The following is a 57671-nucleotide window of genomic DNA, read 5'->3' as shown; positions in this document are numbered from 1 at the left end:
TAGTTTGCTCTACCACCAAACAATGAGCACATTAGCTTCAATGGGAGAAATGACACCTGCCGAGCTGGCATCAAGAGTTCTTAGCCTGTCTGCATTTAGAAGGATAAGTCGAGATGATTTTAGGCTTTTGTTGCTCCATTTGCTTAAGACAGATCATATAAACAGGACTGAAAACGGTGGACTTATAGTGGGGATTTCGGGTGAAAGAATTGTAAATAACTATAAATTTTATGCTGTTTTTCAGGAGAATATAGAATATTCCGTGAGAACTGATTCACAGGAACTTGGAACTGTTGTGAGACCACCGGAAAGAGGAGGTAAAGTTGCAATTGCAGGTAGAGTGTGGATTGTGGAGGAAGTAGATCATAAAAGAAGAGCAATATATGTAAGCTTGGTAAAGGGAAATATTCCGGCTTATTTTGGAGATGTTCCGGGAGATATACATACTCATGTACTGGAGAAAATGAAAGATGTACTCAGTTCATCAGATACATATATGTATTTGATGAGTCATGGTAGATGCAGACTGGCACAAGCCAGAGATTGCTCTAAAAAGGCCGAGTTGTCAAATAAGCCGCTAATACATCTTGGAGGGAATATGTGGGCTTTATTTCCATGGCTTGGAAGTCATGCGTTTTTGGCACTTGAGAGATTTTTAAAGGTACATTGTGCAAAAGAACTTGGACTTAAAGGTTTAAATCCCTCAAGGCCGTATTTTATACAATTTACTATGAATGTAAGTGAAAAAGAATTCTATAAGATAGTCAGCGAAAAAGCGGCAGAGGAAATAGATTCTATGTCTTTGGTTTATGAAAAGGAAGTACCTGTATTTGAAAAATATGATGAATTTGTTCCTGAAGAACTTGTAAGAAAGGGTTTTGCCTATGGAGTACTGGATATAGAGGGGATGAGAGAGCGGGTAATAGGTTGGAAGGATAAAGTAATTTGATGAAATACTGCAAGTGATGGAATATAAATATAATTTATGGCTTTTAATATAAAAAAATGTTATCTTAATATAAAGTAATAAAAGGCGGATATAATAATGATAAAAGCGGTTTTATTTGATATGGACGGTCTGATGTTTGACACAGAAAGACTGTATGGAAAAGCATGGCAGAATGCGGCAGTATTACAGGGATGCAAAATAAGTGATGAGGCTATACTTAAGATAAAGGGCGCAAACAGAGCATTGGTATATGAGATTTTGAGAGCTGACGCAGGCGATGAATTTGATATAGAAAAGGGCAGGGATGCCAGAGAGGAATATATTGTTTCTCATATAAGAGAGCATGGATTGACAAAGAAAAAGGGACTTGATAATTTACTTAAATATTTGAAGGAAAACAATATTAAGGCCTGTCTTGCGACATCAACTAAGAGAGAGATAGCAATAAAATATCTTAAAATGGCAAATGTATATGACTATTTTGATGATTTTACCTGTGGTGATGAGATAGAAAACGGTAAGCCGGCACCGGATATATTTTTAAAAGCGGCAAACAAGGTGAAAACGGATATAGGTGAAAGCCTTGTACTGGAAGACTCTGTAAACGGGTTAAATGCCGGAATTGCAGCAGGTGCAAGAGTGATAATGGTGCCTGATACAATAGAACCGACAGATGAAATAAGATCAAAAGTTGATGATGTAAAGGTTGACCTTGATGAAGTAATAGACTGGATAAGTAAGGAAATAGAAGTATAAAATGAAAAATGAATTTTTATAGTACTTTGATAGAAGTCTACAATAGCTTTTATAAAATAGTTGCATAGCATATATAAAAAATATATAATTGTACTTAATAAAAAACATATGGAGGGATAATATGGTAACTACAGAGACAGTAACTATTAATGTGCCCATAGGTATGTCAAGGTATCTTGTCGCAATAGATCCTGAGTCTGAGCTTAGAAGAAATGCTTTGCTTTTATATCCATATATATATAACCAAACAATATCACATGGACGAGCAGCAGAAATCTTAGGTATCAGTAAGTCGGAATTGATTACGATTTATGATAAACTTGGATATTCATATTATGATTTTATACAAGATGATTTGGAAGAAGATATAAATACATTTAAGCAGTTAAAAAGTATAAGGTCACGACTATGATTGTGGTTTCTGATACAACGCCGTTGATTTCTCTTTTAAAGATAGACAAGATATGGTTATTGGAAAAGCTGTTTGGAAAAATATTTCTGCCGGAAGCAGTGTTCAATGAATTGGTAGTAGACAAACGTTTCCATGAAGAAGCACAAATAATTAGAAATGAAAATTGTATTGAAGTTAGAAAAGTATGTAGTCCGGAAGCGGTAGATATTCTTAGGAGAGCTACAGGACTTGATGTTGGTGAGAGTGAAGCGATAATTTTAACAGATGAGTTAAATGCAGATGTACTATTAATGGATGAAGCGAAAGGGAGAGATATATCAAAACAACTGGGACATAAAGTGATGGGTACCATAGGTATAATTATGGTGGCTTATGAGGAAAATGTGCTGACATCTGAAGATGTAAAGGAATGTATTGAACAACTGAAGAAATCCGGAAGACATATAGGGCAAAGGTTTTATAATATGCTTCTGAGCAGGTTGGACAGTTAGTGTTTATAATAGTATCAGTTGGATGGATTTGAGAGGAAGGGATTATTCCTTCCTCTTTTCGCAGTATGACGTTAGATAAAATAAAAGTAGTGTTGTTTTGATATAGAAAAAGGAAAGATGCCGGAGATGGAAATAGGAAGCGGAATCATAAAATGAAAGATAAAAAGATAAATATCCAATATATTTTATTACAAGGGCTATATTGGATGATGTTTTGCCCAAGTGCCGGGTTTATTGCGTTTTATTTACAGGGCAACGGATTTGGCAATAGTATGATAGGTGTTATTACAGCTGTATTTTGTTTGGTGGCAGTAATATTACAACCTATGGCGGGGAATTTATGTGACAGAATAAAAATTCTTACATGGAAAAGAATGATTATATTATTAGGATTACCATATGTACTTATATGTATTATGCTGTTTATTGTAAAAGAGAGGTGGCTGATTGCAGTTTTGTTCGGCTCGATGTATATAATAGCAAGTATATATTTGCCGATGATAAATACAGCACTGTTTGCATATGAGAGAGAAGGGATAAAACTCAATTTTGGAGTTGCAAGAGGAACAGGATCCGCTATGTATGCAATTATGGCGCTGCTTATCGGTAATATGGCACTTAGATTCGGGACAAAAATAATACCTGCCTCAGGCCTTATAATTATGGCCTTATTATTATGTGTAGTAAGCACAATGCCGCCCACAAAGAAATCTGCATTGGAGAGTGTGGAATATGAGCAAACAAATGTAATCGGTTTTATAAAAAAATATCCATATTTTTCTATAATGCTTTTGGCGGTGCTTTTTATTTTCTTCTCACATAATATTATAGGGACATACCTTTTGCAAATTGTACAGTCTCTTGGCGGTAACAGCAGTAATCTTGGAACGGCAATGTTTATTCAGGCAGTAGTGGAGATTCCGGTTTTGTTTACATTTTCTTTTATTATGAAGAAGATAAAAGTGGGAAATCTTATGATTATTGCATGTGCAGGGTATATATTAAGAGCGGTACTTTATTTTGTGTCAGTTAATATCGGAATGATATATATTACTCAATTTTCACAGATATGCAGCTTTGCAATAATGGCCGCGGCTTCAGTATATTTCACAGGAACGGCAGTAAGAGAAGAAGATCATGCAACCGGACAGTCGTTTATGTCAGGAATGATGTCGGCCGGTACGGTGCTCGGTTCATTATTTGGTGGAGCCATACTTGACTATATGGGAATGAGAGCACTTTTGAGTGTGAATATACTGCTTAGTGTTATAGGAACCGGGATAGCGATATATTCGGTGAGAATGATGAGAATTAAGAAAAATTTTAATCAAGTATAAGAATAATAAAATAAAGCCGGGTAGTAAAAGTGTGGGCTACTTGGGTATAATACTAGGCAAGTTTAAAATGAAGCTTAAATGATTATGAGAGGGAGTAAAATTGGAATTTTCAGTGTTAATGTCTGTTTATATAAAGGAAAAAACCGAATTCCTGGAAAGAGCGTTGGAAAGCATATATAATCAGACGTTAAAACCAAAGGAAGTAATATTGGTAAAAGACGGATTACTGACCGAAGAGCTTGAAACTATAATATCTAAAGAGATAAGAAAGTTTAATGAAAGCAATATAGATTTTACATGCATACAGTTGGAAAAAAACATGGGACTTGGAACAGCGTTACAAACAGGTCTGGAAAAATGTTATTGTGACTATATTGCCAGAATGGACAGCGATGATATAGCGGTCAGTGACAGATTTGAAAAACAGGTGAATTATATAAAAAAGAACCCTCAAATATCGGTTGTAGGCGGATATATAAATGAGTTTATTGAGGAAGGTAAAATAATAAGAACAAAGACAATGCCGCTAAAGTACAAAGAGCTTTATAAGTACGGAAAATATAGAAATCCTTTAAATCATATGACAGTTTTATTTAGGAAAAAGGACGTTATTGATTCCGGCGGATATCAGCCTATGAAGGGACTGGAAGATTATTATCTTTGGAGCAGAATGCTTGCAAAAGGATATAAAATATCTAATATAGATAAAGTATTGGTAAATGCAAGACTTGGAGATTTTTCAAACAGAAGAGGAGGAATTGGGTATTTCCTTACATATGTTAAGCTTAGAAAAACTCAAAATAAGTTGCATTATACCAATATACTTGAATTCATCATAGGCGTGATGTTTACGGCAGTAATTACTTTAGCACCGAACAGTATAAGAGGCGGATTGTATAAGGTACTTAGAAAGTCCGGTTAGTAAAGCATTTCGGTAAAAATGCTTTTATATAAAAGTAAACTATGCTATAATGTCAGACGATTATATACATTGATCAAAGAGATTGATATAAGGAGAGAAGTATGATTATTACAAAGACCCCATTTCGAGTAAGTTTTTGTGGTGGTGGAAGCGATATGGCTAACTTTTATGAAAAATATGGTGGATGTGTACTTAGTACATCTATCAATAAATATTGCTATATTTCAATTCATCCATATTTTAATGAGAATCAAACATTACTTAAGTATTCTGAAAATGAACTTGTGGATGAGATTTCTCAAATAAAACATAAAATTTTTAGACAGGTTCTTGGTGATATGAATGTTCATGGAGTGGAGATAACATCTACAGCAGATATTCCGGGAGGAACCGGGTTGGGGTCATCAAGTACCTTTACTGTAGGGCTTTTGAATACACTTAATTGCTATAATGGAAAGTTTGTTTCAAAGAACAAGCTCGCTGCTTTGGCTTGTGAAGTAGAGATTGAAAGACTTGGAAATCCGATAGGAAAGCAAGATCAATACGGTGCAGCACTTGGCGGTCTAAACTTTATAAAATTTAATCAGGACGGTTCTGTATCACATGAACCGATAATGATGGAGGGAAAGACATATAAAAAACTTCAAAAAAACCTGCTGATGTTCTACACAGGTACAACACGTTCTGCAAATACTATATTGGCGGAGCAGACAAAAAACATAACTTCAGAGGATAAGGCTAAAAATCTTCTCAAAATGTGTGGACTTGCAAAGGATATGAAATCAGCTTTGGAAAGCAATGATATTTCATCATTTGGAAAAATCCTTGATGAGGGATGGCAGCTAAAGAAAGAGTTGGCGTCAGGCATTGCAAATCCTGCAATCGATGAAGCTTATGAGATTGCTATGAAAAATGGTGCTCTAGGCGGAAAGCTTTTGGGTGCCGGTGGTGGAGGATTTCTTCTGTTCTACTGTGAAGAAGAAAAACAAGAACAGCTTAAGAAAGCCATTGGACTTAAAGAGCTGGATTTTTCATTTGAAAGAGACGGAACCAGTGTAATCTATATCGGAGATAAATATTGGAATTAAAGGAGAGATTATGAAAGTATTAGTTGCAGGTGGCGCAGGATTTATAGGTAGTCACTTGATAGACAGTTTGCTTGCAGAGGGTAATGAGGTAGTATGCATTGATAACTTCTTTATAGGAACAAAGAAGAATATTGAGCATTTGATGGACAATCCGAAGTTTAAATTCTATGAGCAAAATCTTTGTGACAGAGAAAAACTGGAAGCTGTATTCGAAAAAGAAGGCTTCGAGTATGTATTTCATTTGGCTGCAAACTCAGATATTCAAGCAAGTGCAAATGACCCCTCAATAGAGTATGAAAATACATACTCAACAACATTTGAACTTCTTCAAGCTATGAGAAAGTATGGTGTAAAGAGATTTTTCTTTGCTTCAACATCTGCAGTTTATGGAGAGAAAGAAGGAAAAAATGTATCTGAGGATGAGCCGAATCTTCGTCCTATATCATATTACGGAGCGGCAAAGCTTGGCTCGGAAGCGCTTATATCAGCCTACAGTTATATGAATGATATAAAGGCGCTGATATTCAGATTCCCAAATGTTATAGGACCAAGACTCACACATGGTGTTATATTTGACTTTGTAAAGAGGCTTAAGGATGACCCAAGTCATTTAAGAATACTCGGAGACGGAACACAGTGTAAACCTTATATTTATGTGCTTGACCTGGTAGAGGCAATAATGCAGTTTAAGGATGTGAAGGATACAGGAATCACACTTTATAATCTTGGAGTAAGCACACAAAGTAGTGTAAAGACAATTGCGGATATAGTTGTAGATAAGATGGGGCTTACAGGTATACCTTATGAATATACAGGAGGAAAAGGTGGATGGAAGGGGGATGTTCCTAAATTCCAGTATGACCTTTCTAAAATTCATGAGGCCGGATGGAAAGCAAAGCATGAGTCGGATGAGTCGGTAGCACTTACTGTAGAAAATGTATTAAAGATGAATTAGAGGTGAAAATGGATTATACAAACAGTATTAAAGACTATATTGCTCTTGAAATAGAGACATTAAAAAAATTAAATGTAGAAGATATTAATAAGGCTATGAATTTGATGGATGATACCAGAAAGGCGGGAGGAACCATCTTTGTATTCGGTAACGGTGGAAGTTCCGCTACCGCATCACATTATCAAAATGATTTCAATAAAGGTGTAAGTGAGTATCTCTATAAGAAGGGAGAACCGAAGTTTAAGCTCCTTTGCCTTAATGACAATGTTGCTACAATGATGGCGATTGCAAATGATATCGGATTTGAGGAAGTTTTCAGATTCCAGCTGGAGGGAGTTATAAAAGAAGGAGATATTGTTATGGCAATCTCCGGAAGCGGTAATTCTAAGAATGTCTTGAATGCAGTAGAGTATGCCAAGTCTTGTGGTAACAAGATAATAGGAATTACAGGCTATGACGGAGGTAAGCTGAAGGAAATGTCAGACGTTTCTTTATGCGCTGATGTAATGAGTATGCAAGTAACAGAAGATATACATATGATTTACGATCATCTTATCATGAGTATTTTTTATAAAACTTTAGCAGGTAAAGACCATTTAAGAGTGTAGGAAGAGAAGATGGGGAATCTTTTTTTAACATTATTATTGATTGTTGGAATTGTCGTATTGGCAATTCCTCAATCTGTTTTCGGGACAATAAAAAAAACTATGCCGGTACTGCTACTTTTAGTAGCAGTATTTGGTATAGGATTTTTTATAAATAATCAAACGAATAGTGAAATTAAAATAGTAGCAAGCAATGACCAAAATGAAAAGGCAGAAGGAAATGAAGTCTTTTTAAAAGAAGTGATTGTAAACGGAGAGAGTAAGAAGCCGGCAGATGTTTTTTCAAAAGGATGGATTGAAAAAGACGGAGGACTTCTTTGGAGAAGCTATGACAGAATAGACGGGATGACAGACAGTATACAGGCTAAATTCCAAAACGGTGAAGATGTAGTACTTGTACTGAAACAGAATAAATGGCAGGGGAAGGCTAGAATTATTTCTGTACAAGGGGATCAAGGATTTGACGGATATACAAATAGCGAGTCTGAGAACTGGATGAACTTTGAAGTAAAGTTAAATACAGGTAGTGGTACATTTTTGACCAGAAAAAATCTTGCATCTTTAGCTGTTATAGTTTGGATTTTTTTAGTTGCTATATCATTAATCTGTAAAAGGTTCTTTCCTGAGCAAAAAAGAGAGAATAAGGATAGACTTATCGGATTGGATCTTTTGAAGATAGTTTCAGCTTTTATGATAGCTGTCATTCATGCGTCCAGTGGGGTGTTTAATAATCATGAACTTGGCAGTCTTATTTGGAAAGAGGGACTGATATTAAATGCTGTTACAAGATTTGCAGTACCAGTTTTTTTAATGATATCAGGTGCACTTTTATTAGGGAAAAAGATAAGCTTAGAAAAAGCGTTGAAAAAAGCTGTCATAGCAGGTATTGCCCTTTTTGTTTGGAGTTTTGCATTTATATTTACCAGAAAAATACTCTGGAATGATGGTAATGTGGTTTACGATACTATAATGATTTTTTTCAATAAAAGAGTATCAGGACACTTGTGGTATGGATATTTGTTGATTTGGATTTATCTTTTTTCACCAATATTGAATGTAATATACGAATCGCTTTCAAATAAACTGAGAATTTATTTTATTATACTCGGATTATTAGTTCCAAGTACAGTCGATGGTATTATTAACTATTTTTCGCTGGATGTTCAGCTTTTGCAAAATTCATTCTTTATTTATATGAATCTTGGTTATATATCGGTGTTATTTATTGGCAGAATGATTTATGAAAACAAGGAAAAAATTTCTGTAATTTTAGGTGGTATAATTTCTGTTGTTGGCTTAGTACTGACAATCCTTTTAACAGAAGGGATTTCCGGGCGTTTGGGAGTGTCTACACATACATTCTTTAGTGAGTTGGAGATTGGGAATGTAATGTATGCGTTTGGTATAATGCTTATAGCATGTAAGCTAAGCTTTAAAGGTGATAATACATTTATAAAAAATATAATTATTAAAGTATCTGAACTGGCTATGGGAATTTATTTTTCTCATGCGTTAGTAATGTGGCTGATAGGAGATACTATATCAATTAGTGGAATTACATTTAAAATTGATAATTCGGTTCCGGAGTGTCTGCTTTTTGTAGTTATAATTTTTATTACTACAATTATTATGATAGCACCGCTTGCAAGTATTCCATATTTTAAAAAGCTTGTTAAGATATCATAGGTGGTAGAGGATGAATATATTTATAAATAAAATAAAACAATATCAGTTTATGTTTAGTGAACTGGTAAAGCGCGATTTCAATAAAAGATATAAAAGATCCGTCCTTGGTATACTTTGGAGTATGATTGCACCTTTGTTCCAACTTATCGTTATGAGCTTTGTGTTTGACAGAGTCTTTGGAGACAGTATGGAGCATTATACTATATATATGTTTGCAGGACAGCTGATGTTCAACTACTTCAGAGAGGCTACAGACAACGGTATGCAATCTATTACATCAAATGCCGGTATAATAACAAAGGTAAATGCACCGAAGTATTTGTTCCTTATATCAAAGATAATGGCTGCATCGATAAACTTCCTGCTTACACTGGTGATATTTTTCATATTTGTGATAGCATATAGAGTAACAATCACCTGGAAGTTTATATTCATTATCTTTCCAATTATATGCTTGTTTGTACTTATAGTAGGTACAGGATTGATATTGTCGGCGATGTTTGTGTTCTTTAAAGATGTACAGTATCTTTACGATATATTTACACTCGCCTTGATGTATTTTACAGCGATATTTTACGATGTGAAGATATTTGAAGGAAGTATAGTAGCAAAGCTTATTTACTTGAATCCGGTATTTGTATATATAAACTACTTGCGTGAGATTGTATTACATAATAATATTCCATCTTTAACATATCACTTGTATTGCATTTTTTATGCACTGCTTATTCTACGAATCGGTATGTGGATGTATAAAAAATACAACTACATGTTCTTATACTACATTTAGAGAGGTAAGATTATGAATATGATAGAAGTAGATCATGTATCTGTTACATATATTCTGGGAGATATTAAAGAGCTGTCATTAAAGGAGTTCTTTATCCGAAAGATACATGGGGAAGTAATTACAAAAGAATTTAAAGCACTGGATGATATAACCTTTCATGTAGAAAAGGGTGAGTTGCTTGGTATTATAGGTTCAAACGGTTCAGGAAAATCAACCATATTAAAAGTGCTTTCAAACATAATGCCTGCTTCATCAGGTAGTGTGAAGGTCAACGGTGTGGTGGCACCGCTTCTTGAATTGACAGCCGGATTTGATGATGAAATGACTGTGAAAGAAAATGTTTATCTACGTGGTGCACTTCTGGGTTACACAAAGAAATTTATTGAAGATAAATATAATGAAATCATAGATTTTGCCGAGATAAGAGAGTTTGAGGATGTAGCATTCAGAAAGCTAAGTTCAGGTATGAAGTCTAAGATAGCGTTTTCACTTGCATCATTTGTAAAACCGGATATACTTATATTAGATGAGGTATTGTCAGTAGGAGATATGTCTTTCAGGGCAAAGTCGGAACAGAGAATGAAGGAACTTTTTGACAGTGGAGTAACTACTATTTTGGTATCGCATGCTATAGAGCAAATCAGAGAGATGTGTACAAAAGTATTATGGCTTGAAAAGGGTCATATGAGAGGATACGGTGAAACACAAGAGATGTGTGATGCCTATGAAGCATATATGAGAGGTGAGCATGCCTAAGGTTACGGTACTTTTACCGGTATATAACAGTGAAAAGTATATTAAGGAAAGTATAGACAGTATCATAGCACAAAGCTTTACAGATTGGGACATGCTTATATTGAATGAGTATGGTTCAAGTGAGAAATGTACCGATATAGTAAAAGAATACGAAAAGAAGGATGCCAGAATAAGAGTCATTCAAAATGATAAACGATTAGGTCTTGCAGAGTCACTGAATCTTGGTATGAGAGAAGCAACCGGTGAGTATATAGCTAGAATGGATGCGGATGATATATCAAGAAAAGACAGATTTCAAAAAGAGATAGATTTTCTGAACTGTCATCCAAATGTGGCTGTAGTAGGTTCGTATCAGCATCACTTCGGAACAGATATAGACTGGATACATAAGCCGGCGACTGAACCGGCACAGTGCAAGTGTAATGCTGTTTTTTTCTGTGACCTGTGTCATTCCACATTGATGTTAAGAAAGAGTATTTTCATAGAAAATGATTTGTATTACGACAATACATATTTGGCGGAAGATTTTGAACTGTGGAGTAGGGTGATTGACTTTGGTGATATTGCCAATATTCCTGAAGTACTTGGAGAGTATCGTGTAGGTGAAGACAATATCACATTAGAGAAGAAGTCAAGGCTTCATCTGGAGAGTGGTAGAATAGTAGCAAAAACATTGAAAAGGACTATAGATCTTGAGTTTTCAGACGATGAGAGTGTACTCTTTGATAATTGGAAGAATGATTATTTTGAGATAAAAGATAAGAATAAGAAGAAAGAAGCCTATAGGTTGTTGAAAAATATTCTTATAAGGATTTATGAGAAAAATAGAGAAGTAAACTTTTTTGATGATTATGCATTGCTTAGGTCTATTCGTGCGAAATGGGCATGGGCAAGAGGAGGAGAGCCATTCAATAGAATGGTTGATGTTGAAGGTGGTATTGAATCTATCTTTAGAATAAAATATCCGAATCCATATATAAATCGCTTTTATTATTTTTGGAAAGAGAATAAAGGTATAAAAGCAAAGGTAAAAAAGATTTTTAAGAAAATAAAAGAATTATTCTAGAAGGGAGAAAGCCATGCTGTTAAGTATTATTGTGCCGGTATATCAGGTAGAGAAATATCTGAAAACTTGCATTAAGTCAATGCTTGATTGTCATGGCTTTTCTTATGAAATAATACTTGTAGTGAAGCCTTCAGGAGATAAAAGCGAGCACATTGCAAATGACATACAAAAAGAGTATTGTGACATGGTAAGGATAGTTAATCAAGATGGAGACGGACTTTCGAATGCAAGAAATGTCGGATTAAGATATGCAATTGGTGATTATGTGGCTTTTTTTGACAGTGATGACTATATAGATGCTAAAGCATTTTCTGATCTTATGCAAAGCTTGGAGATTAGGATGCCTGTAGATGCGGTTATCTCAGATTATTATATAGTTGGGAACTCAAATAATATCTCACAGGTCGATACTATTGAAGGTGAAGAACTTATATGTGATAACGGATATCTTGAGTTATTCCTTAAAAGGAGGAGAAACTACTGGAATGTGTGGCAGTATATCTTAAGAAGAAATTTTCTTCTTGAAAATAAGTTGTTGTTTTTGGAAGGAGTTTATAGTGAAGACATTGAGTTTGCCACCGGAGTCATTTTGACGGCAAAGAGGTTTGCCTTCTATGGTAAACCATATTATTACTATAGGATTGGCAGAGAGGGCTCGCTGGCCAATAAAGTTACATTAAAACATGTTGTTGATTTGATGGATATTCTTAAAATAAGCATGAACAGAGTGAATAGTAGTGATGTACATTTTAGGGATGTTATAAGAGATAAACTTTCATTGCAGTACATACTTTCATTTGTAATGATTTTTGATATAGATAAAAATGAAAGGAAAAAAGCAAAGGCTATAGTGGAAAGCAAAAAACTTTTATATAAAAAAAATAGAAATAGTCTTTTTAAAAAAATGATATTGAAACTTGGAGTCTTAAACGGTGCAAGGATTTTAATGTTAGTTAGGATGTTAAGAAGAAAATTTCTCAAGATACACTAAAAATTTTAATTTAAAAAGATATAGGAGGAAATATGGATAAAAGAGAACCTTTAGTTTCTATTGTAATGCCTATCTACAATTCGGAAACATACCTTGACGAAGCAATACTTAGTATTATTCATCAGACATATAAAAATTGGGAATTGCTTATTATCAATGAGTTCGGATCCAATGAAGAGGGTAAGAGGATTATAAATCGCTATGCCGCTATAGATTCCAGAATTAGATTGATTCAAAACAGTGAAAGATTAGGTATAGCCGAATCGTTAAATGAGGGTCTTAGACAGGCAAAAGGTGAGTATATAGCACGTATGGATGGTGATGATATATCACTTCCGGAGCGAATTGAAAAACAGGTTGAGTTTATGGAGAGTAATAATGATATTCTCCTTTGCGGTGTGCAAGTAGAAGTTTTCGGATCGGAGAAGTGGGATTGGAAATTAGAAACAGACCCGGCTCGGATTAGAACGGATGCACTGTTCTATTCTCCATGTGTACATCCTACTATTTTGTTTAGAAGAGACGTTATAAATAAATATAATGTTTTTTACAATAAGGATTATAAAGCATCTGAGGACTATGATTTCTTCACAAGGATTTTGGAATTCGGAGAAATTGCGAATTTAAAAGAAGTTCTATTTAAGTATAGACTTTATGGTACAAATGCAACTTACATAAATAACAATATCGGATTTAAAATTTATAGTGATGTTATGGAAAGACATTTCCATAAACTGGGAATTGACTTTTCAAGGAAGGAAGTAGATCTATTGTCGGTACATTACTCATTAAAGGGGCTTGAGGGAGTAGAGGTACTTGAGAAAATGGTAGTATTGGATCTTCTTCTAAAAAAGATATTTTATGTTTTGTATAATAAAGATAAGAAGTTTGCTCCGTATCTTTTCAAGACATTACACAGACGTTTTAAAGAAACATATGATTGGTTGGATAATACATGTAAGTATTTTGACAAGAACAAGGCGGAGAGTATATATAAAAACTCTGTATTCTATCATGATGAGTTCTATGTTCAGACCAAGTTTGCAAGTAGCAAACCAAAAGTTTCGGTTTTGCTCCCTATATACAATAGTGAAAAATATATTGCAGAAACGCTATGGTCATTATTTGAGCAGACATTCAGTGATTTTGAGGTACTTGTATTGAATGAATATGGGTCAAGTAAAGAGGGACTTGAAGTTGTAAAAATGTTTGAAGATGATCGTATTCGTATTATTCAAAACAAGGAGAAACTTGGTCTTGCCGATTCATTGAATTTGGGTATGAGAGAAGCAAAAGGAGAGTATCTGGCAAGGATAGACGGTGATGACTTGGCAAGGAATGATCGTTTTGCTTTGCAGGTGAAGTTTCTTGATAAGAATAGAGCATATGGTTTGGTTGGTAGCCTTCAGCACCATTTTGGGGTTAATACAGATTATATTCATGATGTACCAAAGGAACACAAAGATATTCTTGCAGGACTTATATATGATTGTTTAGTATGTCATTCTACTATCATGATGCGGAAGAAAGCCTTTATTGATAATGATTTATTTTATGATAAGGCTAAACAAGCAGAGGACTATGAACTGTGGACCAGAGCTTGTAAAAAATTTAAATTCTACAATATTCCTGAAATACTTGGTGAGTATAGAGTAGGAGAAGATAATATTACAAAAGGTAAGTTGGCGGCACTTTCAAAAGAATCAGGAGAACTTGCCGGTAAAAATATAAAGGAAACGCTTGGAGTAGAAGTACCGGCTACACATATACCGTTTCTTTCTGGATGGATTAACGAGTTTGAGTCTTTAGATAAAGAAGCTTATAAAAAAGAGATAGTATTAGAACAAAATATTTTGGAGCAGATGTGGGATGCAAATAAGAGAATTAAATATTATGATGCGGACGCATTGCTTAGAGTAATAAATAAGAGATGGAGAAATATTACCAATACATGGGAATATAATAGTGACTTGGGCGAGATATTGCCTATAGATAGATTGTTTAAAGTTTATGATATCTCCGGGAAAAGAATACAAATGGTCACGGATAGCAGTAATACTAAGACAGAAAAGGTAAGCTTTAAGGAAAGGATAAAGGATATACTCAGATTTTTGTATACGCCTTTCAAACATGGTATACAATATAGAATCAGAAGACAATTATGGGATCTTGACGGTCATCTTCACGAATCTACTTATGATATAAAAAAAACGGTATGGGATATTGAGGGTAGAATAAAAGAGTGTATCATGGAGAATATAGGAAATGATAAAGAGTCGAATAGTAGTGAGAACTTATATGAACGCCTAAATGACTTGGAATTAAAGATGAATACTATGATGGAATTCATGGAACTTAAGCTATCGGCTCAAGAAGTAAGAATTAACAGTAATATAGTAAAGTCTAAGGATAGTTTGAGTGAGCAGCTGGATACAAGGGTATGGAAGGCAGAGACTAACTTAGGTGAACAGCTGGATGCAAGAGTATGGAAAGCAGAGAGCAACTTAGGTGAACAGCTGGATGCAAGAGTATGGAAAGCTGAAAGCAATCTTGGACAGCAGATTGATGGAAGAATATGGAAGGCAGAAAATAATATATCTGATTATATTGGTAGTCAAAATAAATATTGTGAGGATGAGTTTTTGAAGTTGCATAGGCATCTGGACTTTTCATATTCGGATATTTTTGTTTTATTGGATAAAAATATTAAAAATACTTCAGGAGCTATAGAATTGGATACTAAATACCCTGTTGCGTATGAGAGTAATGATTATCTTGTACCGCATGGTACAGTGCGCGATGATACTAGATACCCTAGGTTTATACATGCTTGTGAAATGTATTTTAAAGATAGAGAAAAGTTGGCATTTGTTGACTTGGGATGCTCAAGTGGAGGAATTGTACTTGATGCTCTGCTTCGTGGCCATGAAGCTGTAGGGCTTGAAGGTAGTGATGAGTCTTTCAAGCAGCAGAGAGCACAATGGAGAATAATACCTAAAAATCTGTTTACTTGTGATATAACAAAACCGTTTACCTTGAAAAAAGATGGTAAATTGAAAGAATTTGACGTTATATCTGCTTGGGAAGTACTGGAGCATATAAAAGAAGAAGATTTACCTGTTCTTCTTGAGAACATAAAAAAACATCTTAATACCGGAGGTATTTTTATAGGCAGTATTGCAAATTGGGACGACATAGATGAGGAAACCGGTGTTAACTGGCATGTGAATTTGCATCCATATGAATGGTGGAGAGATAGATTCGTTGAAGTAGGATTTGAAATTATTACAGAGGCTTTTTCACCGTACGATCTTGCTAGAGGGACTATAAATCCGCCACATGTATATGAATTACCATATGATGATTTTGATTTAAACAAAACATTTTATATAGTAGCAAAGAAGCAGGATAAAGAATTATGAGCAGCGAAAAAAGAAATGGATTAATAGGTATGAGAGTCATTGCCACTCTTGGTATAGCTCTTTATCATTTTGAACTTAGTTTTCCGTTTATAGAAGGAAAGCAAATTATGTTAACTGCATATCTGTTTGTAGAATTTTTTCTTGTAATGTCAGGTTTTTTTATGGCAATGACATTATCAAGAAAAGTAAAGGCTTTGCATAGAGTCATGATAGACAGATTTGTTCGTCTATGGCCTGCATATATAATGGGACTTATTTTGCTTCCTGTTGTGTATGCAATAACATGGTTTAACGGTGACTATGTAGCATGGCTAAAAGATGGTTCGCATTTCAAATCTTATACAGTAGAACTTATTATGCTTCAATGCACAGGTTTAAGTGGACTTAAATATATAAATGGTCCAGCATGGTATGTTTCGGCAATGTTTATTTGTACGCCGATAGTATATATTGTGGTTAGAATTAAAAAGATAGGTGGAGTTTTAGCAGCAGTACTATCAGCTATTATATATTTGTTAGCATTTTATTACTTGAAAGATCCGGATATGCCGATGGAAGGATTTATTTTTGGCTATATTCCGGCACCACTGTTTAGAGCATCGGCAGGTATGCTTTTGGGTGTAGCATCATATAGTATTTTTGATACTTTAAAATTAGTTATAGAAAGAATGCCGAGTATAGTAGCTACTTTTTTTGAGGGGATATTCATTTGTTGTATTTTTAGAATGTGTTATTTTAGACAAAGCAGCTTCATCAATTGGTTAATATTGATTCCTATAGTAGGAATTATTATTTTAATGATGGCGGAAAACAAAGGTATATTTTCAAAAGTATTGGGATCAAAGAAGTTAGACTATTTTGCAGAAATAAGTTATGCTTTTTATATTATGCAGTCATTTTGCAGTAATTTTTTATCTTGTTTTTTGCCTGATATAAAGCAACCATATTCTACATTATTTTATTTAGCATTAAATTTTGGTATGGCTGTAATAGTACATGAAGTTTTTGAGAGGAATATTTCGCATTTCTTAAAAAAATTGTATTATTCTAATGTTAAAGTTTAAAACTAAACAGATAGAATTAATTGGTAATAATTACTGAAAGTTATATTGCTTAATTATAAATATTAGAGAGGATTAATAATGAATAGTATCTATTTAGTATTATGGTTTGCTCTGGTTGTTTTAAATCTAATACTATTTAAAGGTGAAAAAAATAAATTATTATATTCAGCAGTGTTTGGAGTTATTATCACCGTGGTAGTAATATGCATAAATATTTTCTGTTTATTTCCATCAGATTATATTACAATTAGAGCATTGAATGAAAAGGAAGTATCTGCTGAGAATACATATATAACTGTACAAAATATAAAAGATAAGAATGATAATATTTTAGGATATAAAGTATCAGATGGAAAATGGCTGGACACAAACGGTGGACAAAGATGGGGCGGAGTATCTGTCACTGGAATTACAGACTCAATTACAATAAAATTCCAAAAGGGCAATAGTAGAAAAATTAATTTCCATGCTACAAGATGGGGGGGTAAAGTTGCTATTAGCTTTAACGGTTCATCTGAGAAAATTGTGTCAACATATAAAGATTCAGATAATGATGTTGTGTCTGTGATGTTGCCAAATACAGGAAATATAACAAAACTAGATTTTATAAATATACTTTTGTTATTTATAGAGTATTTTTTACTGGAAGTGATAGCATTTTTACTTTATAAAATTAAAGATAAAATTATATTGTTTATAAAAAGATATCAGTATGAGTGTATAGCTGTTGTAATTGCATTTGTGGGATTTGTCATCATGATGTCACTTGGGAATTATAAATCTACTTGGATGGATGATTCTGCAACAATGGGGATAGCGGCAAAGAACAGAAGCCTTGGAAATGTAATAGAGACTATTTTAAAAGAAGAGTCTACTACACCACCATTATATACAATTGCATGGCACTATTTCTCAAAATTGATTCCGGTTGGTGTAGAAGCATTGACTTTGTGGGCTAGGATGCTTTCGATTATAGCAAATACTTTAGGATTTTATGTTGGTGCCATAGTTGTAAGAAAAGGTTGGAATAAGTATGTCGGTATTATTTTTGAGATGCTTTTGATAACATCTAACGCATTGATAGTGAATTCGGGATTTGCAGTTAGGTCATATGGTTTTATGATACTGATGTCTCTGTTTTTGTTATATGTTATTATCAGAAGATTTGAAGATGGCATAGATAGTAAAAATAAGATAACAGCACTTTATACGGTCGCTATTTTGGCAATTTGCTATACTCATTATTTTGGAATTTTGACTTGTTTAGGTTTTTTCCTATATGAATGTTACCTATTCATAAAGAAAAGATACACATATAAATTTATTTTTTCATATATTGTTGCAGGGGCTGTATATTTGCCATGGCTTATTGTTAACTATATTATAACCAGAGAGCAATGGGGAAGTGTATTTTGGATTAGTCCACCTAATTACAGTAGTATTATAGCTATAGTTGTATGGCTTTTATCGTCTCAAGAGTTGGTAATGCTATGCTTGACGTTGGGGTTCTTTATAACCTTATACAAAGTAAAAGAGAATAGAGTTGATATAAGTCTAAATATAGCATTGATAATAACTATTGCAGTAGAGATAGCTATAGTGTTTATATACTCAAAATATATAAATCCGAAGTCTTCTGTATGGACACATAGGTATTTTCTTAATTTATTACCATATATGCTAATTATAGCAAGTTTTGGACTTGTTAATGTAGTTTCCTTTTTTACTGAGGATAAAATAAAAAAAGCAGGTTTTGTATATACTGTTTTAGCTTTCTTGATATTTGTAAACAGTAATGTTGTATTTCGAGTAAAAGGTGATATGGAAGGAATGTTTTATCAACCGTATAGAGAGGCGGCAGAATACCTTTTAAATCAGCCGGATGCAAATTCTCCGGATACGTTAGTACTTATTAGTTCAGTGTATTCTACAGGATGGGACTATTACCTAAGTCATAACGGAAAATTTGAACCACTAAGTTATAAAAAGAATTTTGATGGATTAGATATACAAAAATATACAAAAGTTTATTTGCTGGATATTCATGTAAAATTAGATGATAATAACAGAAAAATACTTGAGGATAACTTCCATCAGATTAGTCAAGATGAGAAGTCTACAGTACAGACCTATGTTCGTAATTAATAAAACTTACAATTCTCTAACAGTAAGGTGTTTTCTTGATTATTGCGATTTTTTATGATATTTTATTGCTGGTGAAAGATTACATTGAGATTTAGAGTTAAATTTAAAAAAAGGAGTGCATATTGTTATGCAGGAGAGATTATGATTATTGCGCAGACACCATTTAGAATGTCCTTCTTCGGTGGAGGAACAGATTATGAAGGATTTTACAAGGAGCATGGAGGGGCAGTTATTTCAACTACTTTTGATAAGTACTGTTATACAACTGTTCGCCACTTGCCGAGATTTTTTGATTATTCAAATCAAATAACATATGGAATAATTGAGAGAACTAAGACAATTGATGAAATTCAGCATCCGGCAGTTAGAAACATCATGAAATATTTGGATATGCACGAACTCAGAGTAGTGTATGAGGCTGATCTTCCGGCAAGATCCGGACTTGGTACAAGTTCTTCATTTGCAGTTGGTATGTTGAATGCTTGCTATGCATTAAAGGGTAAATATGCTGATAAAAGAAAGCTTGCAGACGATGCGATTTATATAGAAAGAGTTCTATGTAATGAAGCAGGAGGTATTCAAGATCAGATAGCGGCATCGTTTGGTGGGTTTAATAGAATAGACTTTAGAGATGACGGATATACTGTTACACCACTGGTATTTTCTACAGATAGAAAGAAAGATTTGAATGACAGATTGATGCTATTCTTTACAGGTTTTTCCAGATTCTCAAGTGATATTGCCAAGAATCAGGTGAAGGCTACAAAGGATAAGACAGCAGAACTTTTAGAGATGAAGGCATTGGTTGACGATGTTCAAAAGCTGCTAGTATCTAAGGCTGATTTGAATGAATTTGGCAAGTTACTTGATTATACTTGGAAACTTAAGAGAGGTATTACATCAGATATCAGTAATAACGATATTGATATTTTATACAAAAAAGCATTAGACGCAGGAGCAACAGGTGGAAAGTTGCTTGGTGCCGGTGGAGGTGGTTTTTTGTTATTCTATGTAGAGCCGGAGTATCAGGAAAATGTGAAAAAGGCACTTGAAGATTTGGTTTATGTTCCTTTTGAGTTTGAGAATGAGGGAACAAGAATTATGTATTTTAGACCTGAATATTTTGATTTAGAATCTGTTAAGGAAGGTTCATAAGAAAGGAGTAGTATGGCTACAAAAGCATTAATTACAGGAATTACAGGAATGGTTGGATCTCATTTGGCTGATTTTCTTTTGGAAGAGACAGATTGGGATGTTTACGGTGTATGCAGATGGAGAAGCCCACTTGACAATGTAGATCATTTGTTGGATAGGGTAAATAAGAAGGATAGGGTATTCTTTGAGTATGCTGACTTAAATGACCAGATGTCACTATATCGTGTTGTTACAGAAATCAAGCCGAATTATATTTTCCATTTGGCTGCACAGAGCTATCCTCAGACCAGTTTTACAGCTCCAATAGATACTTTAAATACAAATATACTTGGAACATGTAGATTACTTGAAGCGGTTCATGCAGCAATGGTTGCTGATGATAAGTATAAGCCGGTGATTCATGTTTGTGCATCTTCAGAAGTGTTTGGAAAGATTCCGGCAGATAAGAAACCTGAAGAGGGCATAAATGAGGATTGTCCTTTCCATCCTGCTTCACCATACGCTATTTCAAAGGTTGGAACAGATCTTGTTGGAAGATATTATGCAGAAGCATTTGGAATGACAGTAATGACCACAAGGATGTTTACTCATACAGGACCTAGAAGGGGAGACGTTTTCCATGAGTCCACATTTGCAAAACAGATTGCTATGATTGAGGCAGGTATGCTTCCCCCAGTTGTAAAAGTTGGAAATCTAAAATCACTTCGTACATATGCAGACGTAAGAGATGCGGTTAGAGCTTACTATATACTTGTAACAAAGAATCCTATAGCGGGAGAGTATTATAATATTGGTGGAAGGTATACATGTGAAGTAGGTGATACTTTAGAGGCACTTATTAATATGTCACCTATGAAAGATCAAATCAAAGTGGAGGAAGATCCGGAAAGACTTCGTCCTATTGATGCAGATTTACAGGTTCCGGATTGCAGAAAGTTTACTGCTCATACAGGTTGGGAGCCGGTAATTCCATTTGAGCAGACTATGGAAGATCTTTTGAACTATTGGAGAGATAGAGTAAAAGGTGGACATGAGTTCTTGACAAGATAAAAATATGGAAATGTATTAGTCACGTACTGATACATTTCCTTTGTTTGCATAAAATATACAGTAGGAATAGATGCTGTGAGTATCGTAGTTGTATAAAGGAGTAATAATGAAAATAGCTGTTTTAGGTGCAGGTGTATCCGGTTTAAGTGCTGCCAGAATGTTACATGATAAGGGTCATGAAGTTGTAGTTTATGAGAAAAATCCGACAATTGGCGGACTTGCAAGAAGCCGCTATGTAAACGGAATGTTGTATGATCCACATGGAGGTCATATCTTAAATTCAAAACATAAAGAAGTAATGGACTGGGTATTTTCTATCTACCCAAAGGAGAATTGGAAATATACCGATCGTAATGCTAAGATTTTCTTTTCAGGCAAGTATGTATCATATCCTTTTGAACTTTCACTTTGCGAATTGGATGCAGACGATGCAGTGGATTGTGTTCATGATTTTGTATTGTCACAGATGGGGCCTGAACCTGATAACTTCAAGGATTGGTTGACATGGAATTTTGGTAAGAGTATTGCGGATTTTTATATGATACCATACAACGAAAAAATTTGGGCTTATCCGCTCGAAGATATGGGAACAGGATGGATGAGAGGAAAGATGCCTCTTCCAACTAAAAAAGAAATTATTCGTTCAGTAATTTTGAAAGATCCGAAGGAAAGAAAGATGCCGCATTCATCATTTTACTATCCACTTCACGGTGGTATTCAGTCTATGGTAAATGCGATTGGTGAGGGATTAAATATACATACTGATTTTACAATCAAGTCATTAGAAAAGGTGAATGAAAAGTGGAATATAAACGGTGAAGGAGAGTATGATAAAATCATCAGCACTATTCCTCTGCCTGAGCTCCCGCAAATCATGCAACTTCCTGATAAGATTGTGGAATTGATAAAGGGATTAAAGTATAACAGCTTGACAACAGTGTTGTTTGATTGCCCAAAGACAGATATTACTTGGCTATATATACCTTCACATGATTATAAGTGCCATAGAGTAGGGTATCAAAGTGCATTAACTCCATATGCTAATCCTGACACAACCAGAGGTTGTGGTGCGCTCGAAGTGATAGGTACAAGCTTCAAAGTGACTGATGATATAGTAAATGATAATACACTACCAAAAGAACTTGGTTTTGAGAAGATTTTAGATCAGCAATTTTCAGAGTATGCATATGTTATTCATGATAAAGCATACGATACAAATGTAAACGGAATCAAAGAGTACTTTAAAGGAGATTCTTCATTTAATCTTCTTGGAAGATGGGCAACATGGAATTATAAAAATATGGATTTATGTATGCTTGATGCAATGGAACTTACTAAGGATCTGTAGAGGTTGTTATGTACTGTATAATTGGAGCAAATGGATTTTTAGGATCATATATCCTAAAATCCATTTTGAATAAAACACAGGAAAGAGTCGTAGCTTGTTGCCGAGATATTTCTTTAGTAGGAGATACACTAAAGGATGAAAGAATCACATGGAAGAATTTAGATATTTGTGATTTTGATGCTGTAAACAGTTTTTGTAATGAGTATAAAAATGAAGATAAAAAGATTGTATATCTTGCAGCATATCATAATCCGGACTTAGTTGAAAAAAATCCTAGAATAGCTTGGAATACTAATATTACCGCATTATCTTTCTTCCTTAATGCAATGGAAAATGTCAGTGTATTTTATTATCCGTCATCTGACAGTGTTTACGGGAACAGTATAGATGGAAAAGTATTTAAAGAAGATGATAAAACAAATCCTGTAAATACATATGGAAAACAAAAAGCTTTGGCAGAAAAAATAGTAAATACATATGGATACCAAGTAGTACGTTATCCCTTTTTGATAGGAACAAGTCTTTTGTCAGCAAAGAAACATTTTTACGATTATATTGTGGAGAATTTGAGATCAGGAGACGGAATGGATATGTTTAGTGATTCATATCGCTCAACTATTTCATTTAGACAGGCTGCAGATTATCTTGTGGATTTGATTGAAATGGGAGATAAACATCCGGTAGTTAATATTTCGTCTGATAAGGCCTTGTCAAAGTATGATGTTGGTATAATAATTGCCGGTAAACTTGGTGTAGATAAGAACTTGGTTAGAGCCATAAAGGTAGAGGACTCGGAAGGAATTTTTGTGGCAAAGAGGGCAAGTTCGACAATAATGGATAATAAGTTATTGAAATCTATATTTAAATTGAATGAAGTAAGCTTGGAAATTTAGGAGGAATTGTGGAAACAAAAGAATTTAAAAATGTCTCAATCATTCTTCCGACATTGAATGAATCTTTTTCATTCAATCAAACAGTTGATATTATATTGGAAGAATGTGAACATAAGGATATTAAAGAGTTTATTGCAGTAGTTTGTGATCGTACGCTACCTGAGAGTATAGAAGCTATAAAGAAATCTCAAAGGGTTTGTGAAGAAGTTGGGGTACCACTTCACATTCTATATCAGAAGAGACCGTTTGCAGGAGGCGCAGTTGCCGACGGATTTATGAAAGCCACGGGAAGCCATATACTTATGATGGCTCCTGATTTGGAAACGGATCCTCATAATGTAAAAGATTTTATTTTAATGGGTAAAAGATATCCAAATGATATGGTTACGGCATCAAGGTGGTTACATAAGGGCAGCTTTGCAGGGTATAGTAAAGTAAAGCTTGTTTTAAATTTTTTCTTTCAAAAGATGTTTGCTGTTTTCTATGGTGTAAAACTTACAGATATTACATTTGGTTACAGGCTTGCTCCGACTAAACTTATGCAGAGAATAAAATGGGAGGAGTTAAAGCATCCTTTCTTTCTTGAGACAGCATTAAAGCCTATACGATTAAAGGTTAAGATACATGAGATTCCTTCAAATTGGGCAGCAAGACAAGAAGGTGAATCACAAAATTCACTTCTTCAAACTTTTAAATATTTAAAGATTGCTTTCAAAGTGAAATTTGAAAAGAGAAGTGAGTTGATCAATGATTAGTAATCTTTGGAAAAAGTATAAAGAAATATTTTTTTATGGAATATTTGGTGTAGGAGCTACAGTTATTAATATAGCTTCATATCAAGTGTTTGCGAAGATATGTGGGATTCCTTATTTAGTCGCAAATGTGTTAGCATGGATTTTGGCATTTATTTTTGCATTCATTACAAATAAATTATTTGTATTTGAGAGTAAAAGTTGGGGTAGGTCGGTAGCTATGAAGGAGTTTTTGGGTTTTTTGTCGGCAAGACTTGCTACAGGAATCCTGGATACGGCTTTGATGTGGGTTTTTGTAAGTGTTATAAGGATAGATGATACCTTATCAAAGGTTATTATTAATATTCTGGTAATTGTTATAAATTATATTGCAAGTAAGTTTTTTATTTTCAAAAGAGAATAGTAAAATAGGTGTAATTTGTATAAGAAAATACCTTTTTACTTTTTAGAAAGTGTAGATATGTTAATAAATATTTTAGAACCTGATTTTACATTTAATGACGATAGAGGAACTTTAGTTCAACTTGTACATGAAGGATATAAACAAATGAATGTGGTGACATCAAAAAAAGGTGTATTTAGAGGAGGTCACTATCATAAAATGAACAGGGAAGTTTTTTACATTATATCCGGACATTTTAAGTTTACAGCTGAAAAAGACGGTGTGGTAGAAGAATATGATTTTAAGGCTGGAGATATGTTTGAGGTGCTTCCATATGTTGTACATAGTTTTGATTATTTGGAAGATACAACACTTGTCGCCATGTATGATAAAGGGGTAGAATTGGCTGATGGAGGAATGGATAGCTATATCCTATAGTAAAAATGAAGTCTAAATATTATGCATTAAATGGTATAAAAGGTATTCTTGCTATTGCTATAGCATGTATATATCATATTGCTACAATTGATTTCCCATATACACTTACTCGTCCATTTGGTGAGGTGAGTTGGATTGAATGGGTTTACAGTAATGGGGGGAGTTTTGTAGAGTTTTTCTTGGTATTGTCCGGTTTTACATCATGTTTGGTATATACAGCAAGAATAGATGATGGAGAAAATTTTTCTACTTTCATAAAAAAGAGATTTTTTAGATTATTTCCATTAATTTTGTTTAGCTTAATTACTTCACTGATATTGGATGGTATTTTTTTTGCACGATTTAATCATCCATTTTTCAAAGATGGAAGTACAAATACTTTTGTATCGTTTACATTAGCAATATTTGGTATGAGTGCAATAGACAATGGAATACAGAGCTGGAATTTTCCCGCTTGGTCAATAACTGTTTTTTTAATTTGTTGGGTTATATTTTATTTTGTTGTTTTTTCAACTAAGCACAATAAGGATTTAAGAGTATGGTTGATGACATTGATTGTATTTATAGGACTTTTTATACAATTCACACCATCAAATACTGCGATGTTTTTGTTTAATAGGGACATGTCGAGAGGATATATATCTTTTTTTAGTGGTGCAATTTTATGCCATATATATCAGATATTTAAAGATAGAGATAAGAATATACTCGCATTAGCTTTTGTCATTTACCTTATATTGATCTATATTTTATCTTTAGCACATGTACAAATTGGGAATTTAACAGTATTTACAGGAATGTTTTTATGGCCAATTTTAACATTTTTTGTACTGCATTTAGAAATCTTAAATAAATTCTTTTTATTAAAACCATTACAATTTTTAGGAGATATTTCATTTCATATATATCTTATGAATTATACTATCGAGATAATATTTTATTTATTATTGGATGGACTAGGACTTATTCGTGGAATGAAATCTATACCATTTTATATATCATACATATTAATTCATATTATTGTTGCGTATTTAGTAATGAGAGTTTTAAACATTGTAGAAAAGAATATTAAGCTTAGACTAAAAAGTAAAACATAATTCTACTATGTCAAAAATATTATAATATTAGAGAGAGTATGCTATGAAAGAAAGTATTATTAGAATATTAGAAGAGTTGTTGGAAAGGTATCCTGAACTGAAAGAACAAAGAGATAATATACTTGCTGTATATAAAGTTTTGGAAGAATCTTATGTCAATGGAGGTCAGCTTTTGGTAGCCGGAAACGGTGGAAGCGCAGCTGATTCTGAACATATAGTAGGTGAGCTGATGAAAGCTTTTATAAAGCCTAGAAAGTTACAAGATGATTTACAAAATAAGTTGAAAACTGTGGATGAAAAGCTCGGTACTGTTTTAGCTGATAATCTGCAGGGGGCGTTGCCTTCAATTGCGGTAACAGGACATGTGGGGCTTTCAACCGCATATTTAAATGACTGTAATCCTCTACTTTCATTTGCACAGCAGGTCAACGGATTCGGAAGAGAGGGAGATGTATTTCTTGGTATATCCACTTCAGGAAATTCAGAGAATATACTTTATGCATTGGTTACAGCCAAAGCAAAGGGTATGAAAACTATAGGACTTTCAGGCAGAGACGGCGGAAAGATGAAGGAATTTTGTGATGAGATTATCATTGTTCCGGAGAAGGAAACGTTCAAGATTCAGGAGCTACATTTACCTGTATATCATGCTTTATGCTTGATGCTTGAAGAAAGATTTTTTTAGAATGAGATATGGCGCTACATTCAAATGTGGGCGCCTTTTTTAGTGTATTGACACAGATATATTTAGGTATTAATATTAGTACATAAATATGTACAGATTTTTCAAAGGAGTGTTTGTTATGATAGCATTGAAAACAACAGATATTAGAAACAACTTTAAGAAAATCAGTAATCTTGTATGCACAGGTGAAAGAGTTTTGATTTCACGTCCAAGTAATAAGAACATTGTCATATTGAGTGAGAGCGAATATAATAAGCTTGAAAAAGCGGAAAAGAATAATGAGTATCTGGCAAAGATAGCTGAATCAATAAAACAGCTTGAAGAGGGGAAAATTGTTGTTAAAACAATAGATGAGTTAGAGGATATGGCTGAATGAAAATAACTTTTACAGAAAATGCAGATTGATAAACGTGGAGATCAAAATGAAAGTTGTATTATTAGCAGGCGGACTTGGAACAAGAATTTCTGAGGAAAGCCATTTGAAACCGAAGCCAATGATTGAGATTGGCAGTCAGCCGATTTTATGGCATATTATGAAGTATTATTCAACATTTGGAATTAATGAATTTGTTATTTTGGCAGGGTATAAGCAGAACAAGATAAAAGAGTATTTTGCAAATTATTTTGTATACAATTCTGATGTTACATTTGATATGAAGCATAACAATATGGAAGTACACAGAAGAAATGCGGAGGACTGGAAAGTTACAGTGCTTGATACAGGTCTTAATACTATGACAGGTGGGAGAATTTTGAGAGCAAAAGAGCATTTGAAAGATGAACCTTTTATGCTCACATATGGTGACGGAGTTGCAGATGTGGATATAGACGCACTTTTAAAGTTCCATAAAAGCCATGGAAAGACTGCAACAATAACTACGGTAAGCCTGGCGCAGCAAAAGGGTGTACTGCAAAAGGAAGAATCGGGTCTCATTACATCTTTCAGAGAAAAGAGCGAAGATGATTCTGCAATTATAAACGGCGGCTTTATGGTGTTGAATCCGAATATATTTGATTATATCACAGAGGGTGACGCTACTATATTTGAGCAAAAGCCTATGCTACAGCTTGCTAAGGATGGCGAACTTATGGGATTTGAGCATGACGGTTTTTGGCAGTGTATGGATACACAAAGAGAAAAAGAAAAATTGGAAAATCTTTGGGCAAGCGGAAAGGCCCCATGGATGAGGTGGACTGAATAAATGAATTTTGAAGAGTTAAAAGAGTTTTATGGCGGTAAAAAAGTACTTCTTACAGGGCATACAGGTTTTAAAGGTTCCTGGCTTTCTAAGATACTTATAATGTGTGGTGCCAAACTTACAGGTTACGCGCTTGATCCACCTACAGATACAAATATTTTTGATATTTTAGGTTTGGAAACAGAGATGAACTCCGTTATCGGAGATATAAGAGACCTTGAACATCTGAAAAAGGTTTTTGATGAGGTAGAGCCGGAATATGTAATCCATATGGCGGCACAGCCTATAGTTAGAGATTCCTATGAAAGACCTGTATACACCTATGAAACCAATGTAATGGGTACTGTAAATATAATGGAATGTGTAAGACTCTCTAAAAGTGTAAAGAGTTTCTTAAATGTTACAACAGATAAGGTATATGATAATAAAGAGCAGGATAAGGGATATGTCGAAACCGACTTCCTTGACGGTTATGATCCGTATTCCAATTCAAAGTCTTGTTCAGAACTTGTTACACATAGTTACAAGAAGAGTTTTTTAAATGCTTTACCTGTATCTACAACAAGAGCCGGAAATGTAATAGGTGGAGGAGATTTTGCAAAGGACAGAATAGTTCCTGACTGTGTAAGAGCTGCAATATTAAAAAATCCCGTTATAATAAGAAATCCGAATTCCATAAGACCTTTTCAGCATGTACTGGAGCCTCTCTTTATATACCTTGATATAGTTATGAGACAGGCACAGGACAGAGAGAGGTTTGAAGGTTACTTTAATGTAGGCCCTGATGACAGTGATTGTGTAAATGCACAGACTTTGGTAGAGAGCTTTAAAAGAGCCTGGGGAGAAGGGTTTGATTTCAAAATTCAATCAGACGGCGGTCCTCATGAGGCAGGTTTTTTAAAACTCAACTGCGATAAGTTAAAGGCGGTATATGGATGGAAGCCGAGACTGGATGTACATGGAGCCATTGATTTAAGTGTGGAATGGTATAAAGCATGGAACAATGGTGAAGATATGAATTACATTACAGAAAGTCAGATAAGATCCTACTTAAAGTAGGATATAGTTTGGAGGAAAGATGTTCGAAAATAAGACACAGGAAGATGCTCGTAAAGAGATATTGGAGTTGGTTAAGGAGTATCATGACAAATTCCACAATATAAAAAAAGAATTTAAAGAAGGAGACAGAATAACTTACGCTTCAAGAGTGTACGACTCCGAGGAGATGGTAAATCTTGTAGATGCCTCTTTGGAGTTTTGGCTTACAGCCGGAAGATATTTTGATGAGTTTGAGAAGGAATTCGGAAAGCAGTTCGGTACAAAATACGTATCACTTGTAAATTCGGGTTCAAGTGCAAACCTTCTTGCATTTATGACATTAACTTCACCACTTTTAGGTGAAAGACAGGTCAAAAGAGGTGATGAGGTCATTACTGTAGCATGCGGATTCCCAACAACAGTTACACCTATTATACAATACGGTGCGGTACCTGTTTTTGTTGATGTTACAATACCACAGTATAATATAGATGTTACTAAGCTTGAAGAAGCTTTGTCACCAAAAACAAAAGCTGTAATGGTGGCACATACTTTAGGAAATCCTTTCGACCTTGAGTCTGTTGTGGCTTTTTGCAAGAAACATAATCTTTGGCTTATTGAGGATAACTGTGATGCACTTGGAAGCACATATGTTATAGATGGTGAGAAGAAGTTTACAGGTACCATCGGAGATATAGGAACATCAAGTTTCTATCCTCCACATCATATGACTATGGGAGAGGGTGGAGCTGTATATACTTCGAATCCGCTTTTAAGTAAGATAATGAAATCCATAAGAGACTGGGGAAGAGATTGTGTATGCCATTCAGGACAGGATAATATGTGTGGACACAGATTTGACCGTCAATATGGTGAGTTGCCTTTAGGTTACGATCATAAGTATGTTTACTCACATTTTGGATACAATTTAAAGCCTACAGATCTTCAGGCGGCAGTCGGAGTGGCACAGTTAAAGAAATTCCCCGGCTTTGCTCAAAGAAGAAGAGAAAATTACAAGAGATTATATGAGGCACTAAAGCCGGTAGAAGATAAGATTATACTTCCGGTTCCTGTAAAGAACGGAGATCCAAGTTGGTTCGGTTTCCTTATTACATGTAAAGAGGGTGTTGAGAGAGCAAAGCTTGTAAATAAGCTTGAGTCAAACGGCATCCAGACAAGAATGCTCTTTGCGGGAAATATCACAAAGCATCCATGTTTCGATCAGATGAGAGAGACTAAAGAAGGATACAGAATTGTCGGAGAACTTACAAATACAGATCGTATTATGAATGATACATTCTGGGTAGGTGTATATCCGGGAATGACGGATGAAAAAATTGACTTCATGGCAAAGATGATTATAGAAGGTGTAAAATAAAAATCGGCTGAAATATCATAAATTATACATGGTATTTCAGCTTTTTTGTTTAAGTGAAAGTTTATCAACACCATTCCCATATTTGCTATGCAACCTTAGATATGATATAATAATGGAAAATGTCGCAGAAAGTTTTGTGTTGGGAGAAAGTATGCTAAACGAAGAGAAAATAAAGCAGATGACGGAATTAGCATTATTAAAAAAGAGGAAGGGCGAGCAGATGTTTGAGATAGATAATTATTTCAAAGAGGATTATGTGGGTAAACAAATGCTTAAGTCCTTTTTTGTTTATACCTTTTGCTTTCTTCTTATAATTGTTTTGGCCGTTCTTTACAATTTGGAAGAGTTGATGTCCAGTGTAACTACAGTCGGAGTGTTTTCGGTAGTTTACATTGTTATATATATATTGGGATTGATTGCATTTGAGCTTATTACATATAGATTTTTTTCAAAAAAATACGATGAGGCGCAAAGGAGCCTTAAAGTCTACAATGACAGATTGAACTATTTTGAAAAAAAATTCGAAAACAAAGATAAGACACCAAATATCGGAGGTTAGAATGCTACAGCTATATGTATTTAGAAACAGCCTGAAAGGTTTCTATGCAAAATATCATTCCATAATAGATAAGGGAATTAAATATATAATATTATTTACAGCTATGATGCTTATAAGTATAAATCTGGGTTATCAGAATAAAGTCTCTGTGATACAGGTTCCTATTGTATTATCTGTAATAGGTGCTTTTCTGCCTTATATGGCGGGCGTATTAATAGTGGCGGCTTTTTTAATGATAAATCTGTTTACGGCATCCTTTGAGCTGGCATTACTGGTAGGTATAATACTGATACTTACATTATTTTTGTACTATGGATTCGGTAAGAGAGACAGTGTTCTTTTGATTCTTGTACCGATACTCTTTGCCGTGAAGATACCGTATGTTATACCTCTTGTGGTAGGACTTATGGGAAGTGCGGTAAGCATTGTTCCTATTACAGCCGGAATACTTATATACTTTACATGTATGTTTGCGAGGCAGAACATAGGTGTTTTGACAAATACACAGTCCGTAGATATTACACAAAGATATTCACAGGCAATAAACGGTATATTTTCAAATAAAACTATGCTTTTATTTATAATAGTATTTGCTCTTACCACTTTTATAGTGTATATGGTGCATAAGCAGAATATGGATTATGCATGGCAGATAGCCATTGCTGCCGGTGCTATTACAATTTTGATCGGTATATTTGCCGGAGATTTTATTTTTGATATATCCACTCCTCTTTTGGACTTTATAATAGGACTTGCAATATCTGTGATTATTGCATATGTGTATAATTTCTTTGTTTTCTCGGTAGATTACAGCAGGTCCGAATATGCCCAGTTTGAGGATGATGATTATTATTATTTTGTAAAGGCTGTTCCGAAGATTACGATTACAGCCGCAGACAAGAAGGTACAATCGTTCAGTACAAAGGGAAAGAAAAAGAATAACAAAAATAATGGGGGTAGTGAATGAACATAATCACGAGGCTGATGCGTGATGGGCTTTCATATTTTCCACATATAGATGTACTCAATATAATTGAAATTCTGATTATTGCATATATTGTATATGAAATAATGACATGGATTACAAAGACCAGGGCATGGACCTTGTTAAAGGGTTTGCTTATTATATTGGGATTTACAATTATTGCATATATATTACACTTTGATGTTATATTGTGGATTCTGGGAAGGATTGCAACCATTGCGGTAACTGCGCTTATTATAATTTTTGCGCCTGAGCTCAGAAAGGCTCTTGAGCAGCTGGGAAATAAAAATTTAATGAAGATTTTTGCTTTTGACAATAAAGCAATTACAGACGATGTAGGCGAGAGTACGATAGAAGAGCTTGTTAATGCGGCTTTTACAATGTCAAAACCGAAAACGGGAGCTTTGATTGTTATAGAGAGAAAAGATAGTCTTGTAAATATAGAAAAGACCGGAATTTTGATAAACGGTATTGTATCAAGTCAATTGCTTATAAATATCTTTGAACATAACACCCCTCTTCATGACGGTGCGGTGCTTATAAGAGGAAATACAATTGTGTCGGCAACCTGTTATCTGCCTCTTTCTGAGAATATGAGAATCAGTAAGGATCTTGGAACCAGGCATAGAGCCGCTATCGGTATAAGTGAGGTTTCGGATTCCATTACCATAGTAGTATCTGAGGAGACCGGAAGGGTTTCTGTGGCACTTGGCGGAAATTTGATAAAGGTAAATGACAGTGAGGAACTGAGAAAGGAGCTTTCCGTTTTACTTGAGAATACAGCGGAGGAGAAGAAGAGCTCTTTATGGTCAAAGTTGTTGAAAGGAAGAGGTAATGAAAAAGACAAATAATCTTGTTTTGAAAATCAGCTCTTTGGCTATAGCATTTTTTGTATGGATAGTTGTAATAAATATTTCAAATCCGGTTGTTACAAGATCTCAGACGGTTAATCTTGAGGTTTTAAATGCCAATGTTATTACCGATGCAGGTAAGACTTATTCTTTAATGGGAGGAAATACGGTAACTGTAAGTTATGAAGTACGTTCAAGAGATGAGAGCAAGATTTCGGCGTCAGATTTTAAGGCTTCAATAGATCTTGGAGATATGTATGACATAACGGGTGCTGTACCGATATCTGTTGAAGTGTTGAACAATAAAAATCTGATTTCAGGTGCGGTTACTTCAAAGCCGAGTATTGTCAGAATAAGTATTGAGGATTTGCAAAGAAAAGAATTTACTATGACTACCAAGATTACCGGTACTCCGTCGGACGGTTATTCTGTGGGTGAGGTAAGGCTTGATAAGAATACGGTGGCGGTCACAGGTCCGGTATCAGTTATCGGACAAATAAGTAAAGTCGGCGTGGAGATTGATGTTGACGGAATGGACGGTAATGTAACCGGAAAAGCCGAGCTGAAGTATTTTGATGCCAACGGTAATGCTTTTATAATATCCGACAGTAGAGTAACCAAGAGCTTTGATACGGTAAATTACAGTATCGTAATGTTAAACGGAAGAACTTTGGCATTAAACTTTGAAGTAGGTGGAGAAGCGGCCGAGGGTTATATATTTACAGGTGCTGAGAGCAGTACAAAATCCATACAGGTACGTGGACAGCCCGAAGTACTTGAAGGACTTGACGCTGTAACGATACCTGCAACGGCGCTCAGTGTCGAGGGAGCGACAAGTGATGTGATTGTAGATGTCGATGTGAAAAATTTCCTTCCGGAAAATGTATCGGCAATGGGTGATACGAATATCAAGGTGACATTGAAAGTAGAGGCGCTTGATAAGAAGTCTGTGACTTTGACAATAGGTGATTTGGAGATAAAGGGATCAAGAACCGGAGTTTCCACAAATATCATTCCTGAGAGGATAACTGTTGTGGTTTCAGGCCTTAGCGCAAATCTTGAGGCCGTATCAAATTCAGATATTAAGGCTACTCTTGATGTAAGTAAGATGACGGCAGGAGCCAATAACGGAACCCTTACATTTGAATTGCCTACAGGTTTGAGTGTGGATTCATATACTCCTTTTGAGGTTATGATAGGAAGTCCCGCAAATGAAAGAAATGAAACGACAACTACAGTAGAACAGAGCAGCAGTGAAGAGAGCAGTCCCGCTGCTGAAAACTAAGGGAGGTTTTTTAGGATGGTTTCAGAAGAACTTAAGGTGATAAACCCAAGTGGCTTGCATTTAAGACCGGCAGGCAATTTATGCAAGGAAGCATTGAAATATGATTCTAAAATATATATTATATTTAAGGATGCTACAGCAAATGCCAAGAGTGTTCTGAGTGTGCTTGCGGCATGTGTAAAATGTGGTGATACCATTAAGATAACATGTGACGGCAGGGATGAGAATGAGGCTTTGGAAGCTTTAAAGAATTTGATAAATTCAGGTTTTGGTGAGTTAAAGTAAGTAGAGGTTTATAATGAAAATTTATGGCGTAGGAGCTGCCGAGGGTATCGGTATCGGAGCTGCAAAAGTAGTCAGAGAACAAAATGTGGAAGTTGTAAAGAAAAGTATTCCGGATAGTGAAGCTGAAGTGAATAACTTCATGAGAATTCTGGATATCACTAAGGCTGAGACCGAAGAGATGTCGCAGGCTTTGGAAAAGAATGCTTCGGCGAAGGAAGCGGAGATTTTGTTCGGACATATTATGCTTATGTCCGATCCTATGCTTGTAGATGAGATAGTTAACCGTATAAAAGTTGAGAGTGTTTGTGCGGAGTATGCGATAGAAGAGGTATGTAATCAATATGCCGCCGTATTTGCTTCAATGGATGACGAACTTATGCAGCAAAGAGCTACCGATATGCTTGATATTAAAACAAGACTTATAAAGAAGATACTCGGTATAGAAAATACCGATCTTTCAAAACTTCCTTATGGCAGTATTCTGGTTGCAAAGGATTTGACACCTTCCATGACGGCAGGACTTAATCCCGAGAATGTGCTCGGAATAGTTACACAGTTTGGCGGAAAGACCTCACATTCGGCTATTCTTGCAAGAGCACTTGAAATACCTGCAGTAGTGGGACTTTCAAATCTTCCTGAGGATATAAGTGACGACACGGATATACTTCTTGACGGTGAGAGCGGAGAGGTCATTATACTGCCGACAGATGCACAAAAAACCGAGTATGAGGATAAAAAGAAAAAGTATGATGCAAACAAGGAACTGTTAAAGAAATACAGAGAATTGCCAAGTATTTCTAAGGACGGTAAGAAGGTGGAAATAGCCGGAAATATCGGAAGCCCTGAGGATGCCAAAAAGGTAATTGAAAACGGCGGCGAAGGTATCGGACTTTTCAGAACCGAGTTCTTATTTATGGACAGAGACTGTATGCCTACTGAAGAAGAGCAGTTTGAAAGCTATAAGGAAGTAGCTGTGGCCATGGAAGGAAAGCCTGTTATTATCAGAACTCTTGATATAGGCGGTGATAAGGAAATCCCTTATATGGGAATAGTACAGGATGAGAATCCTTTCCTCGGATATCGTGCCATAAGACTCTGCCTTGACAGAAAAGATGATATTTATATACCGCAGCTTAGAGCATTGCTTCGTGCAAGTGCTTACGGAAATATCAAGATAATGTTGCCGCTGATTACATCCATGGATGAAATCAGAGAAGCTAAGGCGCTTATAAATGATATAAAGAAAGAACTTGATGAAAAGAATATTGCATATAATAAGAATATAGAAGTCGGTATCATGGTTGAGACCGCAGCTGCATCATTACTTGCCGATATATTCGCAAAAGAGGTGGATTTCTTCAGTATAGGTACCAATGATCTTATTCAATATACAATGTCCGTAGACAGAGGAAATGTAAAGATTGCAGGTCTGTATTCACCATTTTCACCTGCAGTACTCAGAAGTATCAACAGAATTATTACAGAAGGTAAAAAGGCCGGAATAATGGTCGGAATGTGCGGTGAGGCTGCGGCGGATCCTTTGCTTATTCCTGCACTTTTAGCATGGGGAATGGATGAATTTTCAATGTCGGCTTCGAGTATACTGAAGTCCAGACAGATAATTTCCGGGTGTGACAGCAAGGACTTGAAAGCTAAGGTGGATAAGGTGCTTGAGATGTCAACAGAGAGTGAGATTAAAGAGTACTTAAAGAAATTGACAGAGGAGCTTGGATGTTAATATACACTGTTTGCAGTTTATTAGCGTATGTATTATCCCGGATGGAGCGTTATGCCCTGTCCGGGTTTGTTCTAATTTTGGCGGCATTGTATCTGTATATTAAGGAATACAGATACTCAAAATCATTGGTAAATCTTAGAGGTGTTTTTGCACTGGCGTTTATCGGCGGTGAGGGTCTTGCAGCTATGAAGCTTTCATACCTTGCAAAACCATGGGGAGATACTACATGGATCTGCTTTTGTCTGGCCTTCGGATGTTTTTATATTGTATTTGAAATATTGAAGGCGATTAAGGGTAATCCTTATTCAAACGGAGAGAGAGTGCTTGAAAGAAGCAATGAGGATATGATGTATGCATGTATCATTATACTTGCGCTCACATCTTTGACAGCTTTTAATATAGAGGCCATTGTACTGGACTTTATTCCTCTTTTTGAAAAAGGTGTTCCTCATGCATACTCTTATTTTCATATTTCAGGCGTACATTACTTTACAGTAAGCTGTATTTTGGTGCCGGCTTTCAGTATTGTCTACTTAAATGAAGAGAGCAGGCTTGGGATTATAAAGGTAATATTTTTGGTTTTAGCAAATATTATTGCTATGGCGATACCGATACTTTGTGTATCAAGATTTCAGTTTATGTTTGCTGTGCTTCTTGCCTTTGTAACCTTACTTATATTAAAGAGGGAAAGGATAAGACCTGTATATTTTGTGAGCGTTATAGTATTTATCGTTCCGGTATATTTATTGCTTTCTGTGGCAAGAAGCCATAATGTGGAGTATCTTAACGGTATATTTGAAATGAAATATAATCTGCCTATATTTATAAATCAGCCATATATTTATATTGCAAATAATTATGACAATTTGGATACTTTGATAAAGGAATTGCCGAAACACAGCTTCGGATTAAAGGGACTTTTTCCTCTTTGGGCTCTTACGGGAATTAAGTTTATATATCCGAAGATAGTGGACTTCCCTATTTTTGTAAATAAAACTGAACTTACAACAGTGACACTATTTTATGATGCCTTTTATGACTTCGGAATAGCAGGTGTTGCCGTATTTTCCGCGGCACTTGGCTGCATCGGTTATTTCTTTGAGAAATTTATTAGAAGTACAAGACATGTAACATTCTATATTATATATGCACAAGTATTTATTTATCTCGCGCTTTCATTTTTTACCACATGGTTTTCAAATCCTGCCACATGGTTTTATTTTATAGTGACAATGTCGATATTTTTCATATGTGAGCAGAAAGGCAGGTAGCTTATGGAAAATATGAATGCCCTAGACAGGCAGTACAGGGAAATGACAGAGACTCCTGTAGAAAAACTGATTTTACGGCTCAGCATTCCCACTATCATAAGTATGCTTGTAACGAATATTTACAATATGGCGGATACATTTTTTGTCGGAAAGCTCGGAACCAGTGCTTCTGCCGCTATAGGTATAGTATTCTCTTTGATGACTATAAATCAGGCACTCGGATTTATGTGCGGTCACGGTTGCGGCTCAAATATATCCAGAAAGCTTGGAAATAAGCAGGGCGATGAGGCCATAAAGTTTGCATCTACAGGATTTTTTATGTCACTTGTTTTGGGTGTGCTTATAATGATCTTCGGTATAGTATTTATGGAGCCTTTGCTTAGACTGATGGGAAGTACCGATACGATAATGCCTTATGCAAAGAGCTACAGTATCTGTATACTTCTTTCAGCTCCTTTTATGACAGGAAGCTGTGTGCTGAATAATGTTCTGAGGTATGAGGGTAAAGCCGCACTTGCAATGGTAGGTCTTACTCTTGGTGGAGTATTAAATATTATCGGAGACCCGATATTTATATTTGTATTTAATATGGGCACTTTGGGGGCAGGTATCTCAACTGCGGTTTCACAGGTTATAAGCTTTTTTGTATTGCTTGCGATGTTCGGTGGAGAAAGAACCGTTTCCAGGCTTAGACTTTCAGCGGTATCAAAAGATGCAAAGGATATTGTAAATATATTGGAGACAGGCTTTCCGAGTCTGATAAGACAGGGAATGATGAGTGTTTCAACTATGGTTTTAAACTATATGTCCATGCCTTATGGTGACGCGGCTATTGCGGCTATGAGTATTGTCGGCAGGGTATGTAATTTTATATTTGCCGTTGCACTTGGAATTTCACAGGGATTTCAACCCGTATCGGCTTTTAACTACGGTGCAAAGAAGTTTAAGCGTGTGAAGAGGGCTTTTGTATTTTGCTGTGGACTCAGTATGATAATAATAGGAATTTTAAGTGTTGTCTCACTTATATTTTCAGGACATATAATAGGTTTATTCAGAGATGATGCCGATGTTATAAATATTGGAACCTTTGCCTTAAGAGCACAATGTGTGGTTTTATTTTTATCACCTATTACGCTTGCCGCCAGTATGATGTTTCAGGGAGCGGGAGAAAATCTGGCTTCATCAATAGCCTCGTTTTTAAGAAGCGGTATTACATTTGTTCCTATGGTGCTTATATTGCCGAAATTTCTTGGAATATACGGGATACAGCTTGCACAACCGGCGGCGGATATTATTTCATTTATTATTGTAATGCCGCTTATAGTGAAATTTTTCAGGAAAATAAATGCATAAATTTTAGTGGTAAATATTGACAATTTTATGTTTTTACAGTATAAATTAATAAAACCGTTGATTGGGAGAAAAGAAATTAGTTACTCACAGAGAGTCGGAGGTGCTGAGAACCGATAGGGATGACGATTTTAATATGGACCCATGAGGGCGAGGTGAAAGGAAACAAGTAGCTAAGACGGGTGCTCCCGTTACCGGGCAGAAAATGTGTCGGCATTTTTTTAGAGAGAGTATTTTTACTAATGAAGGTGGTACCGCAGGCTTTGCTTGTCCTTTGGATAAGAGGGCCTGCGTTTTTTGTGCAAAGGTCACTGTCGGTAAATATATATCTATATCGAATGCCTTAAGGAGGAGAAAATGAATTTAATAAAGAAACTTGGAATTATTGCAATAGGTGCGGCTTTGATGGCGGGATGTACACCGAAGGCGGATACGGCGCAGAGCACTGATACGGAAACTACAGCAGCAGACAGCAGTGCTGCAGAGAGTGCAAAAGCGGAGTCTACAGACAGCACGGAGATGAAAAAAATCGGAGTGATTCAGCTGGTTGAGCATAAGTCACTTGATATAATATATAATTCATTTAAAGATGAGTTAAAGAACCTGGGATATGTGGACGGTGAGAACGTTAAGATAACATTCCAAAATGCACAGGGAGATATGTCAAATATCACAAGTATAGTTCAGGGATTTGAGGGTGATAAGCAGGATGTTGTGGTAGGTATCGCTACACCTGTAGCACAGGGAGCTATGAGTTTAACAAAGACAACACCTGTAGTTTTCTCTGCAGTTACAGATCCTATAGGTGCAGGAATACTTACAGATATGAATGCGCCTGACAAGGGAATGACAGGAACAAGTGATGCGGTACAGATTGATAAAATAATGGATCTGGCACTTCAAATCACTCCTGATGTAAAGAAGGTAGGCTTTATATACAATCCGGGAGAGGACAATTCTGTAACTAATCTCGGATTACTTGAAAACTATGTAAAAGAGAAAAATCTTGAGCTTGAAACAGTAAGTATTTCAACAAGTGCCGACCTTCAGACAGCAGCAGCATCACTTTTTGAAAAAGTGGATATGATATTTGTATCAAACGACAATACTGTTGCAGAGGCTATGCCTATACTTACATCAGAGGCAATAAAGGCTAAAAAGCCTATATATGTAGGTGCCGACTCTATGGTAATGGACGGCGGTCTTGCTACAGTGGGTATTGACTATACAGATCTCGGAAAAGAAACAGCCAAGATGGTGGATGAAATACTTAAGGGAAAATCTGTAAATGAAATCCCTGTAAAAGTATTTAAGGATGATTTGTTTATCTATGTAAATACAGATACAGCTGCCGCACTCGGTATAGAGATACCTGAGAACATCAAAACAGACAAGAAATTTGTCGAGATTAAATCAAATAATTAGGAGTAAAAATGACATTATCAACATTACTGGGTAGTATTGAACTTGGACTGATATTTGCAATATTATCACTGGGATTATTTATAGCTTTCAGAATTTTGGACCTGCCGGATTTGACGGTGGACGGAAGTTTTGTTATAGGCCTGGCTTACAGTGCTATATGGTCTGTAGCTAAAAATCCGACTATGGGACTTTTAATGGGTGCCTTAGGCGGAATGATTGCAGGCATTGTTACCGGTATATTACATACAAAATTGAAAATCCATGCTATATTGGCAGGAATACTTACAATGACGGGTTTGTATTCTATAAATCTCTTTGTAATGGGTGATAAGCCAAGTGTTTTCTTCTACGGTGAAAAGACTGTATTTACTCCTTTTGAAGGAAAGTTTTTTATAGGTACAACCGACATAGGAAAGTTGATTTTACTGTTTATAATTGTTGTTGTTTTGGTAGCCGCATTAAAGTTGTTTTTAATGACTCAGGTAGGACTTTCTCTTAGAGCTACCGGTGATAATGAGGCAATGGTAAGAAGTTCAAGTATAAATACAGATGCTATGAAAATACTGGGATTTGCACTTTGTAATCTTATAGTAGCCTTCTCCGGTGCAATATATGCACAGTATAATATGACAGCTACACATGGAGTAGGAACCGGAATGCTGGTACTTGGACTTGCAAGTATCATAATAGGAGAGACTGTTATAGGAAAAAGAGGGATGTTAAGACATTTGATTGCCGTGGTAGTAGGTGCGATAATATATCGTATAATGCTTGCGGTAGCATTCGGACTTGGGCTTCCTGCCATATACTTAAAGCTTTTCTCAGCGGTAATAGTTGTGATTGCAATAAGTATACCTTTGATAAAGCCTACAATTGCAAGATGGAGAAAGATACATGCTGGAAATTAAAAATGTTAATGTAATATTTAATAAGGACACTGTAAATGAGAAAAAGGCCTTATGTGATTTGAATCTTAAATTGAATGACGGAGATTTTGTAACTGTAATAGGCAGTAACGGTGCAGGAAAATCCACTATGTTAAATGCGATTGCAGGTAATATAGAAGTGGAGAGCGGAAGAATATATAATAACGGCCTTGATATCACATATATGAAGGAGCATAAAAGAGCAAGATTCATAGGCAGGCTGTATCAGGACCCACTAAAGGGTACGGCACCTCATATGACGATAGAAGAAAATATGGGACTGGCATACAGCCGCGGTAAAAAGGTGAGATTCGGACTTGGAGTAAGAAGAAGTGACAGAGAGTATTTCAAATCTGTATGCACAAAACTTGGCTTGGGGCTTGAGCACAGATTGAAAAATGAAGTCGGAGGACTCAGCGGCGGACAAAGACAGGCGCTTACTCTTTTAATGGCTACTATGGAAACACCTGAACTTTTGCTACTTGATGAGCATACTGCGGCACTTGATCCCAAGACCAGTAAGAAGATAATGGAAATAACTAACAGGATAGTAACCGAAAATAATATTACAACCTTGATGATTACACATAATATCAAAGATGCCTTGCATTTCGGAAATAAAACAATAGTTATGAATAACGGCAGCATATTAAAAGTTCTTGAAGGTGATATGAGAAAGAATATGACGGTTTCGGATGTGATGGAATTGTATTCCGGAACGGATGCCGTATTGACCGATAAGATGATTTTAGGTGAATAAAAAAGTGAGCTCTACAAATTGTAGAGCTCGTTTTTTGTTTGAATATTATTGCCCGGGTCCTATAAGTACCGGAGAACCTTGGCCTCCCGGACCTTCAGTGGACATATGAGCACCGGGTCCCGTACGTGGTGCTTCAGTGGTCGGAGTAACTCCGGGGCCGTGTAATACGTCGGAATCCTCAGGTCCTTTTGAAGACGGGCCTGTATTTATAGGTGAGGCTGTGGTAGTCTCGGGAATTTTTATTTCTGAAGGCTGCCTCTTAGGTTTTGAACTGTTTGAGTTTGCCTTACTTGGAGCAACAATTGTATTAGGTGATTGGCCGGATGAATTACTTCCCGGTGCCGCTCCGACAACATCCCCGTTCGGTGCCACACCGACAGTTACATTATTTTGTTTCGGATTCACAACCGGATGATTTACACTTACCCTTGGTGACACACCGACTCCTGCATCTTCTCCGTCATTTGCCGTAGGCGCATTAGGATCAATAATTTGACTCGGTCCGCCGTGGATGGTACATGTGGCTGTAGGTACCGCATACTGTGAATCATCGGTATTTGATTGTCCGCTTGGAACTATAAGTGCAACCTTTGTAACCGTATTCGGGCAGTTTGCAGTAGGCAAAAGACCGCTTTCGCTACATACCGTTACTGTAGTGTGGTGATCGCATACTTCTGTAGGCACAGTTCCTTTGGCAAAATATTCCGTATATGTGGAATCGCCACGAGGGTCGTGGTCACAAACTCCCGGTATAGGAAGTTTTCCGGACTTTCTGCAGACAACTGCGGTTTCAACGGAATCTGGAACAGGGAAGCCTATATCCTCGGAACCCTCTGAAACTTTAGTCATTATCTTTCGCCATATATCCTTGTGGAAGCTTGTACCTCCATTGTCTGAGAGAGTTTGGTTTTCATCACATCCTGCCCATACTCCTGCAGTATAATATGGTGTAAATCCTACAAACCATACGTCAACATTCTTGGAAGTTGTACCTGACTTACCTGCTACACTCATATTATCGAGATGAGCTCTGGTAGATGTGGAATTTATATTTATTCCGCTGCTTGCAAACTTTCTGTTGTTCTCTGTAGATGCCGCCATAGCATCTGTAAGAAGAAATGCGGTTGAATCCTTTATAACTCTGTGAGTCTGAGGTGTAGTATTGTCAATCAAGGTCTTTCCGTTGTGGTCTACAATCTTTGTAAAGAAGACAGGCTTTGTATATACACCTTGATTTGCTATTGTCGCAAAGGCACCTGTAAGCTCAAGGTTTGTAACACCCTTTGTAAGACCTCCGAGTGCAAGGGATGCATTGTAGTCCTGATCCGTAAGAGTGGTAATACCGAAGTCCTTGGCATACTGTACTCCGACTCTCGGTGTTACGGTTTCCATAAGTGTTTTTAATGCAACTATATTCATAGAATATATGATACCGTCACGAATGCTTGACCATCCCATATATCCCTGTTTGTCATACCAGTTTTGGAAAGTTTTTTCTCCTATTGTATATTCGGCGTCATAATATGTTGTAGCCAAAGTATCACCGCTGGTATCAAGTGCAGGTGCAAATGATGACACTACCTTAAAAGTTGAACCCGGCTGTCTGGTAGTATTTGTAGCCCTGTTTAGAGAAAGAGAAGATGTCTTTTCACCTCTACCTCCGTTTATAGCCTTTACGGCACCTGTTTTTTGATCCATAAGAACAAAGGAAACCTGAGGCTCCAAAACAGTTTTTACACTTTCACCTACTACTGTATCGCCATCTTTAACGACTGTAGCTTTATAGCTTTCAGCATCCGCTTTTGCGGCATCCTCAGTGGTATAAAGTCCGTTGAAGCCGTCGTGAAGCACATCTGAATGGTATTTGTTAATATCCTTTTCGGAATAATTATGTGTGTTCTTTTCACTGTCTGTGACTGTAAGTCTGTATTCAAGTGCATACTTTGTATCAGGATAGTTTTCAGGATTGTTGACTTCGCTGTCCACAATCTGCTGAAGTGAAGGATCCTGAGTGGTATATATTGAGAGACCTCCGCTGTACAAAAGATTATGTGCCTGAGTTTCGGTATATCCCAGTTCATTTATAAATGCGGATGTAACCTGTGAAATTAAAGCATCTGTAAAATAGCTGTAGTGATTATTTTTTTCCTTTGCAAGCGTATTTATATTTTGGATTCTTGAATACACATCATCTGCAAGAGCCTCCTCCTGCTGTTCCTTTGTGATATAACCCTGCTCATACATATATTGAAGTATTATTTTTCTTCTTTCGGAATTTGCCTCCTGACCGGTAATAGGGTTGTACTTGGTAGGCCCCTTTGTTATACCGGCTATTACAGTGGCTTCGGAAAGAGTCAAGTCGGATACTTCCTTTCCGAAGTACCTTCTTGCGGCAACTTTTACTCCCAGTGAGTTGCTTCCAAGGTTGATGGTATTCAGATAATTTGTAAGTATCAACTTTTTATCCATCTGTTTTTCAAGCTTTACGGCAAGATACATTTCCTGGAATTTTCTTTCTACCTTTTCTCCGAAACTTCTTTCTCTACCGCCGTTGAACACATTATTCTTTATAAGCTGCTGTGTTATGGTAGAGCCGCCACCTGATGAACTGTTTCCGGTTATTACACCGCTGACCGCTCTGAGTATAGCTCTGGTATCTATTCCGTTATGCTTCCAAAATCGGGAGTCCTCTATTGCCACGAATGCATCAATAAGAACTTTCGGAAGTTCGTCATAAGTTACCTCTTCACGGTTTGAACCGGCCATTACCAAGGTATCGGTAACCTGACCGGATGCATTGTATACTGTGGTGGCATATCCTAAAGGAACAATACTGTCAACGTCCACATCAGGGGCATTGTCTATAATACCCTTTATCATGCCTACCGCCATGGCACCTCCAAGAACGGTCACTACAAGCAGTGCAAGAAAAAATGTCTTTACAGCCTGAAATATAAATTTGTTTATATATTTCTTTTTTCTTGATCCGGGTGACTTGGAGCTTTTCTCGGGAGTTTTATTTTCATTCTCTTTATTCATCACTTTTTCCTTTTCAAAATAAATTTACATAAATAATCCGGAGCATTTGCCCTTATACCGAATTATACATCATTAATTTAATATAGGCTATCAGCTTTAAATAATCTTTATTTTTTATAAGCTATTATTAATAAAAAAAGGCATCCAAAAGCGGATACCTTTATATATTATTGCTTCGACTTTATCATAGAACGTTTTCTAAGTGTCGGATCGAGGATTTTCTTTCTGATACGAAGATTTTCAGGAGTTACCTCTAAAAGCTCATCGGTATCTATAAATTCAAGTGATTCCTCAAGGCTCATGACTTTCGGTGTAACAAGTCTGAGCGCCTCATCCGCACTGGATGATCTTGTATTTGTAAGTTTCTTTGTCTTACATACATTGATTTCAACATCCTCAGCCTTACCGTTCTTACCGATAACCATACCTGCATATACCTTTTCTCCGGGACCGATAAATAAAGTACCGCGCTCCTGTGCATTGAAAAGGCCGTAGGTAATAGACTCGCCGCTCTCAAAAGCGATAAGAGAACCGGTCTTTCTATAGAACATATCACCCTTATATGGAGCATAACCGTCAAACTCTGTATTGAGAATACCGTTTCCCTTGGTGTCTGTCATAAACTCACCTCTGTAGCCTATAAGACCTCGGGAAGGAATAAGGAATTGGAGTCTTGTATATCCGCCATGTGTCGGACTCATTCCCTGAAGTTCACCCTTTCTAGATGTAAGCTTTTGAATAACGGCACCTGAGAACTCGTCAGGAACATCTACAAATGCAAGCTCCATAGGCTCCTGCTTTTGGTTTCTCTCATCATAGTGATAAATAACTTCGGCCTTACTTACAGCAAACTCAAAACCTTCTCTTCTCATATTCTCTATAAGAACTGAAAGGTGAAGCTCGCCTCTACCTGACACCTTAAAACAATCAGGAGACTCTGTTTCCTCAACTCTGAGGCTGACATCGGTATTTAACTCTCTAAAAAGTCTTTCACGCAAATGTCTTGAAGTGATGTATTTTCCTTCTCTACCTGCAAGAGGAGAGTCATTTACCATAAAGTTCATAGAGATTGTAGGCTCTGAAATCTTTTGGAAAGGAATTGCCTCGGGATTTTCAACCGATGTCAGAGTATCTCCTATATGAATATCGGGAATACCTGAAATGGCTACTATTGAACCTATTCTTGCTTCATTAACTTCAACTCTGTTTAAGCCTTCATATTCATAAAGCTTACCTATTTTTACTTTTTTCATCTTATCAGGGTCGTGGTGGTTTACCAAAGCAACTTCCTGATTTACCTTGATAACACCGTTATCGACTTTACCTACACCGATTCTACCTACATATTCATTGTAGTCGATTGTACTGATAAGTACCTGAGGGTCCGCATCTTCATCACCTGTAGGTGCAGGTATATGCTTGATTATAGTCTCAAATAAAGGCTTCATATCCTCATTGGTATCATTTACATTGTATCTTGCCCAGCCGCCTCTTGCACTTGCAAAGAGGAAAGGACAATCAAGCTGATGCTCGTTTGCATCAAGGTCAAGTAAAAGCTCCAGGATCTCATCAACAACTTCCTCAGGTCTTGCTTCTTCTCTGTCACATTTATTGATAAGGCAAAGTACTTCAAGGTCAAGCTCAAGAGCTTTTCTTAGAACGAACTTTGTCTGAGGCATAGCGCCTTCATAGGCATCTACTACCAAAACAACACCATTTACCATCTTAAGAACACGCTCCACCTCTCCGCCGAAGTCAGCATGTCCCGGTGTATCTATGATATTTATCTTGGTATCACCATAGTGTACTGCCGTATTTTTTGACAGAATGGTGATTCCTCTTTCTCTCTCTATATCATTTGAGTCCATTACTCTTTCAGCCACTTCCTGATTTGCCCTGAAAACACCGCTTTGTTTTAAGAGCTGATCGACCAATGTAGTTTTACCGTGGTCTACATGGGCGATAATGGCAATATTTCTTATATCTTCTCTTTTTGTTATCATATATTCTTCCTCATAAAAATTTACAAATAACTATTATAACATTTTTTTGTTTTTTTTGCTATATCATAGTATAAATTTAGTATAAGGGCTCGGTTTGTTAGTATTTATATATTTTTAATTATAATAACCCTACCTTACTAGTATACCGCATAATAGATAAAAATAAAAGGATTGTATTATTTTGTTTATATAGTATTATTAAAGTGATCTAATATTTACATGTACCTGAGTATATTTAAGGAATGAAGTTTATGAAAAATGTTTTTAAAGTTTTACTGTGTTTTTGTTTTGCCATAGGCTTTCTATATTCGGCAGTATTCTTTTATAATGAAATGAGGGTGGTGAGCACTACGGCGGTCTTTGGTGTTGTGCTGAATATTGTTTGTGGCATTGTATTTATTGTAGAGGTAGTTTTTGAATTTTCAAAAAGGAGAGATAAAAGTGAAGAAGATGGGCTTTTATTATATGATAATGGTAAGTTAAGTAAGGATAAGAAGATAAATTCCAACATAATGGTAGTTATATATTTGTTTTTGATAATTGCAGCTTTTGTAACAGTAGCTGCACATATCTACTGTATGGATATGAGTAATATTATGGATGTGTGCTTTGGAATGATTAGTTTCATTCTTGCAGGTGTTTGTGGAATTGTAGTATTATTTTTGGAAGTGTCAGGAAAAAACAAATGATTTTGAATTTATAAAAAGGCTGTTGTCTTAACGATTGGTACCGACCACTAAAAGTTAGACCAAAATCTAACGATTAGGAGGTCGGTATTTTTTATGGAAAAACATGGTTTTGAATTCAATAAGAAATGATTCTAATACACAGCTACGAAAATGGATTAATGAATAAAGGTCGAAAGAAAACATTGAAAAAATATAAAAAAAATGCTATATTAACTGTACTATGATAGATAATACAGTTAAAAGGAGAAATCTATGATTGTAATTGACTCAAGAGATAAGAGAGCCATCTACGAACAGGTGGTGGACAGGCTTTCGGATCTTATGCTTATCGGGGCATTGGAGCCCGGAGATAAGCTTCCGTCTGTACGTAGTCTTGCTGTAGACCTCTCGATAAATCCAAATACTATACAAAAGGCATATATCGAGTTGGAGCGCCAGGGCTATGTATACAGCGTAAAAGGTGTCGGAAGTTTTGTAGCAGATATGGATGTTATAAAGGAAAACAAGAAAAGCATCATATATAAAGAGCTTGAAGAACTTGTAGACAAATCAAGAAAGATAATAAGTAAAGAAGAATTTTGTAAAAAAGTGGAAGAGTTTTATCCGGAACATAAAGCGAAGGAGGGAGCATGATAGAAGCAAAGAATTTAAGCAAGAGTTTTGACAATATAAAGGCGCTTGACAATATCAATGCAATTATAAGAGACGGAGATGTGTTCGGACTTATAGGTACCAATGGTGCGGGAAAGAGTACTTTTTTAAAGACTCTTGCCGGAATACTGAAACCTGACAGCGGTGAGATACTTATAGATGATGAAAATGTATTTGAAAATATAATGGCAAAAGAAAAGTTTTTCTATATTTCAGATGACCAGTTTTTCTTTTCAAATACCACACCGAAAGAGATAATAAAGTTTTATACATCTGTTTACAGAGACTTTGATGTTAAGAAGTGTCAAGATATTTTGAAGGCACTTGATCTGGATATCAACAGAAAGATAAATACTTTTTCAAAGGGTATGAAAAAGCAACTCTGCATTGCAATAGGAGTGGCTGCAAACACCAGATATCTGCTCTGCGACGAGACATTTGACGGACTTGATCCTGTAATGAGGCAGGCGGTAAAGAGTCTTTTTGCAAAGGAGATGGATGAAAGAGGACTTACACCTATAATAGCTTCACACAACCTTAGAGAGCTTGAGGATATATGCGATCATGTGGGACTTTTGCACAAGGGCGGAATACTTTTATCAAAGGATGTTTCCGATATGAAGTTGAATATCCATAAGGTGCAATGTGTATTTGAAAAAGACTTCGATATGGAAAGACTTAAAGAGCTTGATATTATGCAGGTAAAAAACAGCGGCAGAGTGCACACAATTACCATAAAGGGAAGTGAAGAGGATATTAGAGAGAAGATGGAGTCCTTTGCCCCTGTATTTTATGAGATGATGGGACTCAGTCTTGAAGAGATATTTATAAGTGAAACGGAGGTGTATGGATATGACATCAAAAAGCTTATTTTTTAAATTGATGAAAGAGGACTTTAAAACAAGAGTCTGGACTCTGGCAATCAGTATTCTTATATTTTTCTTTTCGCTTATCGTGGCAACCGCTATGATGATAAGCTTTAATTTATATGAAGGTAGCGCATACTCTTCATACTCTTATAGAGAGGATTTGGCATTAAACTTCATTTCCTATATAGATGTTACAAATCCTTTTTTTGGAATTATATTTATAGTATTGTCTCTGGTTATGGCAATGTCAGGATTTGCATATCTGTATTCCAAAAAGAAGGTGGATTTATATCACAGTTTACCTGTAAAAAGAGAAGTCCTCTATTTTATAAAGATAATAAACGGCATATTGATAGTTGTTATACCTTTTATTATCTGTGAAATTGTGGCAAGTCTTTTGGTACTTGCAAATACAGGTGAAATAATGGTGATTACATCGGCATTATGGGCTATAGCGGAGTGGACATTATTATTTATACTGAGCTATTTTTTGACAGTGTTTTCAATAATGCTTACAGGAAATATGCTTATAGGAATATTGGCCTGTGGATTTTTCAGCTTTTATTTTCCTTTAATTTCATTGGTGCTTAAGGGATATCAAAGTACGTTCTTTGATACTTACTACACATCGGGATTTATTATTGAAAATGTCCTGCCGAATATGTCAAGCTTTATGCTGATGTTTAATATATTTGAACTTAAATGGCTTACCAGAATTATAATAGTAATACTTGCAAGCATAGCCTTCCTTTTTATAAATCTTTTCCTATATAAGAAAAGGGCTTCAGAGGCGGCAGGTAAAAGTGTCGGCTTTAATGTGATAAAGTTGCCTATAAAGGCTATGATGGTTATCTTTATGAGTATACTTATGTATCTTTTGGGATATGAAGTAATGAATCACAGCATCGGCTGGGGACTTTTCGGACTTATAGTGAGCGGTGTTATCACTCATTGTGTAATGGAAATCATATACAATCAGGACTTTAAAAAGATTTTTGCAAAAAAGATTGAATTACTTGTGCTTATAATAATTTCAATATTTATAACGGCAGCTTTTCAGTTTGATATATTCGGATATGACAGCTATATTCCGAGTGCTTCACAGATAAAGAGTACAGCAGTGATATCCGATCTTTTGGAAAGCAATTCTGAACAGTATTATAATAAAGTTGAAATTTCGGACGCATATTATGATGAATCATTTGTTGATGTGGATTATGCAAGTGACAGTAAGATAGAAGCCGATCAGATAAAGAAAATGGACATCCAAAATAAAGATGCAGTACTGGAGTTGGCCAGGCAGGGCATAGAAGCCGCAAAATATGATTTGGAACCGCAGGGAGATTTTGATAGAGTTTTGATTTCATATAAGCTTAAAAACGGGAGAACTGTAGGCAGAGTTTATTATTTGGATTTAGATCAAAGTACTTTGGGCCTTTCAAGTGTTTATGCTGATGAAAGCTACAAAAAAAGCAACTATCCTATACTTTCACAAAATCCTGAGAATATAGTAAGTGTGGACTTTAACGGTATAATGGATAATGATACTCATATAGTGTTTCATGACGATGAGATGAAGAAAAAGTTTGTGGAAACCTATAAAAAAGAGCTAATGAATCTTGATTATGAAACAAAATTAAAAAGTTATCCTTTTGCATCCATAAGATTTAATGATAATTTTATGGAAGGTGCTTTAAGAAAGTATGCCGGATTTAATTATACAAGTGACAGTACAAGTGCTACATACTCAAAATGGGAGAATATATATGCAAGTTCACTCGAATCTGTGGGTTTTTATCCGATATATCCGGAGTTTAAGGAGACTTTGTCTTTATTAAAGGAGATGGATGTAGAGGTTATATATAAGTTCCCTGCAGAATATGTGGAAAGTATAGATGTGTCTTATAATGATTGGGAAAATATTGACTTAGATAATAATATCGAAGAAGTTGAGTCTTATTCGAGTGAGACTACGCCAAAGACCTTTACAGATAAAAAGGATATAGAAGATATTTTGGATAAACTGGTTATTTGTGACAGTCCTTATAAGGAAAATCTGAATGAGGATCGCAATTATGCGGCAATTATCAATGCCGGAAATTCAGAAAGTTCGGCTTACAGAGGCTACAATTCGTATGGATTTAAAAAGGGTAATATTCCTGATATAATAAAGAAGTAATATATATTATATTTGATCTTGTGAAGGGGGTATTAATGTCATGAAAAGAGAAGCTAATATATTATTAAGTATACTATGGGTTATAATCTTTATTCTTAATATAGCTATATTTTTTGTAGATACATCAAATATGAGGGATAATATTACCATGCTAGCATTTGAATTGTATTCTGTTTCTGTAGCGTATGATTCAATAAAATCGATTATTTTAGGGAAAGATTTAAGTAAAAATACATTGATTTTAAGAATGATTATTGGGATTATAAGTATAGTGTTACAAATTATTATACTTATAAAATATGCCGGTTTTATTTAATATAATCTATAATTAATTTAAATAATAAGGGGGTTGTCGGTATTGACAGCCCCTCACCATGTTTTAAGGTTGTTTTCCTATATATGCAAGTATTCCGCCGTCTACATAAAGTATATGTCCGTTTACAAAGTCGGATGCGTGGGATGAGAGGAATACTACAGGGCCTGCAAGGTCAGTAGGGTCTCCCCATCTGTTTGCAGGTGTCTTTGCAAGTATAAATGAATCAAAAGGATGTTTGCTTCCGTCAGGCTGCTTTTCACGAAGAGGTGCAGTCTGTGAGGTTGCAATATATCCGGGACCGATTCCGTTGCACTGAATATTGTACTGTCCATATTCGGAAGCAATGTTTTTTGTGAGCATCTTTAAACCGCCCTTTGCGGCAGCATAGGCACTTACAGTTTCTCTTCCAAGCTCACTCATCATGGAGCAGATATTTATGATCTTACCGCTTCTTCTCTTTACCATACTTGGTAAAACAGCCTTTGCCATAATAAAAGGTGCTATAAGGTCCACATCTATAACTGAATTAAACTCATCCACACTCATATCGGTCATTGGAATTCTTTTTATAATTCCTGCATTGTTTACCAAAATATCTATTTCACCGATATTCTTTTCAATATCGGCTACCATCTTTTTTACATCGTCCTCATTGGTTACATCACATACATAACCTTTTGCATCAATATTTTCTCTTCTATATGCTTCAAGACCTTTTTTTAGTCCATCCTCTGAACTGCTGTTAAATATTACCTTCGCACCTGCGTCGGAAAGTGCCTTTGCCATTGCAAAGCCTATGCCATGAGATGCACCGGTAACAAGTGCTGTTTTCCCGTCAAGTCTGAAGCTGTTTAAAACATTTTCCATCATCTCAAATCCTCATTCTTTATAACATCCATATCATCAAATGCCTGATTTTCACCACCCATTGCCCAGATAAAGGTATAGTTTGATGTACCTGCAGCAGAATGTATACTCCATGAAGGTGAAATAACCGCTTCTTCATTGTGCATTACAATATGTCTTGTTTCATTAGGCTCACCCATAAGATGGAAGATAACATTATCCTTTGGAACTTCAAAGTACATATATACTTCCATTCTTCTTTCATGAGTATGTGCAGGCATTGTATTCCATACATTACCTTCATCAAGAACTGTCATACCCATGGAAAGCTGCGCAGTCTGAAGTACATCAGGATGTATAAACTGGTTTATAACTCTCTTATTTGCAGTCTTATTGTCACCCAGAGGTTTCTTTGCAGCATCTTTGATTGATATAAAAGTGGTTTTGTATGAAATATGTGCCGGAGCACTTACCATATAAAACTTTGCAGGATTGCTCTTATCAAAACTTCTGAATGTAACATTCTTTGTGCCCTTTGTAATGTAGAGGCAATCTTTATAGTCAAGTGTAAAGACTTCATCATCCGCAACGATTTCGCCCTTGCCTCCTATATTGAAAATACCGATTTCCCTTCTTTCAAGGAAATACTTTGTACCGAAGTTTGACCACACATCAATTCCCTTATCTATGGAAACGGTCTCATTTACAGGCATACATCCTAATGTCACCATTCTGTCCACATGTGAATATACGGCAACTACCTCGTCTTCCCTGTAAAGGTCTTGAATAAGAAATTCATCTCTTATCTCATCTGTAGTGTAAAATTTAAAGTCTCTTTGGTTTGCTGAATAACGAATGTCCATAAATCCTCCTTTAATATGCTATAAATATTTCATCAAATTTATTACTGAAAGTTGCATTGATTCTATCAATGCCGCCGTAAAGATGCTTTTTAACTATCTCCTCTATCTTGGAGGTATCTCTGTTTTTGATTACCTCATAGATTTGTTTGTGCTCAAGTATTACCTGCTCATAATTTTTACATTCCAGCATATCCAGCATACAAAATCTTGTGTAATTGGGTTCAGATTTTCTTATCTGCTCCCAAAGATAGGTATGTCCGGTTTTCTTATACAATAATTCATGCATTGACAAATCTATCTCTTTGAATTTGTCAGGTTTAAAGTATTTGGCATTTTTATAGCTGTTATTCAGTTGCGCTACGGTCATTTCAAGTTTTTTGATATCTCCCTCTGTTGCTACAGCTATGTAATCTTTCATAACCATGCACTCAAGGGCAAATCTCTCATATATAATCTGCTTGACGATTTCCATATTGATCATGGATACTCTTGAACCGCTCTTTGGTATTATATTGACAAGTCCCACGCCTGCAAGCCTTGAAAGCGCAGAACGTATCGGTGTTCTTGAAACATTGTATCTGGTGCGAAGGATGTTTTCACTTACAAGTTGCCCGGGTTTAAACTTAAGCATCAATATGTCGTTTTCTATTTCAGAATATATATATTGTGTGGTAGAAATACTTACACGCCCCCTTTCATATATAAATTAATCTTGTATGCAAGTAATATTTTATGCTATGATTAATCGACTTATAATACCATGATATAACAGGGGTTTTAATAAGTCAACCGAAAACTTGTATCCAAGATTGAAAGCAACTTGTATCCAAGAAAGAAAAAATAAAATAATTTTGACCGGGAGAAATATATGGGCGGACTTTTTAATTATGACAATCCTATATGGCGATTTGTAGGAAGAATATGGGATCTGTTTATACTGAATTTACTTTGGGTATTATGTTCAATTCCTATAGTGACATTCGGAGCGTCAACTACGGCAATGTATTACTGTACTATGAAGATAGCAAGAGATCGTGACAGCGGTGGAGTACTTTCGATGTTCTTTCACAGCTTTAAGGACAATCTTTTGCAGTCGACAATTATATGGGTGATAATGGCATTTGTCGGTGGAATTCTTTTTTTTGATATAAGATTTTTCAGCTTCTATTCACCTATAGAAAATACGGTGATAAAAATGATTATATTTACAATCACCTGCTTTTTGATTTTACTTTGGCTGTTTATATTCACATACATATTCCCGATACAGGCCAAATTTATCAATCCGATAAAGCAGACATTTAAGCTGGCGCTTTTTATGTCTGTAAAACACCTTATAAGAACAATAATAATACTTGCAGGAAGTGTTTTGATACTTGCCGCAGTATATATCCTTATCATGAGGATGCCGGGAGTGATGTCAATGCTTATTTTTGTACTGGGTTCTGGGATTTCACTGTTTCAGGCAAGCCAGTTTAACATGATATTTGATAAATATATTGATGAGAATAATGAATAAGAAAAAAGATTGTACTTATTTTTAGACATTTTGTTATTTTATTAACCTGTCATAGTGCTTGTATTGTTGCTATCTTTTTACTATACTATTACATATATGAGCTCTTATGAGCTTTTTATGTGCAAACAAGCACATGATAGAAATTTAGCTATATGCTGTAAGAATGGAAAGGGATATGTCATATGTCAATGATGGATCAACTAAAGAAACGTGCAAAAGAAAGTAAAAAAACCATAATATTACCTGAGTCAATGGATAAGAGAATCTATCAGGCTGCCGAGGTAATTCTGAAAGATGGTTTGGCAGACCTAATAATAATAGGTACTCCACAGGAAGTAGAAGAGAATTCTAAGGGTTGTGATATCACAGGAGCAACAATAATCGATCCAAATACTTATGAGAAAACTAAAGAATATGAGGATCTCTTCGTAGAGCTTAGAAAGTCAAAGGGACTTACTCATGAAGATGCAAGAAAGCAAATGTTAAGCGACTATACTACTTACGGATGTCTTATGCTCAAGGCGGGAGATGCGGACGGACTTGTAAGCGGTGCCTGTCATTCAACAGCTAATACACTTAGACCTGCATTACAGATAATAAAGACTAAGCCGGGTGCAAAGCTTGTTTCAGGATTCTTTGTAATGGAAGTTCCAAACTGCGAATTCGGTGAGAACGGTGTATTTGTATTTGCAGACTGTTCTATAGAGCAAAATCCGGATCCTGAAAAGCTTGCATCTATTGCACTTTCATCAGCAGAGAGCTTTAAGTTCCTTGTAGGAGCGGAGCCTAGAGTTGCAATGCTCAGCCATTCATCAAAGGGCAGCGCAAAGCATGACGATGTAACAAAGGTTGTTGAGGCTACAAGAATCGCAAAAGAGCTTGCGCCTGATCTTTGTCTTGACGGAGAGCTTCAGCTTGATGCGGCTTTGGTTCCTGAAGTAGGAGAGAGCAAGGCACCGGGTTCAAAGGTTGCAGGACATGCTAATGTACTTGTATTCCCTGATCTTGATGCGGCAAATATCGGATATAAGCTTGTTCAAAGACTTGCAAAGGCAAATGCTTACGGACCTATGTGTCAGGGTATTGCAAAGCCTGTAAACGATCTTTCAAGAGGATGCTCTTATGAAGATATAGTAGGCGTAGTGGCAATCACAGCAATTCAAGCTGCAGGTGAAGATAAATAATAAAAAAGAGGTGTAGTTCATTATGAAAAATGTATTGGTTATAAATTGCGGAAGTTCATCATTAAAGTATCAGCTTATAAACATGGAAAACGAAGAGGTATTGGCAAAGGGATTGTTTGAGAGAATCGCAATTCCCGGATCAAAACTTACACATGAGCCTGAAGGAAGAGAGAAGTTTAAGATTGAAAAGGATGTAAAGAATCATACAGAGGCTATTGCTTTGGTACTTGAAGCTCTTACAGATAAGGAACATGGTGTAATAAAGGATGCAAGCGAGATTTATGCTATCGGACACAGAGTAGTACAGGGTGGAGTAAAATATCCTGAATCTGTAGTTATCACAGATGAGGTGAAGAAGGATATTGAGAAGTATTCAGATCTTGCACCGCTTCACAATCCTGCAAACCTTATGGGTATTGAAGCTGTAGAAAAGGCTATGCCCGGTGTTCCTAATGTAGCGGCATTTGATACATCATTCGGTATGAGCATGCCTGAGAAAGCATATAAGTATGCCATTCCGAACGAGTACTATGAGAACTACCATATCAGAAGATACGGATTCCACGGTACAAGCCATATGTATGTATCACAGGAGGCTATCAAGTTTGCAGGTCTTGACAAAGACACAGCAAGAGTTATCGTATGTCACCTTGGAAACGGTGCTTCAATCTCAGCATCTGTCGGCGGTAAGTGTATAGATTCATCAATGGGTCTTACACCGCTTGAGGGACTTATCATGGGTACAAGATCGGGAGATATCGATCCTGCTATAGTACAGTATATTTGCAAGAAAGAGAACAAGAGCGTAGACGAGGTGCTTGATATACTTAACAAGAAATCAGGTGTTCTCGGAATGAGCGGCGGAGTATCATCAGACTTCAGAGATATAGAGAATGCTGAGGCTGACGGTAATAATCTTGCAAAAGTTGCACTTGAGGCGTTCAGATACAGAATTATAAAGTATGTAGGTGCTTATGTAGCCGCTATGGGTGGAGTTGATGCTCTTTGCTTTACTGCTGGTGTCGGAGAGAATGATAAGATTACAAGACAGATAGTAGGAAATGCTTTGGGATTCATCGGCGCAAAGGTTGATGAAGAGGCAAACAATGTTCGTGGTAAGAGAACTATGATTTCAACACCTGACTCAAAGGTTAAGATTATGTTGATGCCTACAAATGAGGAGTTGGCTATAGCAAGAGATACTTACAGACTGGCTAAAAAATAATAT

Annotated in this window: 54 protein-coding genes and 1 other annotated feature (1 of these 55 only partly in view); of the genes, 49 read left to right on the top strand and 5 right to left on the bottom strand. The window is 35.9% G+C overall.

Annotated elements, in window-relative coordinates; all coding sequences use genetic code 11:
* The 41 genes from HMPREF1135_RS07670 to HMPREF1135_RS07465 all read left to right on the top strand — a co-directional run.
* Nucleotides 1–949, top strand: the 3' end of a protein-coding gene (locus HMPREF1135_RS07670; RefSeq protein WP_007593832.1) for a DEAD/DEAH box helicase. 1274 nt of this gene lie to the left of the window's left edge; 949 of the gene's 2223 nt are visible here — the last part of the coding sequence; its start codon lies off the left edge, out of view; the stop codon is at nt 947–949.
* 96 nt (nt 950–1045) lie between these two features.
* A complete protein-coding gene (locus HMPREF1135_RS07665; RefSeq protein WP_007593830.1) occupies nt 1046–1705 on the top strand; it encodes an HAD family hydrolase in 660 nt (219 codons plus the stop codon).
* A 121-nt stretch (nt 1706–1826) separates the two neighbouring features.
* Nucleotides 1827–2117: a hypothetical protein gene (locus HMPREF1135_RS07660; RefSeq protein WP_007593828.1), complete on the top strand. Its 291-nt coding sequence runs from the start codon at nt 1827–1829 to the stop codon at nt 2115–2117.
* Nucleotides 2114–2608, top strand: a complete 495-nt coding sequence (locus tag HMPREF1135_RS07655) for a DUF3368 domain-containing protein (RefSeq protein WP_007593826.1) — start codon at nt 2114–2116, stop codon at nt 2606–2608. Before HMPREF1135_RS07660 ends, HMPREF1135_RS07655 begins: the two co-directional genes overlap by 4 nt.
* Before the next feature lie 152 nt (nt 2609–2760).
* Nucleotides 2761–3945, top strand: coding sequence for an MFS transporter (locus tag HMPREF1135_RS07650; protein WP_007593820.1), 1185 nt, complete (start codon nt 2761–2763; stop codon nt 3943–3945).
* A gap of 100 nt (nt 3946–4045) precedes the next feature.
* Entirely contained in the window at nt 4046–4867 is an 822-nt protein-coding gene (locus HMPREF1135_RS07645; RefSeq protein ID WP_007593818.1) for a glycosyltransferase, read from the top strand.
* Between the two features lie 101 nt (nt 4868–4968).
* Complete coding sequence (locus tag HMPREF1135_RS07640) at nt 4969–5955, top strand: GHMP family kinase ATP-binding protein (protein ID WP_007593816.1); 987 nt, start codon at nt 4969–4971, stop codon at nt 5953–5955.
* A gap of 10 nt (nt 5956–5965) precedes the next feature.
* Nucleotides 5966–6910, top strand: a complete 945-nt coding sequence (locus HMPREF1135_RS07635) for an NAD-dependent epimerase/dehydratase family protein (protein WP_007593814.1) — start codon at nt 5966–5968, stop codon at nt 6908–6910.
* Nucleotides 6911–6918: 8 nt separating this feature from the next.
* Nucleotides 6919–7518 (top strand): D-sedoheptulose-7-phosphate isomerase, encoded by a 600-nt coding sequence (locus HMPREF1135_RS07630; RefSeq protein ID WP_007593812.1) that lies wholly within the window; start codon nt 6919–6921, stop codon nt 7516–7518.
* A gap of 9 nt (nt 7519–7527) precedes the next feature.
* Nucleotides 7528–9201, top strand: coding sequence for an acyltransferase (locus HMPREF1135_RS07625; RefSeq protein WP_007593810.1), 1674 nt, complete (start codon nt 7528–7530; stop codon nt 9199–9201).
* A gap of 10 nt (nt 9202–9211) precedes the next feature.
* Nucleotides 9212–9991 (top strand): ABC transporter permease, encoded by a 780-nt coding sequence (locus tag HMPREF1135_RS07620; RefSeq protein ID WP_007593809.1) that lies wholly within the window; start codon nt 9212–9214, stop codon nt 9989–9991.
* 12 nt (nt 9992–10003) lie between these two features.
* Nucleotides 10004–10747 (top strand): ABC transporter ATP-binding protein, encoded by a 744-nt coding sequence (locus HMPREF1135_RS07615; protein WP_007593807.1) that lies wholly within the window; start codon nt 10004–10006, stop codon nt 10745–10747.
* On the top strand, nt 10740–11813 hold the full coding sequence (locus HMPREF1135_RS07610; RefSeq protein WP_007593805.1) for a glycosyltransferase family 2 protein: 1074 nt from the start codon (nt 10740–10742) through the stop codon (nt 11811–11813). Before HMPREF1135_RS07615 ends, HMPREF1135_RS07610 begins: the two co-directional genes overlap by 8 nt.
* A 13-nt stretch (nt 11814–11826) precedes the next feature.
* Entirely contained in the window at nt 11827–12804 is a 978-nt protein-coding gene (locus tag HMPREF1135_RS07605; RefSeq protein ID WP_007593802.1) for a glycosyltransferase, read from the top strand.
* A gap of 32 nt (nt 12805–12836) precedes the next feature.
* A complete protein-coding gene (locus HMPREF1135_RS13540; RefSeq protein WP_007593799.1) occupies nt 12837–16226 on the top strand; it encodes a glycosyltransferase in 3390 nt (1129 codons plus the stop codon).
* Nucleotides 16223–17290, top strand: coding sequence for an acyltransferase family protein (locus HMPREF1135_RS07590; RefSeq protein WP_007593797.1), 1068 nt, complete (start codon nt 16223–16225; stop codon nt 17288–17290). The genes HMPREF1135_RS13540 and HMPREF1135_RS07590 overlap by 4 nt, the downstream gene beginning before the upstream one ends.
* 78 nt (nt 17291–17368) lie before the next feature.
* Nucleotides 17369–19435 (top strand): hypothetical protein, encoded by a 2067-nt coding sequence (locus HMPREF1135_RS07585; RefSeq protein WP_007593795.1) that lies wholly within the window; start codon nt 17369–17371, stop codon nt 19433–19435.
* 141 nt (nt 19436–19576) lie between these two features.
* The gene (locus HMPREF1135_RS07580) at nt 19577–20590 is read left to right on the top strand and encodes a GHMP family kinase ATP-binding protein (protein WP_007593793.1); all 1014 of its coding nucleotides are present in this window, start codon (nt 19577–19579) and stop codon (nt 20588–20590) included.
* Nucleotides 20591–20602: 12 nt separating this feature from the next.
* Nucleotides 20603–21640, top strand: coding sequence for a GDP-mannose 4,6-dehydratase (locus tag HMPREF1135_RS07575; RefSeq protein ID WP_007593791.1), 1038 nt, complete (start codon nt 20603–20605; stop codon nt 21638–21640).
* A 106-nt stretch (nt 21641–21746) separates the two neighbouring features.
* Entirely contained in the window at nt 21747–22988 is a 1242-nt protein-coding gene (locus HMPREF1135_RS07570; protein ID WP_007593790.1) for a protoporphyrinogen/coproporphyrinogen oxidase, read from the top strand.
* Nucleotides 22989–22996: 8 nt separating this feature from the next.
* Nucleotides 22997–23881, top strand: coding sequence for a sugar nucleotide-binding protein (locus HMPREF1135_RS07565; RefSeq protein ID WP_007593788.1), 885 nt, complete (start codon nt 22997–22999; stop codon nt 23879–23881).
* Nucleotides 23882–23889: 8 nt separating this feature from the next.
* Nucleotides 23890–24636 (top strand): glycosyltransferase family 2 protein, encoded by a 747-nt coding sequence (locus HMPREF1135_RS07560; protein WP_007593786.1) that lies wholly within the window; start codon nt 23890–23892, stop codon nt 24634–24636.
* On the top strand, nt 24629–25036 hold the full coding sequence (locus HMPREF1135_RS07555; RefSeq protein ID WP_007593784.1) for a GtrA family protein: 408 nt from the start codon (nt 24629–24631) through the stop codon (nt 25034–25036). Before HMPREF1135_RS07560 ends, HMPREF1135_RS07555 begins: the two co-directional genes overlap by 8 nt.
* A 57-nt stretch (nt 25037–25093) precedes the next feature.
* Nucleotides 25094–25453: a cupin domain-containing protein gene (locus HMPREF1135_RS07550; RefSeq protein WP_034243419.1), complete on the top strand. Its 360-nt coding sequence runs from the start codon at nt 25094–25096 to the stop codon at nt 25451–25453.
* 5 nt (nt 25454–25458) lie between these two features.
* Nucleotides 25459–26550: an acyltransferase family protein gene (locus HMPREF1135_RS07545; RefSeq protein WP_007593781.1), complete on the top strand. Its 1092-nt coding sequence runs from the start codon at nt 25459–25461 to the stop codon at nt 26548–26550.
* Nucleotides 26551–26593: 43 nt separating this feature from the next.
* Nucleotides 26594–27235, top strand: a complete 642-nt coding sequence (locus tag HMPREF1135_RS07540) for a D-sedoheptulose-7-phosphate isomerase (protein ID WP_007593779.1) — start codon at nt 26594–26596, stop codon at nt 27233–27235.
* A 118-nt stretch (nt 27236–27353) separates the two neighbouring features.
* Nucleotides 27354–27611 (top strand): type II toxin-antitoxin system Phd/YefM family antitoxin, encoded by a 258-nt coding sequence (locus HMPREF1135_RS07535; protein ID WP_007593777.1) that lies wholly within the window; start codon nt 27354–27356, stop codon nt 27609–27611.
* Nucleotides 27612–27657: 46 nt separating this feature from the next.
* Nucleotides 27658–28437, top strand: coding sequence for a glucose-1-phosphate cytidylyltransferase (gene rfbF, locus HMPREF1135_RS07530; RefSeq protein WP_007593775.1), 780 nt, complete (start codon nt 27658–27660; stop codon nt 28435–28437).
* Nucleotides 28438–29493 carry a CDP-glucose 4,6-dehydratase gene (gene rfbG / locus HMPREF1135_RS07525; protein WP_007593773.1) on the top strand — a complete coding sequence of 352 codons (1056 nt, stop codon included), beginning with the start codon at nt 28438–28440 and terminating at the stop codon, nt 29491–29493.
* Between the two features lie 19 nt (nt 29494–29512).
* A complete protein-coding gene (gene rfbH / locus HMPREF1135_RS07520; RefSeq protein WP_007593771.1) occupies nt 29513–30850 on the top strand; it encodes a lipopolysaccharide biosynthesis protein RfbH in 1338 nt (445 codons plus the stop codon).
* Between the two features lie 151 nt (nt 30851–31001).
* Nucleotides 31002–31409: a hypothetical protein gene (locus HMPREF1135_RS07515; protein ID WP_007593770.1), complete on the top strand. Its 408-nt coding sequence runs from the start codon at nt 31002–31004 to the stop codon at nt 31407–31409.
* A 1-nt stretch (nt 31410) separates the two neighbouring features.
* Nucleotides 31411–32376: a hypothetical protein gene (locus HMPREF1135_RS07510; RefSeq protein ID WP_007593769.1), complete on the top strand. Its 966-nt coding sequence runs from the start codon at nt 31411–31413 to the stop codon at nt 32374–32376.
* Complete coding sequence (gene cdaA, locus HMPREF1135_RS07505) at nt 32373–33245, top strand: diadenylate cyclase CdaA (protein ID WP_007593768.1); 873 nt, start codon at nt 32373–32375, stop codon at nt 33243–33245. Before HMPREF1135_RS07510 ends, cdaA begins: the two co-directional genes overlap by 4 nt.
* Entirely contained in the window at nt 33229–34530 is a 1302-nt protein-coding gene (locus HMPREF1135_RS07500; RefSeq protein WP_007593767.1) for a CdaR family protein, read from the top strand. Before cdaA ends, HMPREF1135_RS07500 begins: the two co-directional genes overlap by 17 nt.
* 15 nt (nt 34531–34545) lie before the next feature.
* On the top strand, nt 34546–34815 hold the full coding sequence (locus HMPREF1135_RS07495) for an HPr family phosphocarrier protein (RefSeq protein WP_007593766.1): 270 nt from the start codon (nt 34546–34548) through the stop codon (nt 34813–34815).
* A 13-nt stretch (nt 34816–34828) separates the two neighbouring features.
* Nucleotides 34829–36553 (top strand): phosphoenolpyruvate--protein phosphotransferase, encoded by a 1725-nt coding sequence (gene ptsP, locus HMPREF1135_RS07490; RefSeq protein ID WP_007593765.1) that lies wholly within the window; start codon nt 34829–34831, stop codon nt 36551–36553.
* Entirely contained in the window at nt 36547–37824 is a 1278-nt protein-coding gene (locus tag HMPREF1135_RS07485) for an O-antigen polymerase (protein WP_007593764.1), read from the top strand. Before ptsP ends, HMPREF1135_RS07485 begins: the two co-directional genes overlap by 7 nt.
* Nucleotides 37825–37827: 3 nt before the next feature.
* Nucleotides 37828–39177 (top strand): MATE family efflux transporter, encoded by a 1350-nt coding sequence (locus HMPREF1135_RS07480; protein ID WP_007593763.1) that lies wholly within the window; start codon nt 37828–37830, stop codon nt 39175–39177.
* Nucleotides 39178–39225: 48 nt separating this feature from the next.
* Nucleotides 39226–39452, top strand: a binding site (T-box leader).
* Nucleotides 39453–39531: 79 nt separating this feature from the next.
* Nucleotides 39532–40599, top strand: coding sequence for an ABC transporter substrate-binding protein (locus HMPREF1135_RS07475; protein WP_007593757.1), 1068 nt, complete (start codon nt 39532–39534; stop codon nt 40597–40599).
* Nucleotides 40600–40607: 8 nt separating this feature from the next.
* Nucleotides 40608–41507 carry an ABC transporter permease gene (locus HMPREF1135_RS07470; RefSeq protein ID WP_007593756.1) on the top strand — a complete coding sequence of 300 codons (900 nt, stop codon included), beginning with the start codon at nt 40608–40610 and terminating at the stop codon, nt 41505–41507.
* Nucleotides 41494–42285 (top strand): ABC transporter ATP-binding protein, encoded by a 792-nt coding sequence (locus HMPREF1135_RS07465; protein WP_007593755.1) that lies wholly within the window; start codon nt 41494–41496, stop codon nt 42283–42285. The genes HMPREF1135_RS07470 and HMPREF1135_RS07465 overlap by 14 nt, the downstream gene beginning before the upstream one ends.
* 45 nt (nt 42286–42330) lie before the next feature.
* Here the strand turns inward: HMPREF1135_RS07465 and HMPREF1135_RS07460 are convergent, their stop codons facing one another.
* Together HMPREF1135_RS07460 and typA are read right to left on the bottom strand one after the other, a co-directional pair.
* A complete protein-coding gene (locus HMPREF1135_RS07460; RefSeq protein ID WP_007593754.1) occupies nt 42331–45324 on the bottom strand; it encodes a transglycosylase domain-containing protein in 2994 nt (997 codons plus the stop codon).
* Between the two features lie 167 nt (nt 45325–45491).
* Complete coding sequence (gene typA, locus HMPREF1135_RS07455) at nt 45492–47327, bottom strand: translational GTPase TypA (RefSeq protein ID WP_007593752.1); 1836 nt, start codon at nt 47325–47327, stop codon at nt 45492–45494.
* Nucleotides 47328–47578: 251 nt separating this feature from the next.
* Here typA and HMPREF1135_RS07450 point away from each other — a divergent pair, with 251 nt between their 5' ends.
* From HMPREF1135_RS07450 to HMPREF1135_RS07430, 5 genes are all read left to right on the top strand, one after another.
* A complete protein-coding gene (locus tag HMPREF1135_RS07450) occupies nt 47579–48016 on the top strand; it encodes a hypothetical protein (protein WP_007593750.1) in 438 nt (145 codons plus the stop codon).
* Between the two features lie 252 nt (nt 48017–48268).
* Nucleotides 48269–48649, top strand: a complete 381-nt coding sequence (locus tag HMPREF1135_RS07445) for a GntR family transcriptional regulator (RefSeq protein ID WP_007593748.1) — start codon at nt 48269–48271, stop codon at nt 48647–48649.
* A complete protein-coding gene (locus tag HMPREF1135_RS07440) occupies nt 48646–49545 on the top strand; it encodes an ABC transporter ATP-binding protein (protein WP_007593746.1) in 900 nt (299 codons plus the stop codon). The genes HMPREF1135_RS07445 and HMPREF1135_RS07440 overlap by 4 nt, the downstream gene beginning before the upstream one ends.
* Nucleotides 49514–51715, top strand: coding sequence for a DUF6449 domain-containing protein (locus HMPREF1135_RS07435; RefSeq protein WP_242824846.1), 2202 nt, complete (start codon nt 49514–49516; stop codon nt 51713–51715). Before HMPREF1135_RS07440 ends, HMPREF1135_RS07435 begins: the two co-directional genes overlap by 32 nt.
* Before the next feature lie 40 nt (nt 51716–51755).
* The gene (locus tag HMPREF1135_RS07430) at nt 51756–52031 is read left to right on the top strand and encodes a hypothetical protein (protein ID WP_007593742.1); all 276 of its coding nucleotides are present in this window, start codon (nt 51756–51758) and stop codon (nt 52029–52031) included.
* Between the two features lie 63 nt (nt 52032–52094).
* On the opposite strand, the gene HMPREF1135_RS07425 is transcribed toward HMPREF1135_RS07430, so the two are convergent.
* The 3 genes from HMPREF1135_RS07425 to HMPREF1135_RS07415 are packed head-to-tail and all read right to left on the bottom strand — an operon-like array spanning nt 52095 to nt 54371.
* On the bottom strand, nt 52095–52898 hold the full coding sequence (locus tag HMPREF1135_RS07425; RefSeq protein ID WP_034243416.1) for a gluconate 5-dehydrogenase: 804 nt from the start codon (nt 52896–52898) through the stop codon (nt 52095–52097).
* Entirely contained in the window at nt 52898–53740 is an 843-nt protein-coding gene (kduI, locus tag HMPREF1135_RS07420) for a 5-dehydro-4-deoxy-D-glucuronate isomerase (protein WP_007593736.1), read from the bottom strand. The genes HMPREF1135_RS07425 and kduI overlap by 1 nt, the downstream gene beginning before the upstream one ends.
* 10 nt (nt 53741–53750) lie before the next feature.
* Nucleotides 53751–54371: a GntR family transcriptional regulator gene (locus tag HMPREF1135_RS07415; protein ID WP_007593735.1), complete on the bottom strand. Its 621-nt coding sequence runs from the start codon at nt 54369–54371 to the stop codon at nt 53751–53753.
* A 237-nt stretch (nt 54372–54608) separates the two neighbouring features.
* Here HMPREF1135_RS07415 and HMPREF1135_RS07410 point away from each other — a divergent pair, with 237 nt between their 5' ends.
* The 3 genes from HMPREF1135_RS07410 to HMPREF1135_RS07400 all read left to right on the top strand — a co-directional run bounded on the left by HMPREF1135_RS07410 (nt 54609) and on the right by HMPREF1135_RS07400 (nt 57668).
* Nucleotides 54609–55259, top strand: a complete 651-nt coding sequence (locus HMPREF1135_RS07410; RefSeq protein ID WP_007593734.1) for a YesL family protein — start codon at nt 54609–54611, stop codon at nt 55257–55259.
* 182 nt (nt 55260–55441) lie between these two features.
* On the top strand, nt 55442–56443 hold the full coding sequence (gene pta, locus HMPREF1135_RS07405; RefSeq protein ID WP_007593733.1) for a phosphate acetyltransferase: 1002 nt from the start codon (nt 55442–55444) through the stop codon (nt 56441–56443).
* Nucleotides 56444–56465: 22 nt separating this feature from the next.
* On the top strand, nt 56466–57668 hold the full coding sequence (locus HMPREF1135_RS07400) for an acetate/propionate family kinase (protein ID WP_007593732.1): 1203 nt from the start codon (nt 56466–56468) through the stop codon (nt 57666–57668).
* The last annotated feature ends 3 nt before the right edge of the window (nt 57669–57671 follow it).

It is taken from the genome of Lachnoanaerobaculum sp. OBRC5-5 (assembly GCF_000296385.1).
GTDB lineage: Bacteria > Bacillota > Clostridia > Lachnospirales > Lachnospiraceae > Lachnoanaerobaculum.
This window is presented reverse-complemented; position numbering and strand designations above follow the sequence as displayed.

Coding starts and splice junctions, on each gene's coding strand:
- HMPREF1135_RS07665 (WP_007593830.1), top strand. CDS start 1,046: ATGATAAAAGCGGTTTTATTTGATATGGACGGTCTGATGTTTGACACA.
- HMPREF1135_RS07660 (WP_007593828.1), top strand. CDS start 1,827: ATGGTAACTACAGAGACAGTAACTATTAATGTGCCCATAGGTATGTCA.
- HMPREF1135_RS07655 (WP_007593826.1), top strand. CDS start 2,114: ATGATTGTGGTTTCTGATACAACGCCGTTGATTTCTCTTTTAAAGATA.
- HMPREF1135_RS07650 (WP_007593820.1), top strand. CDS start 2,761: ATGAAAGATAAAAAGATAAATATCCAATATATTTTATTACAAGGGCTA.
- HMPREF1135_RS07640 (WP_007593816.1), top strand. CDS start 4,969: ATGATTATTACAAAGACCCCATTTCGAGTAAGTTTTTGTGGTGGTGGA.
- HMPREF1135_RS07635 (WP_007593814.1), top strand. CDS start 5,966: ATGAAAGTATTAGTTGCAGGTGGCGCAGGATTTATAGGTAGTCACTTG.
- HMPREF1135_RS07630 (WP_007593812.1), top strand. CDS start 6,919: ATGGATTATACAAACAGTATTAAAGACTATATTGCTCTTGAAATAGAG.
- HMPREF1135_RS07625 (WP_007593810.1), top strand. CDS start 7,528: ATGGGGAATCTTTTTTTAACATTATTATTGATTGTTGGAATTGTCGTA.
- HMPREF1135_RS07620 (WP_007593809.1), top strand. CDS start 9,212: ATGAATATATTTATAAATAAAATAAAACAATATCAGTTTATGTTTAGT.
- HMPREF1135_RS07615 (WP_007593807.1), top strand. CDS start 10,004: ATGAATATGATAGAAGTAGATCATGTATCTGTTACATATATTCTGGGA.
- HMPREF1135_RS07610 (WP_007593805.1), top strand. CDS start 10,740: ATGCCTAAGGTTACGGTACTTTTACCGGTATATAACAGTGAAAAGTAT.
- HMPREF1135_RS07605 (WP_007593802.1), top strand. CDS start 11,827: ATGCTGTTAAGTATTATTGTGCCGGTATATCAGGTAGAGAAATATCTG.
- HMPREF1135_RS13540 (WP_007593799.1), top strand. CDS start 12,837: ATGGATAAAAGAGAACCTTTAGTTTCTATTGTAATGCCTATCTACAAT.
- HMPREF1135_RS07590 (WP_007593797.1), top strand. CDS start 16,223: ATGAGCAGCGAAAAAAGAAATGGATTAATAGGTATGAGAGTCATTGCC.
- HMPREF1135_RS07585 (WP_007593795.1), top strand. CDS start 17,369: ATGAATAGTATCTATTTAGTATTATGGTTTGCTCTGGTTGTTTTAAAT.
- HMPREF1135_RS07580 (WP_007593793.1), top strand. CDS start 19,577: ATGATTATTGCGCAGACACCATTTAGAATGTCCTTCTTCGGTGGAGGA.
- HMPREF1135_RS07575 (WP_007593791.1), top strand. CDS start 20,603: ATGGCTACAAAAGCATTAATTACAGGAATTACAGGAATGGTTGGATCT.
- HMPREF1135_RS07570 (WP_007593790.1), top strand. CDS start 21,747: ATGAAAATAGCTGTTTTAGGTGCAGGTGTATCCGGTTTAAGTGCTGCC.
- HMPREF1135_RS07565 (WP_007593788.1), top strand. CDS start 22,997: ATGTACTGTATAATTGGAGCAAATGGATTTTTAGGATCATATATCCTA.
- HMPREF1135_RS07555 (WP_007593784.1), top strand. CDS start 24,629: ATGATTAGTAATCTTTGGAAAAAGTATAAAGAAATATTTTTTTATGGA.
- HMPREF1135_RS07550 (WP_034243419.1), top strand. CDS start 25,094: ATGTTAATAAATATTTTAGAACCTGATTTTACATTTAATGACGATAGA.
- HMPREF1135_RS07545 (WP_007593781.1), top strand. CDS start 25,459: ATGAAGTCTAAATATTATGCATTAAATGGTATAAAAGGTATTCTTGCT.
- HMPREF1135_RS07540 (WP_007593779.1), top strand. CDS start 26,594: ATGAAAGAAAGTATTATTAGAATATTAGAAGAGTTGTTGGAAAGGTAT.
- HMPREF1135_RS07535 (WP_007593777.1), top strand. CDS start 27,354: ATGATAGCATTGAAAACAACAGATATTAGAAACAACTTTAAGAAAATC.
- rfbF (WP_007593775.1), top strand. CDS start 27,658: ATGAAAGTTGTATTATTAGCAGGCGGACTTGGAACAAGAATTTCTGAG.
- rfbG (WP_007593773.1), top strand. CDS start 28,438: ATGAATTTTGAAGAGTTAAAAGAGTTTTATGGCGGTAAAAAAGTACTT.
- rfbH (WP_007593771.1), top strand. CDS start 29,513: ATGTTCGAAAATAAGACACAGGAAGATGCTCGTAAAGAGATATTGGAG.
- HMPREF1135_RS07515 (WP_007593770.1), top strand. CDS start 31,002: ATGCTAAACGAAGAGAAAATAAAGCAGATGACGGAATTAGCATTATTA.
- HMPREF1135_RS07510 (WP_007593769.1), top strand. CDS start 31,411: ATGCTACAGCTATATGTATTTAGAAACAGCCTGAAAGGTTTCTATGCA.
- cdaA (WP_007593768.1), top strand. CDS start 32,373: ATGAACATAATCACGAGGCTGATGCGTGATGGGCTTTCATATTTTCCA.
- HMPREF1135_RS07500 (WP_007593767.1), top strand. CDS start 33,229: ATGAAAAAGACAAATAATCTTGTTTTGAAAATCAGCTCTTTGGCTATA.
- HMPREF1135_RS07495 (WP_007593766.1), top strand. CDS start 34,546: ATGGTTTCAGAAGAACTTAAGGTGATAAACCCAAGTGGCTTGCATTTA.
- ptsP (WP_007593765.1), top strand. CDS start 34,829: ATGAAAATTTATGGCGTAGGAGCTGCCGAGGGTATCGGTATCGGAGCT.
- HMPREF1135_RS07485 (WP_007593764.1), top strand. CDS start 36,547: ATGTTAATATACACTGTTTGCAGTTTATTAGCGTATGTATTATCCCGG.
- HMPREF1135_RS07480 (WP_007593763.1), top strand. CDS start 37,828: ATGGAAAATATGAATGCCCTAGACAGGCAGTACAGGGAAATGACAGAG.
- HMPREF1135_RS07475 (WP_007593757.1), top strand. CDS start 39,532: ATGAATTTAATAAAGAAACTTGGAATTATTGCAATAGGTGCGGCTTTG.
- HMPREF1135_RS07470 (WP_007593756.1), top strand. CDS start 40,608: ATGACATTATCAACATTACTGGGTAGTATTGAACTTGGACTGATATTT.
- HMPREF1135_RS07465 (WP_007593755.1), top strand. CDS start 41,494: ATGCTGGAAATTAAAAATGTTAATGTAATATTTAATAAGGACACTGTA.
- HMPREF1135_RS07460 (WP_007593754.1), bottom strand. CDS start 45,324: ATGAATAAAGAGAATGAAAATAAAACTCCCGAGAAAAGCTCCAAGTCA.
- typA (WP_007593752.1), bottom strand. CDS start 47,327: ATGATAACAAAAAGAGAAGATATAAGAAATATTGCCATTATCGCCCAT.
- HMPREF1135_RS07450 (WP_007593750.1), top strand. CDS start 47,579: ATGAAAAATGTTTTTAAAGTTTTACTGTGTTTTTGTTTTGCCATAGGC.
- HMPREF1135_RS07445 (WP_007593748.1), top strand. CDS start 48,269: ATGATTGTAATTGACTCAAGAGATAAGAGAGCCATCTACGAACAGGTG.
- HMPREF1135_RS07440 (WP_007593746.1), top strand. CDS start 48,646: ATGATAGAAGCAAAGAATTTAAGCAAGAGTTTTGACAATATAAAGGCG.
- HMPREF1135_RS07435 (WP_242824846.1), top strand. CDS start 49,514: ATGGATATGACATCAAAAAGCTTATTTTTTAAATTGATGAAAGAGGAC.
- HMPREF1135_RS07430 (WP_007593742.1), top strand. CDS start 51,756: ATGAAAAGAGAAGCTAATATATTATTAAGTATACTATGGGTTATAATC.
- HMPREF1135_RS07425 (WP_034243416.1), bottom strand. CDS start 52,898: ATGGAAAATGTTTTAAACAGCTTCAGACTTGACGGGAAAACAGCACTT.
- kduI (WP_007593736.1), bottom strand. CDS start 53,740: ATGGACATTCGTTATTCAGCAAACCAAAGAGACTTTAAATTTTACACT.
- HMPREF1135_RS07415 (WP_007593735.1), bottom strand. CDS start 54,371: ATGCTTAAGTTTAAACCCGGGCAACTTGTAAGTGAAAACATCCTTCGC.
- HMPREF1135_RS07410 (WP_007593734.1), top strand. CDS start 54,609: ATGGGCGGACTTTTTAATTATGACAATCCTATATGGCGATTTGTAGGA.
- pta (WP_007593733.1), top strand. CDS start 55,442: ATGTCAATGATGGATCAACTAAAGAAACGTGCAAAAGAAAGTAAAAAA.
- HMPREF1135_RS07400 (WP_007593732.1), top strand. CDS start 56,466: ATGAAAAATGTATTGGTTATAAATTGCGGAAGTTCATCATTAAAGTAT.